The sequence below is a fragment of the Crossiella sp. NPDC003009 genome, from assembly GCF_053591555.1.
In genome coordinates, this window is record NZ_JBSFUA010000012.1 from 56095 (window position 1) to 111315 (window position 55221).

Genomic DNA, 55221 nt, shown 5'->3' on the forward strand with positions numbered 1-55221 from the left:
GGCGCGGGCATCGTGCTGGCCGCCGCCGGTGGCCTCGGCGTGGCGCGCACCGCGCTGCGGCCGGTGGAGCGGCTGACCAAGGCCGCCGAGCACGTGGCCAGGACCGGTGACCTGCAACCGATCCCGGTCACCAGCGAGGACGACGAGCTGGCCAGGCTGACCAACAGCTTCAACGCGATGCTGGCCGCGCTGGCCGACTCCCAGGAACGCCAGCGCAGGCTGGTCGCCGACGCCGGGCACGAGCTGCGCACCCCGCTGACCTCCTTGCGCACCAACCTGGAACTGCTGGTCGCCTCGCAGCAGGCCGGCGCCAAGTACCGGCTCTCCGATGAGGACCGGGCTGAGATCTACGCCGACGTGCGGGCCCAGATCGAGGAGCTGACCACGCTGATCGGCGACCTGGTCGAGCTGGCCCGCGACGACGCGCCGTTCGTGGTGCACGAGTCGGTCGAGCTGGTCGACGTGGTGGAGCGCGCCCTCGACCGGGCCCGCCGCCGCGCGCCGGGCGTCAGCCTGGACATCCGGCTGCGCCCGTGGACCCTGGTCGGCGATGCCAACGCGCTGGAGCGGGCGGTGATGAACCTGCTGGACAACGCGGTCAAGTGGTCGCCGCCGGATGGCCGGGTGCGGGTCGAGCTGCGCCAGGCCGGGGCGCAGGCCGCGGTGCTGGAGGTCGCCGACAGCGGGCCGGGCATCGCCGAGGACGACCTGCCGCACGTGTTCGAGCGCTTCTACCGCTCCACCGAGGCCCGCACCCTGCCCGGCTCCGGGCTCGGGCTGGCCATCGTGAAGCAGGTGGCCGAGCGGCACGGCGGCACCGTCACCGCGGGCCGCGCGGCCGAGGGCGGCGCGCTGATGTCGTTGTGGCTGCCGGGAAACCCGTCGGAGACCTTCCACACCGACGAGTACCCGGCAGCCCCTGGCACCAGCTAGCCCTTGGTCGAGCCGAGTGTGAGCCCGGCGACGAAGTGGCGTTGCAGGGTGAAGAAGACGACCAGCGTGGGCACCGCGACCAGCAGCGAGCCGGCCGCGATCAGGTTGTTGTCCTTGAAGAACTGGCCGCCGAGGTTGTTCAGCGCCGAGGTGATCGGCATCTTGTCCCCGGTCTGGATCAGCACCAGCGCCCACAGGAAGTCGTTGTAGATCCAGGTGAACTCCAGCGTGGCCAGCGCGGCCAGCACCGGACGGCACAGCGGCAGGATCACCTGCCAGTACTGCCGGAACACCCCGGCGCCGTCCACCCTGGCCGCCTCGGTCAGCTCCATCGGGATGGTCTTCATGTAGTTGCTCAGCACGAAGACGCAGAACCCGGTCTGGAACGCCACGTGGATCAGGATCACGCCCAGCTGCGAGTCCAGCAGCGAACCGGACTCGCTGAGCCACTCCGGCAGCTCGATCAGCCGGTACAGCCGGTACAGCGGGGTGACGATCACCTGCTGCGGGAACAGGTTGCCCGCGGTGAACAGCATCAGCAGCGCCAGGTTGAACCGGAAGCTGAAGCGGGACACCACAAACGCGACCATCGAGCTGAAGAACAGCGTGATCACCAGCGCCGGGATGGTGATGATCAGCGTGTTCAGGTAGTAGTGCGGCAGCTCCGCCTGCTCCCAGGCCTTGCCGAAGTTGTCCAGCGTCAGCTCGGCCGGCCAGGAGAAGTAGCCGTTCTTGTTGGTGTCGTCGATGGTGCGCAGCGAGGCGAAGGCCGCCCACAGCACCGGCGCCAGCCACACCAGGCAGGTCGCCACCAGGAAGGTGTGCAGCGCGATCCGCCCGGCGCGCCCGGTGGCCGTGTTCGTCGTGCCGGTCACGGCCGATCCTCCTTGCGGAAGGTCTGCATCAGGTAGGTGATGATGAAGCCCATCGAGATCAGCAGCAGCACCACGGCCAGCGCCGAGCCCCAGCCGATCCGGCTGGCCTCGCCGATGATGTTGTCGGTGACCAGGATGGACAGCAGCTCCAGCCCCTGACGGCCCTTGTTGATGATGTAGACGATGTCGAAGGCCCGCAGCGCCTCGATCACGGTGATCACCAGCACCACGATGTTCACCGGCTTGAGCGCGGGGAAGGTGACCTGCCAGAAGGTCTGCCAGGCGCTCGCGCCGTCCAGCGCGGCCGCCTCCTTCAGCGAGGGGTCCACCGCCTTGAGCCCGGCCAGGAACAGCAGCATCACGTACCCGGCGTGCCGCCAGCCCGCCGCGACCAGCACCGCGTACAGGTTGATGTCCGGATCGCCCAGCCAGTTGACCGGGTGGTCGTTCGCGGTGCCCAGCAGGTTGTTCAGCAGCCCCTGGTCCGGCTGGTAGATCAGCTGCCAGATGAACCCGATCAGGGCCAGCGACAACATCATCGGCAGGTACAGCACGCTCTGGTAGACCCGGCCCAGCGCCAGCTTGCGGTCCAGCAGCACCGCCATGAACAACCCGAACAGGGTCGGCAGCACCAGCAGGAACACCAGCCAGATCAGGTTGTTCCACAGCGCGGGCCAGAACCGGGGGTAGGTGGTGAGGATGTCGGTGTAGTTCTGCAGCCCGACGAACCTGATGTCCTCAACCCCGCCGATGCCGTCCCATTCGGTGAAGGACAACAGGATCGAGCCCAGCGCGGGGAACCACACCAGGCCCAGGTGCAGCAGCGAGGGGATGCCGAGCATCACCGCGAGCACCACCTTGTCGGTGGCGGTGAACGCGCTGGCCCTGCGCCGCCTGCGTTTGTGCGGTGGCGCGCTCGTGGCGGCGGGCGCCTTGTCCAGAACAGTCATCGGCCTCAGCCCGTGAAGATGTTCTTGGCCTGGTCGGCCATGCCCTTGAGCACCGAGTCCACGTCATTGGGGTTGGTGAGGAAGGCGTTGATCCCGTTGATGGCCGCGTCGTTGGCGAAGCGCGGGTCGGTGTCGCGGTCCAGGAACTGGGTGATGTGCTTGGCCTCGGCGACGAACTTCACGCACTTCTTCTGCAGCTCGTTGTAGCCGCTGGTGTCGGCCTTGCCGCTGGCCGCGATGGTCACCGGGTCGGTCTTGAGGTAGGCCAGCTGCGCGGCCGGTCCGGCCAGGTAGGTCAGCAGCTTGCGCGCGCCTTCCTCGTTGCCGGGCTTCTTGGCCAGCATGAACCCGTCGATCGGGGCCTCGACGGTGTCGGTGCCGAAGGTCGGGTTGATCTCCGGGAAGGCGAAGAAGTCCAGGTCGTTCAGCTCGTTCTTCATCTGCTGACCGATCTGCTGGGCGCCGACGATCATCATGCCGCCCTTGCCCTGCTGGATGGTCTGCGCGGCTTCCTGCCACTCCCGGCCCAGTGGGTTCTCCTGGTACAGCGGCAGCATCCGCTTCCAGTTGTCGAAGACGTCGCGGACCTTCTTGCCCTGCCAGTCCTCCTTGCCGGCCATCAGGCTGACGTGGAACTCGTAGCCGTTGGTGCGCAGGTTCAGCTGGTCGAAGGTGCCCAGCTGCGGCCAGCCGTTCTTCTGCCCCACCGCCATCGGCGCCAGGCCGTCGCTCTTCATCTTGCCGCCGAGTGCGATCAGCTCGTCGAAGGTCTTGGGCACCTGGTAGCCGCGCTGCTGCCAGATGCTCGGCCGGTAGAACACCGCCCACGGGTAGGAGTAGAACGGCACGAAGTACTGCTTGCCGTCACTGCCGGTGGCCGCTTCCTTCTGCGCCGGGGTGAAGTTGTCGCCAATGGTCTGCCAGAGGTCGGACAGGTCCCCGGCCAGGTTCTTGGCCGCGAAGAAGCGCATCCGGTAGCCGGCGAACCAGGACCAGACGTCGTCCGGCCTGCCCTGCAGGTAGTTGTTGATCTGCTGCTGGTAGGTCTCGTGGTCCTTGGTGTTGATCTTGACTTCGAGGCCGTTCTGCTGCTTGAAGGTCTCCAGCACCGCGGCGATGCCCTCGCGCGGCACGGCGTCGGAGTAGTTGGAGCCGAAGGACACGGTCTTGCCGTCACTGGCGGAACCCCCGGAACCGCAGGCGGCCAGGCCGGGCACGGCGGCCAGCGCGGACGCGCCGAGCAGGCCCTTGAGCACGGTGCGACGGCCGAGCAGCGGGTTGGGCGGTAACGGTGAGTTGGCCATGGTGACTCCTGTCGCGGCTACCAAGACTTATCGAACTATTTCCAACAAAGTTGCGCACAATGTGGTAGCCGCCACAGGCCGCTGTCAAGGCCGAGAAGCCCCGGATCAGGCCAAGTGGAGCAAGAAGATGCCGGTTCGTTAGCAGGTTCAGATAGGTGAACAAGTCAAACAGGTATCAACAACCTCCGATGTTCGACTGTGTTTGACGTGTGCGGTTCTCGTAGGTCACCCTGGATGCCGCCAGCCGCCCACCCGTTACTCAGGTCACGAGCCGGTTCGGGGTGGTGCGTCGGCACGGGTCGCGACCAGGCGAGCCCGTATCGTGACTGGTCGCGATCAACCATCGCGACGCCCCGGCGGGCGGTGTCGCCGCGGCGCGGGAAGTGGGGTAGAGGTGCTCGCTCGGCAGCGGCAGGCGGTGATCCTGGAGGAGATCCGCCGCACCGGCGCGGTCCGGGTCTCCGACCTGGTGACCAGGCTCGGGGTCTCGGACATGACGGTCCGCAGGGACCTGGACGTGCTGGCCCGCACAGGTTTGGTGGAGAAGGTCTACGGCGGCGCCACCTCGGTGGTCGGGCGCAGCACCGACGAGCCCGGTTTCGAGGCCAAGTCGGTGCGCCAGCTGCCGGAGAAGGAGTCGATCGCCGCGCTGGCCGCCGGCATGGTCCGGCCGGGCACCGCGATCGGCCTGTCCGCGGGCACCACCACCTGGACCATGGCCCGGTTCCTGGACGACGTGCCGGACCTGACCGTGGTGACCAACTCGATCCGGGTGGCCGACGTGCTGCAGCAGCGCGGGCGCACCGACCGGACCGTGGTGCTCACCGGCGGGGTGCGCACGCCGTCGGACGCGCTGGTCGGCCCGGTGGCCGTGCAGGCGCTGCGCGCGCTGCACCTGGACGTGGTCTACCTGGGCGTGCACGGGATGGCCCCGCAGGCCGGGTTCACCACGCCGAACCTGAACGAGAGCGAGACCGACCGCGCGCTGGTCGACGCGGCCAGCAGGCTGGTCGTGCTCGCGGACAACACCAAATGGGGAACGGTGGGCATCTCCACGATCGCCGGCCTTGACGAGGCGGATGTGCTGATCACTGACGAGGGACTGGGCGCGGAGGCCCGGCAGGTGCTGGCCGAGCAGGTCGGCGAGCTGGTGCTGGCGCCGGTGTCCGCCCGGTCCGGGGACGAGGAGCTGGCGTGAGGCGCACCACGGCCAAGCTGGCCGACGGCCGCGAGATCATCTACTTCGACGACTCCCCGGAGGCCCCCGCGCGCACCGCGGTGGACACCAGGGACCTGCCGGAGCAGAAGCCGAGCTCGGAGATCCGCCGGGACCCGCTCACCGGCGAGTGGGTGGCCATGGCCTCGCATCGGCAGACCCGGACCTACAAGCCACCGGCCGACCTCTGTCCACTGTGTCCGACCACGCCGGGCCGCCCGACCGAGATCCCGGAGGCCGGTTACGACGTCGCGGTGTTCGAGAACCGCTTCCCGTCGCTGTCCCAGCACGTGCCGGAGGTTCCGTCCACTGTGGACGGTGTGCCGATGGCGGAGCGCCGTCCGGGCACCGGCCGCTGCGAGGTGGTCTGCTTCACCTCCGACCACAACTCGGCCTTCGCCGCGCTCACCCCGGCCAGGGTGCGCACCGTGGTGGACGCCTGGGCCGACCGCAGCGCCGAGCTGGGCGCGCTGCCCGGGGTCGAGCAGGTGTTCTGCTTCGAGAACCGCGGCGAGGAGATCGGCGTCACCCTGCACCACCCGCACGGGCAGATCTACGCCTACCCGTTCGTCACCCCGCGCACCGAGCGCATGCTGGCCACCGCCAAGGCCTACCGCGAAGAGCACGGAACCCACGTCCTCGGCGACCTGATCGAGGCCGAACTGGCCCAGCAGACCCGCGTCGTGGCCACCAGCGAACACTGGGTCGCCCTGGTCCCGCCGGCCGCCCGCTGGCCGGTCGAGGTCATCCTGGCCCCCCGCCGCCAGGCAGCCGACATCCCAGACCTGACCGAGCCCGAACGCGACGACTTCGCCACCCTGTACCTGGACGTCCTGCGCCGCCTGGACCACCTCTACGACCGCCCCCTGCCCTACATCGCGGCCTGGAACCAGGCCCCGGTGCACGCGCCGAGGGAGCTGTCCTGGCTGCACCTGCAGGTGTTCTCGGTGCTGCGGACCGCGGACAAGCTGAAGTACCTGGCGGGTTCGGAGTCCGGCATGGCGGTGTGGATCAACGACGCCACCCCGGAACAGATCGCCGAGCGCCTGCGCGCCGCCGGAACCTGAGCGGAACTCTCGGCGGAAACACAAGAGAGCCAAAGCTGGGTCTCAGCACGTTCTCAGGTCCGGGCCCCACAGTAAGTGCATGACCGAGAACACCCCCGGCGCTCCGGGCCCCAAGCCAGAGCGCCCGCAGCAGTCAGCCGAGGGCACCACCCCCGCGGAGCACACCCCGGACTCGCCATGGGCCGCCCCGCAACAGCGCGGCCTGGACTCCGGTTTCGGCGAGGCCCCCTCGGCAGCCCAGTCCGACTCCGGCGCGCAGCCGACCCCGGGCGGCCAGCCCAGCTTCGGCGCGCAGCCCGACTCCGGCACCGCGCCCGGCAGCCAGCCCACCCCCGGCAGCCAGCCCGCCCCCGGGAGCCAGCCCGGTTTCGGCGCAGCGGGCCACCAGCCCGGGTCCGGCTTCGGCGGCCAGTCCACCACCGGCCCCCAGCCAAGCCTCGGCGGCCACACCCCCGGCGGTCCCGGCGGCTACCCGCCGCCCGGCGGCCCCGACTACGGCGCCCCCCTGACCAACCCCCTCGGCGTCCCGGTGCAGACCGTGCAGCCGCAGCGCAAGGCGGGCGGGCGGGGCAAGCTCGTCGCCGGTGCGCTCGCGCTGGTGCTGCTCGGCGGCGCGATCGGTGGCGGCATCGGCGGCGCGGTCGCCTACAACCTCGCGGGTTCCTCGGCCCCGTCCTCCAGCAACTCGCTCAACGACCCCCGTCCGCCGGCCAGGGACATCAACAGCCCGGCGCCGCAGGGTTCGATCGAGCAGGTGGCGCAGAAGGTGCTGCCGAGCGTGGTGCAGATCAAGGTCATCGCCCCCGGCGGCGCGGGCTCCGGCTCGGGCGTCGTGCTCAGCAGTGACGGCATGATCCTGACCAACAACCACGTGGTCGAGGCCGCGGCCAACGGCGGCCAGATCACCGTGCAGTTCAACGACGGCCGGACCGCGACGGCCAAGATCGTCGGCAGGGACGCCACCTCCGACCTGGCCGTGCTCAAGGCCGACGGCGTCTCCGGCCTGACCGCCGCCGAGCTCGGCCGCTCCGACGACCTGCGGGTCGGCCAGCAGGTGGTCGCCATCGGCGCGCCGTTCGGCCTGTCCAGCACGGTCACCAGCGGCATCGTCAGCGCGCTGCAGCGCCCGGTGCGCACCGGCGACACCCCGGACCAGAGCACTGTGATGGACGCGGTGCAGACCGACGCCGCGATCAACCCCGGCAACTCCGGCGGCGCGCTGGTGGACATGCAGGGCAAGGTCATCGGCATCAACTCGGCCATCCGCACCGCCACCGGCTCGCAGCAGCAGGGCGGCTCGATCGGCCTCGGCTTCGCCATCCCGGTGGACCAGGCCCGCCGGATCGCGGACGAGCTGATCAAGAACGGCAAGGCCACCCACTCGCTGCTCGGTGTCGGCCTCGGCCAGCAGCAGCCCGGCGGCGGCCAGCAGCAGCAACAGCAGCAGGTCGCGGGCGCCACGGTCTCCCAGGTCACTCCGGGCGGCGCGGCCGACCAGGCCGGGATCAAGGTCGGCGACGTGATCACCAAGATTGACAACCGCCGGATCAGCGACGCCGACTCGCTGATCGCCGCGGTCCGCTCCTACGCCCCCGGCACCAAGGTCAAGCTGACCATCAACACCGGCGGCGGTGACCGCGTGGTCGAGGCGACCCTGGGCAGCCAGACCCTCGACAACGGCGGCCGCTGACCCCAAGACCCCCGGTCACAGCCACCCGACCGGGCTGATCCGCGGCGTCGAAGTCCCGCGAGCCCCTCTCGCGGAACTTCGGCGCCGCGGACGCATATCCACCAACACCCGGCGAGGAGAGCCAGCTAACGTGATCGGCATGGAACGCACCGCGCAGCGCCTGGGACGGGCATTGGTCGTGCTTGTGGACGACCGGGTGGCACAGGGGGAGCACGACGACACCACCGGTCCGCTGGTGGGCGAACTGCTCGAAGAGGCCGGTTTCATCGTCGACGGCACGGTGGCGGTGGCCGGTGAGGTCACCGACATCCGCAACGCGCTCAACACCGCGGTCATCGGCGGCGTCGACCTGGTGGTCACCGTCGGCGGCACCGGCGTCTCACCCCGCGACGTCACCCCGGACGCCACCCTCGGCCTGCTGGACCGGCCGATCCCGGGCATCGCCGAGGCCCTCCGCGCCTCCGGCCTTGCCGCAGGCGCCACCGACGCGGGCATCTCCCGCGGCGTGGTCGGCGTCTCCGGCAGCACCCTGGTGGTCAACCTGGCAGGCTCCCGCTCCGCCGTCCGCGACGGCATGGCCACCCTCACCCCGCTGGTCCAGTTCGTGATCGAGCAGATCAGCGGCCTGGAGGAGAGCTGACCACCCCAGAACCCGAGGCGGAACGCCCCCGCCCCGACGTGGCGGAAGTCTTCGGTGAGGTCCTCCCGGACACCACCTCCGACGAACGCGACCACCACCGCCCCAACCGCCACGACGACGACTGGTTCCTGGAGAACCGCCCACCGCACCACGACCGCTGACCCGGGACACCGGTAAGCGGAGGAGCTCGGCCAGCCCACAGCTGTTGGGCTGGCCGTTCTGTTGTGTGGGGAGGGGCGGTGCGGTGAGTGGGGCGGTGCGGTGAGTGGGGCGGTGCGGTGAGTGGGGCGGGCGGGGCTGGTGGCCCGGCGGTGAGTCGGCGGGCCGGGGTGGTGGCCCGGCGGTGAGTCGGCGGGCCGGGGTGGTGGCCCGGCGGTGAGTCGGCGGGTCGGGTTGGTGGCTCGGCGGTGAGTGGGCGGGCGGGGCTGGTGGCTCGGCGGGGGCTTGGCGGCTGGAAATGGGCTTGGCCGGTGCTCGATCGTGGTGGGCCGCGAGACGGGCGGTTGGGTTCCGGGCGCGGGTGGTCGATCACCGCACCGGGGTGACCGGGCGGTGCGACTGGGGGTGGGCAGCCGGGGTGGGGATGGTTTCTCGGCGCGGTGGCTGGCAGCGTCGTGGCCGGCCGGGCGGCGGGTGGTGGCTGGGCAGCTGGTCGGCGGGGTGGCCCGGCGGCGGATGGTAGGCGGGCAGTTGGTCGGCGGGCTGCTGGGCCGGGGCGGGCTCGTCGGCCGGGGGCTGGGCGGACCAGTGCTCGGCCGGGGCGGGGGCCTCGTCCTCGCGCGACTCGGGCTCGATGCGCTGGGTGCCGGGCGGCCGGTTGGCGGGGTGGTGACTGCCGATAGCCGGGCGGTGGCTGGGCGGCTGGATGGTGGGGTGGGTGCCGGTCCTGGCCGGGGCTGGGGTGGCCAGGACCGGGCAGGGGAGGTGGTCAGGGGGTCTTGTTCTGGTTGCGGAGCAGGTCGCGGATCTCAGTGAGCAGTTCGACGTCGGTGGGCTCGGCCGGGCCGGGTTCCTGGCCGCGCTTGCGGCGTTCCTGGATCTTCTGCAGGGGCAGGACCAGGAGGAAGTAGACCACCGCCGCCACGATGACGAAGTTGATCGCGGCGTTGATGATCTCGCCCAGGTTGATGAACGTGGCGTCCTTGCCCGGGATGACGCGGAAGCCGAGTCCCTTGGCCGGGTCGGAGCCGCCGACGGAGTTCACCAGCGGCTGGATGAGGTACTTGGTGACCGAGGTGACGATGGCGGTGAAGGCGGTGCCGATGACCACGGCCACGGCCAGCTCGACCACGTTGCCGCGCATCAGGAAGTCCTTGAAACCCTTGAGCATTAGCGCAGCGTAATCGCCACCGATCGGGTGAGTGACGAGGTGGCCACCTTGGCCGCGTCCTGCCTGGGTACCGCGATCAGGGCCATCCGGTGGCCGTCGGCGCCCTCAGTCTTGGGGCTGAGCACGGTCAGGACGGTGGCGGCCTCGGTGAGTAACTCGGGCGGATCGGCGGAGAAGACGTCCACCTTGGCGCCGGGGGTGAGCAGCTCGGTGACGGCGGGGTCGGACAGGCGGACCGGGACCGCAATGGCGTCCTTGCCCGCGGCCACGGCGGTCAGGTGCGGGCCGGTGAGGCTCAGGTCGGTGAGCGGTTCGCCGCGGCGGGCGGCGCGGGCCAGCAGGCGGCCCTGGGCGGCGGCGGGCTCGGTGAGGGCGCCGTCGGGGACGGCGTCGGCCGGGTGCTGGGACTGGCGGAGGTCAGCCGGGGTCAGCTGGGTGCCGGGGGAGAGGTCCTTGGCGGCGAGCAGGATCGGCATGGTGCGTGGGCCTGGGCCGCCTGGGCGCAGCAGCAGGACCAGGGCGAGCAGGGTGAGGCAGGCGGCGGCCAGCTTGCGCAGGGCCGGTGGCTTGGCCCAGGGCAAACGGGTCAGCAGGGTGCGGAGGCGGTCCCAGGGGGTGCGGTCGAGGGGCATGGCTCGACGTTAGGGCTGCTGGGAGCGGGGTGGGGGTGGCCGCCGGGGGAGCTGTGGACAACCCGGTTGCTGTGGATAACTCCGGGGTCAGCTGGCGGCGGAGCTTGTGGAGGTGGTGCTGGTGGAGGAAGATGCCGGGCTGCTCGACTCGGACTTGGCCGGGGAGCTGCTCGACTCCGACTTCGCCGGTGTGGCGGCCACCGTGGACGAGCCGCTGCGGCTGTCGGTGCGGTAGAAACCGCTGCCCTTGAACACGATGCCGACCGCGCCGAAGAGCTTGCGCAGCTTGCCGGTGCAGCTAGGGCACTCGGTGAGGGATGCGTCGGTGAAGGCCTGCACCGCCTCGAAGCGGTGCCCGCACTCGGTGCATGCGTACTGGTAGGTCGGCACGACAGTCCCTCCGCGAACAACTCCGGCTAGCACTCAGGTTGTGAGAGTGCCAACAAACATGATGCGCCAGCCGAGGGGGCGAGCGCAAACAGGCGTCGCTCACACCCGTTCGGGTAATACCACCAGTCCGCCATCCGGGGTCAGCGCGCCGGTCATCCGCACGTCGTGCGGCTCGGCGGGCAGCGCGGCCACCAGCTCCTCGTCCCGCACCACCGCCACCACCGGTACCCCGGCCCTGACCTGCGGCAACGACCGGTCGTAGTGCCCGGCCCCCCTGCCGAGCCTGGTGCCGGCCCGGTCCACCGCGAGCGCGGGCACCAGCAGCCCGGCCACCTCGGCCAGCGCGGCCACGCCCAGCCGGGGCCCGTTCGGTTCGAGCAGTCCGAAGCGGGCGGGGGACAGCGAGTCCGGTCCGGTGTACTCGGCCCAGTCCAGCGGCGCGGCCCCGGTGACCACCGGCAGCAGCACCCGGACTCCGCTCGCGCGCAGCGCGTCGACCATGGCGGGCGAACCCGGTTCGGCGCCGACCGGGACGTAGGCGGCGACCGGCCCGTCCAGCGCCGCCGCCCAGGCCACCGCGGCCGTGGTCAGCGCCGCCGCCTCGGCCGCCCTGACCGGGCCTGGCACCGCCTGCCGGGCCGCCGCCAGCCGGGCGCGCCAGTCGTTCTTCGAGGTCACCGTGCTCACAGCCGCTGACAATAGCGCCGGGCCAACCCGTATTTGAGGCGTCACGAAACGTGATTTCCGGCCCCCGTTAGGCTCGCTTCCCATGAGCTCGTCGAGCGCCTTCCGTACCGCCATCGTGCCTGCCGCGGGGCTGGGCACCCGATTCCTGCCGACCACCAAGACGGTTCCCAAGGAACTGCTGCCGGTGGTGGACACTCCCGGCATCGAAATGGTGGCCGCCGAGGCCGCCGAGGCCGGCGCCACCCGGCTGGTGATCGTCACCTCGCCCGGCAAGGACGCCGTGGTCAAGCACTTCGAGTCCCAGCCGGAACTGGAGGCCACGCTGGCCGCCAGGGGCAAGGACGCCCTGCTCGCCAAGGTCCGCAGGGCCCACGAACTGATCAAGGTCGAGACCGCGATCCAGGAGGAGGCCAAGGGCCTCGGGCACGCGGTCGGCTGCGCCGAGGGCAACCTGGACGGCTCCGACGACGCGGTCGCCGTGCTGCTGCCGGACGACCTGGTGCTGCCCACCGGCGTGCTGAAGACCATGGCCGAGGTGCGCGCCCGCCACGGCGGCAGCGTGCTGTGCGCCTTCGACATCCCGCGCGCGGAGATCTCCGCCTACGGCGTCTTCGACGTGGCCGACACCGACGAGGACGACGTCAAGCAGGTCCGCGGCATGGTCGAGAAGCCGAAGGCCGAGGATGCCCCGTCCACCTTCGCCGCGGCCGGTCGCTACCTCCTCGATCGGGCGATCTTCGACGCGCTGAAGCGGATCACCCCTGGCGCCGGCGGCGAGCTGCAGCTCACCGACGCGATCGCGCTGCTCATCGCCGAGGGCCACCCGGTGCACGTCGTCGTGCACCGCGGCAACCGGCACGACCTGGGCAACCCCGGTGGCTTCCTGCGGGCCGCCGTCGATTTCGCTCTCAAAGATCCGGAGTACGGCCCCGGCCTGTTGCAGTGGCTTCAGGGTCGGGTTGCCGCATCCTAAATGTCATGAGGTCAGTAGACGAGCAGCTCGCCCGCGTCCTCGCCGCCGCGGTGCAACCGTCACCGGTGCGGGTGGCCATCTCCGAGGCGCAGGGTCTGCTCTGCGCCGAGGAGGTCGTCGCCGAGCGGGCGCTGCCCGGCTTTGACCAGGCCGCCGTGGACGGCTACGCGGTACGCAGCGTGGACGTCCAGGGCGCGGCCACCGAACCGGTGGTGCTGCCGGTGGTCGGCGAGATCGCGGCCGGCTCCCGGCAGCCCAGCAGGCTCCAGCCCGGTCAGGCGGTGCGGGTGGCCACCGGAGCCCCGCTGCCCACCCTCGCCGACGCGGTGGTGCCGCTGGGCTACACCGACGGCCACCTCGCGCGGGTGTCCGTGCAACAACCGGTGCCCTCGGCCGCCTACGTGCGGCGCACCGGCGAGGACGTGCAGACCGGCGACGTCGCGGTCCGGCGCGGGGCGGCCATCGGCGCCGCCCAGGTCGGGCTGCTGGCCGCGGTCGGCAAGGACAAGGTGCTGGTGCACCCCCGGCCGAGGGTGTCGATCGTGTCCATCGGCGACGAGCTCGTCGACGTGGACCGCTCGCCAGGCCCCGGCCAGGTCTACGACGTCAACTCCTACGCGCTGGCCGCGGCGGCCAGGGACGCCGGCGCCGAGGTCAGCAGGGTCGGCATCGTCTCCAGCGACCTGCGCAGGCTGCGCGAGGTGATCGAGGGCAGGCTGTTGCTCTCCGAGATCGTGGTGGTGGCGGGCGCGGTCGGCGGCTCGGCGGGCACCGAGATCTGCGCGGCCCTGGCCGACCTCGGCGACCTGGACACCTGCCGGGTGGCCATGCACCCCGGCTCGGTGCAGGGCTTCGGCCGGCTCGGCCCGGACGCGGTGCCCACCTTCCTGCTGCCCGGCAACCCGATCAGCGCGCTGGTCGTCTTCGAGGTGCTGGTCCGGCCGCTGATCAGGGCCTCGCTCGGCAAGAACAACCCGCATCGGCGCACCGTCACCGCCCGGCTGGTCTCGCCGGTCAGCTCCACCAAGGGCCGCCGCGGCTACCTGCGCGGCACCCTGTTGCGGGACACCGAGACCGACGACTACCTGGTGCAGCCGCTGGGCACCGCGGGCGCGCACCTGCTGTCCTCACTGGCCGAGGCGAACTGCCTGATCGTCATCGACGAGGACACCGCGGACGTGCCGATCGGCGAGCCGGTCCGGGTGAGCTTCCTCGCGCAGCGCGGGTAGCCGGCGATGTCCGGGCCAGAGCCGGCCGAGCACGGCAGGCATCCCGGCTGGCCGGCGCGGCTGGGCCCGATCGTGACCCCGGCCGGGCACGTGGCGCTGCGCCCGCCCCGGCTGCGGGATGCGGGCGTGTGGAGCTCGATCCGGCTGCGCGACCGCCCGCACCTGGAGGACTGGGAGCCCAGCGCGTTCGGCGACTGGTCCGACCGCAACGCCACCTTCGCCTGGCCCGCCCAGTGGTACGCGCTGCGCACGCTCGGGCGGCGGGGCCAGGCGCTGCCGTTCGTGATCACGGTGAACGACCAGTTCGCCGGGCAGATCACCATCGGCAACGTGGTCCGCGGCGCGCTCCGCTCGGCCTGGCTCGGCTATTGGGTGAGCAGCTCGCTGACCAGGGGCGGGATCGCCACCGCGGCCGCCGCGCTGGTCGTGGACCACGCCTTCGGCCCGGCCGGGCTGCACCGGATCGAGGCCACCGTGCGGCCGGAGAACACCGCTAGCCTGCGGGTACTGGCCAAGCTCGGCTTCCGCCAGGAGGGCGTGTACCGCCGCTACCTGGACGTGGCCGGATCCTGGCGGGACCACCTCTGCCTCGCCCTGACCACCGAGGACACGCCCGGCGGGCTGGTCAACCACCTTGTGCACGAAGGACTGGCCTGGCCGCCCGGCGCACGCCTGTCCGGCGGCGGTCGTTAACCCCAACGGGGGACAGACACAGCTTGACTAAAGCCACTAAGTCGGCGTGCCTCCGACACGGATGTGACTGCTGTGACTAGCGTGGCAGGAGGTAATGGCCGCTCGGACCGCGGGGGAGGTGGCGCGGGATGCCAAGTTCACTGATTTTCGCGGCGCTCGCAGCCGCTTGGCTGATCGTCCTCGTGCCCATGGTCGCCCGTCGCAGGGGCCCGGTGGCCCGCACCGCCGACTCGGCGCTGGCCGCCAGGGTCGTGCGCCGCGGCGGTTCGACGGGCACGGTGGAAGAGGTGCTCGCCATGCCAGAACCCGAGGACGGCCACCACGACGATCCCGTCGAGGCAGCGCCGGAACGCCCACGCCGGGCCAAGTTCACCCCAGTCGACGGCGAAGAAGCCGCGCCGCGCCGCTACCGCCCAGGTAGAGGCGGATTCGACCCGGAACAGGCGGCCCTGGTCGCCGAGGCCAAGTACGCCTTCCGGCAGCGCGTGGTGCTCGCCATGCTGGTGCTCGCGCTGGGCACCGGCCTCGCCGCCGGGTTCGTCTGGCCGATGCTGTGGTGGGGCCACGGCGCCATCGACCTGTTCCTTGTGGGCTATCTCACGTACCTGCGCAGGCAAGTCCGGATCGAGGCCGAGGTGCGCGAACGCCGCCTCGCCCGGCTCGGCGGCAGGCGCGCGGTGGCCGAGGACGAGGACCACGACCAGGACGCCGAGACCGAGTCCGAGTACCCCGCGCCCAAGCCCGCGGCCGGCGTGAAGCCCACGCCCAAGACCAGCTGCACCTCCCGGCCCGGCACGGTCATGGTGGAGATCGACGACGAGGACCCCTCCTTCGACGAGCTCGACCCGCCAGGGCCGGTGTCCTACCGACGCGCCGCGGGCGAGTAGACCCCCCGCTGCACAGCCCCCTCCAGATCGACTGCTATGCTCTGCGAGCACGGATGAGGGGCTGTAGCGCAGTTGGTAGCGCGTCTCGTTCGCATCGAGAAGGTCAGGGGTTCGATTCCCCTCAGCTCCACATAGCGCAACCCCCTCGCTCGCAACACGAGCGAGGGGGTTTTTGCTGTTCAGGATCGCGTGCTCCGCCATGTTACTGATCGGTAGCATATCGTCGGGATATTGAAAAGCACATACGGGCCGGCAACACCGCGCTGTCTTGACTGTGGGCATGTCCTACCGCGAACCGGCGCGAACAGCGGCCCGCCGCACCCGATCGCTGGCGGCCGGGTCCTTCTCCGCTGTCCCTGGCACGGGCATCACGATTTATGGGTGCGGGCCGGACGAGGCCGCGCTGTTCCGGGAGATGGCGCCCCGCTTCGGTGTGCGGCTGACCATCACCGAGGATGCGGTGTCTGAAGCCACCATCGCGCTGGCTTATGGGAACCGGTGCATCAGCGTGGGTCATAAGACGCGGATCACCGATGACACCCTGCTCGCGCTCAGTCAGGCCGGTGTGGAGTACATCTCCACCAGGAGCATCGGGTACAACCACATCAACGTGAAGTACGCGGAGACCATGGGCATCTCCGTGGAGAACGTCTCCTACTCGCCGGACAGCGTGGCCGACTACACGGTGATGTTGATGCTGATGGCGGTGCGGCATGCCAAGTCCATCATCAGGCGGGCCGATGTTCACGACTACCGGCTGAACGATGTGCGCGGGAAAGAGTTGCGCGACCTGACGGTGGGCATTGTTGGCACGGGGCGCATCGGTGCGGCGGTCATGGACCGGTTGCGGGGTTTTGGCTGCCGGATGCTGGCCTGCGACAGTCGGCCCAATATCGATGCCGATTACGTTCCGCTTGATGAGTTGTTGCGGCGGAGTGACATGGTGACGCTCCATACGCCGCTCACCGCCGACACCCACCACCTCCTCAATCGTCAACGTATCGGGGCGATGAAGCGTGGCGCTTATGTCATCAACACTGGGCGCGGTCCGCTTCTCGATACCGAGGCACTCCTTGTCGCGTTGGAAAGTGGTCGGCTGGGGGGTGCGGCGCTGGATGTGCTTGAGGGGGAGGATGGGATCTTCTACGCGGACCACCGGGACAAGCCCATTGAGAGCGATCTGTTGGTTCGGTTACAGGAACTGTCGAATGTGATCATCAGTCCGCACACCGCTTACTACACGGACCACGCGCTGGGTGACACCGTTGAGAACTCTATTGTCAACTGTCTGAACTTCGAGAGCAGAAAGCGGCACTGGATATGAAGATCGGAATTATTTTCGGGGGAAGTTCCGAAGAACATCCCGTTTCCGTCAAGTCTGCGCAAGAGGTTGCCAAGCACCTCGACCCCGACAAGTACGAACCGTTCTGGATCGGGATCACGCAGCGCGGGGACTGGCAGCTCTGCGACGGGCCTGACGAAGGCTGGGACAGCGCCGACGGCCGTCCGGTCATGCTGTCGCCGGACCGCAGCGTGCACGGGCTGGTCGTCCTGGAGGAGGGGCGGTTCGACTTGATCAGGCTGGACCTCGTGCTGCCGGTGCTGCACGGCAAGCTTGGCGAGGACGGTGCGATGCAGGGCCTGCTGGAGCTCTCCGGCATCCCCTACGTCGGCTGCGACGTCCAAGCCTCCGCGCTGTGCATGGACAAGTCCCTCGCCTACCTCGTGGCCAGGAACGCGGGCATCCCGACGCCGTACTTCCGGATTCTCGGGGCGGAGGAGAGCGTTGATCCGGATCGGATCAGCTATCCCGTCTTCGTCAAGCCGGCGCGTTCGGGGTCGTCTTTCGGTGTCAGCAAGGTGTCCAGCAAGGAAGAAATGCTGAGTGCGGTGGAGACCGCGCGGGAGTACGACTCGAAGGTGTTGATCGAAGAGGCTGTCGTCGGCAGCGAGGTCGGCTGCGCCATCCTGGGGAACGAGCTGGACCTGATCGTTGGCGAGGTTGACCAGATCTCGCTGACCCATGGCTTTTTCAAGATCCATCAGGAGGTTGATCCGGAAAGCGGGTCCGAGAACTCGACGATCACCGTGCCCGCCGATATTCCGGCGGAGACTCGGTTGCTCGTCCAGGAGACGGCGAAGGACATCTATCGCGCCCTGGGCTGCCGGGGGCTGTCGCGAGTGGACATGTTCCTGAAGCCGGACGGGACGGTGGTCCTCAACGAGGTCAACACTTTCCCTGGGCTGACCTCCTACAGCCGTTATCCGAGGATGATGGCGGCCGCCGGGCTGTCGTTCGGCGAGATGATCGACCGGATGGTGTCGGTGACTCTGACCGGGAAGGTGCAGTGAAAGACGGCTTCGTGTTCGTGGACGAGCTGGTGCCCGGAATTCGCTGGGACGCCAAGTACGCCACCTGGGACAACTTCACCGGCAAACCCGTCGACGGCTACACGGCAAATCGCATTGTCGGCACCAAGGCTCTGTGTGCGGCCCTGGAGAGTGCGCAGGAGAAGGCGGCCTCCCATGGCTTCGGCCTGCTCCTGTGGGACGGCTACCGCCCGCAACGGGCCGTGGACTGCTTTTTGCGCTGGTCGCAGCAGCCGGAGGACGGGCGGACGAAGTTGCGGCACTATCCGAACATCGAACGAGCCGAGATGTTCAAGAAGGGATACGTGGCCGCGAAGTCGGGCCACAGCCGCGGCAGCACGGTCGACCTGACGCTCTACCACCTGGACACCGGTGAACTTGCCGCCATGGGTGGTGGGTATGACCTGATGGATCCGATCTCGCACCATGGCGCGCCGGGAGTCACCCCGGCCGAAGCGAGGAACCGGCAATGCCTTCGATCCATCATGGAGGCTTGTGGGTTCAGCTCCTACGAATGCGAGTGGTGGCACTACTCGCTGGAGGACGAGCCTTATCCGGACACCTATTTTGATTTCCCCATCGTCTAGTCGAGTCACGCACAGGGGAAGACATGCGGATACGGCTGGCCCACAGCACCGACGCCGCGGCCGTCAACGAGCTGCTCCACCAGCTGGGCTACCCGCAAAGTGACGCCGCCGCCACCGCGGACCGGATCAAGAGCTGGGGTGCGGACCCCGCGGGCGCGGCCTACGTGGCGGAAGCGGACGGCGACCTGCTCGGCCTGGTCGCGGTGCACACCTGCCCGTTCTTCGAACGCCCCGGCTCCTGGGGCCGCATCGTGGCGCTGGTCGTCTCCGATCGGGCTCGCCGCCGGGGCGTGGGCAGTCGGCTGGTCGCGGCGGCGGAGTTGTTCGCGGCCGGCCGGGGCTGCGTGCGGATGGAGGTCACCAGTGCGGACCGCCGCGTGGAAGCGCACGAGTTCTACCGGCGCCGCGGCTACCTCGACCAGACCGGGAGGTCGTCCCGGTTCCTGCGCGATCTCCAGGACGTCAGCCCTGGGCGGGTAGCCGCACCGTGACGCGGAGCCCGCCTTCGGGGCGAGGGGCGAGGGTCAGGGTTCCGTCGTGCGCCTGGGTGATGCTCTTGACGATCGCCAGGCCGAGGCCGACTCCGGCGTGGTCGGCGCGAATGCGCTGGGTGCCGCGCTGGAACGGCTCGACCAGCGTGGACACCAGTTGGGTGGCCAGCTTCGGGCCGGTGTTCTCCACGGTGAGCACCACGGTCTTGGCGCCGGCGCTGGTGCTGACCCACACGGTGCCCTGGTCGGGCAGGTTGTGCACGATCGCGTTGTGCACCAGGTTCGTGGCCAGCTGCAGCAGCAGCGCGTGTGAGCCGTTGGTAGGGGCGATGTCGCCGGAGGTCTCGATGGTGAGGCCGCGTTTTTCCGCCAGCGGGAGCAGCGTTTCGGTGGCTTCCTCCGCGACCAGCGACAGGTCGACGGCTTCCCTGGTGAAGGACCGCCGGTCGGCGCGGCTGAGCATGAGCAGCGCTTCGGTGAGGTCGATCGCCCTGGTGTTGACGAAGTGCAGGCGCTCGACGAGCTCTCTGGTGTCGGGGCTCGGATCGTTGCGGGCCACGTCGAGCAGGGTCTGCGTGATCGCCAGCGGGGTGCGCAGTTCGTGGGAGGCGTTGGCGGCGAACCGCTGCTGTTCGGCGACCTGCGCTTCCAGCCGGGCCAGCATGGTGTCGAAGGCGTCGGCGAGCTCGCGGAACTCGTCGTTGCGGCCCTCCAGCTGGATCCGGTGCGAGAGCGACCCGGTCGAGGCCAGGCGGGTGGCATTGGTGATCCGGGTCAGCGGGGCGAGCATGTGGCCGGCCAGGAACCAGCCGCCGAGCAGGCCGAACACCAGCAGGAACGCCATCGCCGCCTCCGCCTTGGGGGTGAAGGCGCGCTGGAGGGCGGCGCGGTCGGGGATGTGCGACCCCATCCCGCCTGGCCCTGACCCTGGGGCCGGTCCCCTGGTCATCTCGGGCAGCCGGATCACCTCGGGCACGTAACGCAGCAGGAACACCCACACGGCCGCGAGCAGCAAGGCGCCGGCGAACATGAGGAACCCGGCGTAGCTGAGAGTGAGTTTGAGGCGGACGCTCAACCCAGGCGTTCTATCCACGGTCTGCTCCCGCGCGTTCGGTGTCTGGGTGAGTGTCGATGCGGTAGCCGACTCCGGGCACGGTGGCGATGATCCAGGGCTCGCCGAGCCGCTTGCGCAGGGCCGAGACGGTGATGCGCACGGCGTTGGTGAACGGGTCGGCGTTCTCGTCCCAGGCCCGCTCCAGCAGCTCCTCGGCGCTGACCACCCCGCCTTCGGCCGCGACCAGGACTTCCAGCACGGCGAACTGCTTCCTGGTCAGCCCGACGTACCGGCCGTCCCGGTAGACCTCGCGGCGGAACGGGTCCAGCCGCAGGCCTGCGATCTCCCGCACCGGTGGGCGGAAACGCGCCCGCCTGCGGTCAAGGGCGCGCAGGCGGAGCACGAGCTCGCGCAGCTCGAACGGCTTGGTGAGGTAGTCGTCGGCGCCGAGCTCGAACCCGGAGGCCTTGTCGTCAATGCGGTCGGCGGCGGTGAGCATCAGGATCGGCATGCCGCTGCCGGAGGCGATGATGCGTTCGGCGATCTCGTCACCGGAGGGCCCTGGAATGTCGCGGTCGAGGACGGCGATGTCATAGGTGTTGAGGCGCAACAGTTCCAGCGCGGTGTCGCCGTCACCGGCGATGTCACCCGCGATCGCCTCGTGGCGCAGCCCGTCGCGGATGGCCTCTGCCATGAAGGGCTCGTCCTCGACGATCAACACGCGCATGCTCCGAAGCTACGAGCCCGGGCATATCGCCGGCATATCAAAAACCGCGTACGCGCTGGCAACGCGCCGCGAACTTGATTGGCGGTATGACTTACCGCGAACCAGCACGAACAGTCCTGCCGCGCGTCCTCGGCAAGGCGCACGGCGCGGTCCCCGACCCGGTGCCGGTTTTTGCCGACGAGGTGCCTGCCGTGGCCAACCTCGATCCCGGGCTGCTCGCCGCCCTGCGCCGGGCCGCGACCGATGCCGCGGCCGACGGGATCACGATCTTCGTCAATGGTGGCTGGCGTTCCCCGGAGTACCAGGAGGAACTGCTGCGCAAGGCGGTCCTGAAGTACGGCTCGGCGGAGGAGGCCGCTCGATGGGTGGCCACGCCCGAGACGTCCGCGCACGTGTCGGGGGACGCGGTGGACATCGGGCCGCCCGCGGCCAGGGCGTGGCTGTCCGAGCACGGCGCCGGGTACGGGTTGTGCCAGATCTACCGCAACGAGCCCTGGCACTTCGAGCTGCGCCCGGAAGCCGTCGATGGCGGCTGTCCGCCCATGTATGCCGACCCTTCGCACGATCCCAGGATGCGGCGGTGACCGGCACGTGCGGTGTATCCCGGCCGGGCCGGGTGTGTCCGGGGTCGGCCACCAGTTCGGGCAGGTTCAGCCTGGTGGTTCTTGTGGGAGTTTGTTCGCGCATGTTCTTGTGAGAGCGCTCTTGTGGTCTCTGGGCTGGAGGCGCGGATGCGGCGTGCGGTGCTGGTGCTGGGTGTGGTCCTGACGACGCTGGTGGCCTTGCTGCCGGGTGCGGCCGGGGCGGCGGGGCGCGCGGAGTGGCGGCCCGGGAAGCCGCCGATCAGCACGCCGTGGACCGGGCAGGTGGGGCCGGGCAACGCGTTGCCGGAGTACCCGCGGCCGCAGTTGACCCGGAGCGAGTGGCTGAACCTCAACGGGGTGTGGCAGTGGGCGCCCGCGCGCGCGGGCGAGGCGCCGCCGATCGGGCGTCGGCTGGACCGGGCGGTGCTGGTGCCGTTCGCGGTGGAGTCCGCGCTGTCCGGGGTGATGGAGCGACACGAGCGGATGTGGTACCGGCGGGAGTTCTTGGTGCCGGAGGGGTGGCGGGGGCGGCGGGTCCAGCTGCACTTCGGCGCGGTGGACTGGCGGGCCGAGGTGTGGGTCAACGGGGTCAGGGCCGGTGCGCACACGGGCGGGTACACCGGGTTTTCCTTTGACATCACCGGGTTGTTGCGGGCGGGCGGCAACGAGGTGGTGGTGGGGGTGTTCGATCCCTCGGACGCGACCGGGATTCCGGTAGGGAAGCAGAGCCGCAACCCGGGCGGGGTGTACTACACGGCGGCATCCGGGATCTGGCAGACGGTGTGGCTGGAGCCGGTGGCCGAGGCTCATGTGTCCAAACTGGACATCACGCCGGATGTGGCCAATGGTCGGGTTTTGGTCGTAGCGCGGGCTTCGGGGCGGGCGGCGGTCCGGGTGGAAGTTGTGGTGCGGGACGGGGATCGGGTGGTCGGCCGGGGCAGCGGCCGACCGGGGGCGGCGATTTCCGTTGCGGTGCCTGGGGCTCGGCTGTGGAGTCCGGATGATCCGTTCCTGTACGGGGTGGAGGTTCGGCTCAACGGCGGGCAGGACGTGGTGGGCAGCTACTTCGGCATGCGGTCGGTGGGGCTGGGGGTGGTGGACGGGGTGACGCGGCCGCTGTTGAACGGGCGGTTCGGGTACCAGATGGGCACGTTGGACCAGGGGTACTGGCCGGACGGGATCTACACCGCGCCGACCGACGAGGCGTTGCGATTCGACATCCAGGCGCACAAGGACCTGGGGTTCAACACGATTCGCAAGCACATCAAGGTGGAGCCCGCGCGGTGGTACTACTGGGCGGACCGGCTGGGACTGCTGGTGTGGCAGGACATGCCGTCGATGCCGCTGCACCTGGGCAGTCCGACGGCGGCAGCGCGGAGCAACTTCGAGGCCGAGCTGCGGGAGGTGTACGAGCAGCTGCGGTCGGTCACCTCGATCGTGCAGTGGGTGGTGTTCAACGAGAGCTGGGGTGAGTACGACTCGGCGCGGCTGGCCGGGCTGGTGCGCGGGTGGGACCCGAGCAGGCTGGTGAACGGGAACTCGGGGTCTCCTTGCTGTGGCGGGGATTTTGTGGACGACCACATCTACGTGGGACCGGGCAGTCCGCGCCCGCCGGCGGACGGGAAGGCCGCGGTGCTGGGGGAGTACGGGAGCGTCGGGGTGATGGTTCCCGGGCACGAGTGGGGACCGGGGCGCGGGGTCAGCGCGGAGATGAAGGCGGACGGGGCCGCGCTGGAGGCGCGGTACCTGGGGATGCTCGCGCAGGTGCAGAAACTGGCCAGGGAACGGGGAAACTCGGCGGCGATCTTCACCCAGCTGACCGATGTGGAGGTTGAGGTCAACGGGCTCTACACCTACGACCGGAAGGTGCGGAAGGTGGACCGGGACCGAGTCCGGGCGGCGAATCTGGCTCTGTTGAGCGGGAAACCGGTGTTCGGGGCGGTGGAGGTGCCGTTGGGGCCGGTGTCGTTGCAGGTGACCACGGAGGGGTTGCGCGACCGGTACCTGCGGCACGCCGGGGGTGCGGCGCGGACGGATGTCGTTACCGGAGAAGGGGATCCGGGGCTCAAGGCGGACGCCACCTGGCGGGTGGTGCCGGGGCTGGCGGATCCGGGGTGCCGGTCGCTGGAGTCGGTGAACTTCCCCGGCGAGTTCCTGCGGCATCGCGGGGATCGGGTGCACCGGGAAGGTGATGACGGGTCAGCGGGGTTCCGGGGCGCGGCGACCTGGTGCGCGCGGCCGGGGCTGGCCGGGGACGGGGTGTCGTTCGAGTCGTGGGACCGGCCGGGGCGGTTCCTGCGGCACTACGGGGCGCTGATCTGGTTGGCGGACAACAGCGGCGACGCCGTGCCGGGCAACAACCCCGGACTGTTCAACCGGGACAGCACCTGGCGACTGGCCCCGCCCTGGGCCGGGTGAACTGCGCCGACCAGGTGCTTTTCGCCGGTTCCGCCGCGCGCTTCCGTCACACTGGCCCGAGGCCGGGTGCGGGGAGGGGGCGGTCGTGTTTCCGAAGTTCATGGACTGGCTGGACGGCTTCCTCGTCGACGAAGGCGCGCGTGGCATCGTGCGGGCCGCGCTGGGGCTGATGTCCTTCGGCGCGGTGCTCGGGGTGCTCTTCGGCAACACCGCGGTGCGCGCCGGGGTCATGATCGCCTCGATCCTGGTGGTACTGGCGCTGATGGTGGCGCTGACCAGCGACCGGCGGCGGCTGGCCGGCGAGCTGGAAGAGCAGAAACACCTGGTCCGGGCCTACGGCGACGCGCTGTGGGAGCAGCACACCCGCAACTTCCGGGTGCTGAGCTGGGAGCAGACCGCCTACATCGAGGGCAACGGCGACACCCGCGAGTTCATCGTGATCCACGCGGTGATCGAGGGGCAGGACGCGCGGTTCCTCCGGCTGCGGTTCGGGCCGGGGTGGCCGCAGCCCAAGCGGTACCAGCGCAAGGTCTCGGTCAACGTGCGCAGCGTGGCGGTGGACGGGCGGCCGGGGACCAGGTTCAAGGTGACCAAGGACTGGATGCCGGACGGGCGGATCAGCGTGATGTCGCACTTCACCACGCCGGCCGCGGTGGGCACCGACGTCCGGCTGCGAATGGAGTGGTTCTGGCCGGGCAAGAGCGTTCCGCTGACCATCCGGCGCAGCCCGGACGACTTCACCTTCCGGTTCGGCAACCCGGTCGAGCGGGCGGTGTACCGGGTGATCCTGCCGCTGGGCGCGAAGGTCTACTGGGAGCCGATCGGGTTCCGCATCGGCGACGGGGTGGCCACCGTGGACGTGGACGAGCAGGGCGAGCGCACCCAGATCACCGTGGACGTGCAGCGGATGCCGGTGAGCCGCAGGGTCGGCGTGCAGTTGGAGCTGAAGAAGTAGCGAAGCCCGCTCCGGCTGGGCCGGGAGCGGGCTAGGCGAAGGCGTGGGGTGGCGTCTTACTCGTCGCCGTTCTCGCCACCGGTGTGGAGAACCACGGTGTTGCCTCCTGCGTCTGGGCCAGCTCCTGTGCGCGGGCCAAAGCGGCACTCTAGCCGGTGGCCGACGGCAGAAAGTGGGCCGTAGACCGGTTCTGCCAGAAAACGACACCCAATCGTGTGGGTTGACCAGCGGGAACCCTCAGTCGGCCGCGCCCGAGCGGTAGACCAGGCAGCCCCGCGCCTCCAGCTCGGCGATCCAGGACGGCTCGGCCGCCAGCGGGTTCCAGCGGAGGTCGAGTTTCTCCAGGGCCGGGGGCGGTGGCAGTTCCGCGGGGAGGGTGCGGATGCCGTTGGCGCGCAGGTCGAGGTGGCGGAGGCGGGGCAGGGTCAGCAGGTTGGTGGGGAAGGCGCCGAGGTTGTTGTTGCGCAGGAACAGGGTGTGCAGGTCGGTGAGGCCGGGCAGCAGGGGGAGCTCGGTGAGGCGGTTGTTGTCGAGGTGGAGCTCGCGCAGGGCGCGGAGGTTGGTGAAGGTCGGCGGCAGGGTGGCGGCCCGGTTGTTGTAGAGGCGGAGCTCGACCAGGTTGGCGAGGTTGCCCAGGCTGTCCGGGAACCGGGTGAGCTGCTGGTGCGTCAGGTTCAGGTAGCGGAGGTTGGTGAGGTCGCCGAGAGTGTCCGGGACCTCGGTCAGCCGGCCGTCGCTGGCGTAGAGGAACTCCAGGTTCGACAACTTGCCGAGGGTGGCGGGCAGGGTGCGGAGCCGGTTGTGCCCCAGGTCCAGGATGCGCAGGGCGGACTGCTCGCCCAGGGTGTCCGGGATGTGCTCCAGGGCGTTCTCGTGCAGGTAGAGCTCGATGAGGGCCGGGGGCAGCGGGGGGACCGCGGTGAGGTCGCGGTGGCCCAGGTTGAGGATCACAAGTTCTTGATAATCGAAAAGTTCGACCCCGTGGGAACGCGGGTAGTACTGGTTGGTAGGCTCCTCCGCGCGAAGTGGCAGAGGTCACCACTGAAAACCGCGTAAGCGGCGAATACCTGGTGCGTCTACCCCGTTGTACAAAGCAGAACAGCAAGGCAACCGTCGCCCGCCGAAGGGTTAGGGCCGGTCATGAGTGCCGCCTTCATAAGCCGCACAGGGTTCGACTCCCTCGGTTGCCACGAGTCGCTCTGGGTGGACCTTGCCCGCGGAAAGCGCGGACCGGGTCGCTCCTCGAGTTGACCCGGGGGCCCGAGCCCCCGGACCCCCACGGTGCGGGTGGTGCTGAACCAGCGTGGTTCTGTTCCGGTCCGTTCTGTGGTGTTGGAGCTTGCGCCCCTTGGCCTCCCGCCAGGGGGCGTTTCCTCATGTCGGGGTGTCCGCGCTGAGCAGGGCGTAGCAGGCCAGGTGCAGGGCCAGGCGCTGGTCTGGGGAGTCCAGGTCGATGCCTCGGGCTCGGATGCGTTCCAGGCGGCCCAGGACTGTGTTGCGGTGGACGCCGAGGCGGGTGGCGGCCTGGCCGGTGGAGCCCGCGCAGTCCAGCAACGCGGTGAGGGCGGAGAGCAGGACCTCGGCGTCGGGGGCGTTGATCAGCTCGGCCAGGGCGACCCTGGCGGCGGCGGCGATGTCGTCCACCGGGAGGCAGGCCAGGACGGCTCGGGGGCCCAGGTCGCCGAACTGTTCCACCGGGTTGCCGCCGGGGCGGCTGGCCACGGCGGCGGCCAGGATGGACTCGCTGACCGAGCGGGTCAGGCCGGGCAGGTCCTTGCCTGCCACGCCGATGCCGGCGACCAGGGGGATGGGCAGGGCCGCGGCGGCGAGGTGGGCGCGGACCCGGTCGGCGATCTCCTGGGGGCCGCCGGGGACCGCGGTCCACCAGCTCAGCCAGCCGTCCTCGCGCGGGATCAGCGGCAGGTCGCCGAAGGACTCGCGCCAGGCCACCACGACGCCGGGGGTGGCCACCTCGGCGGGGCCGGGCACGCGTTCGGACGGCTTGAGGAAGACCGCGATGTGCTCGCCCGCCAGGCGCCAGCCGATGTCGGTGGCCTGACGCTCGGCGGTGGCATCCGGCGCGGTGAGCAGCGTGTGCAGCAGGAGTTTGTCTTTCGCTGCTTGGAAAACCGGGGTCAGCCAGCTGCGGCCGACGGTGGCCGCGAGCGGGGCGCGGGCCAGGCGCAGGATGGTGCGCACCGTCTCCACCCAGGACGGGGACCAGGCGGCGAGCTGGGCCACCAGGGTCGCCCACGGCCTGCCGTCCGGGCCGGGCACCGCGACCTCGACCCGGTGGCTGCCCTGGGAGCGGTCCGCGGCGGAGCGGCCTGCCAGCACGTGGCCGTCCTCGGTGACCAGGGCGGTGATCACGCCGGGCACCTCGGTGTTGATCACGCCGATGATGTCCCTCGCCGTGCTGCGCTCGCCGAAGAGCACCGCGCAGCGGGCGGTCAGCCGGGCGCGGGCGGCCTCGGTGTCGGAGATCGCGGCGGCCAGCTCCAGCGCGCTCTTGGCCGGGTCGGCCACCACGAACAGCGGCACCCGCAGGCGTTCGGCCAGCTGCGCGGTCGGCGTGGTCACGGTGATCTCGGCCGGGGCGACCAGGCAGGCCGCGTTGCGCTCCCAGGCCAGCCGCAGCGCGGACTCCAGCGCCCAGGCGCCCAGCGCGGCCGCGCCGTGCAGCACCACCGCGGAGTGCGGCTCGCACTGGTGGATCTGGTCCAGCTCGCCCACCAGGGCCACCGCGGCCACCTGGCGGTCCAGGTCGTCGGCGGCGAAGACCTGGGACTGGGCCAGCGGGCCGAAGTGGACCAGCTCGGCCACGCTCAGCGGCTCGGGCACACGGGTTCGGCTCACGGACGCACCATCCTCACGAAGGGCCTTCCTCACGCGGGTGCCGGACCGGGAACCCGAAGGCGCGCGGACCGGCCATGGCCAGCCCGGCCGGGGTGTGCCACATCGGCGACACCGGCAGCATCAGCACGTCCACGTGGTGGCCCAGGGTCACCGACTCCATGCCGACCACCTTCCGCTCGTGCCGGTCCAGCAGGCAGAGCACGTCGGGCACGGCCGCGGCCAGCGCGCCGTCGATCACCGCGAGCAGCAGCTCGCTGTTGCCCTCCAACCGGATCAGCCTGCTGGGGCTGCCGTACTCGGCGACCACGATGCTGGTTGGCACCGAGGGGTAGATCCGCGGTCCGACGGTGCGGGTGGCATGCCCGAGCTCGATCACCCGGCCGCTGCCCAGCACCCGGGAACCCATGATCCGGGTCAGCCCGGCCAGCAGCGACTCGCGGTCCTGCGCCGAGGTGAGCATCCGGCCGACGGTCAGCGCGCGGCTGGTCGCCCCGCGCAGCGCGGCCGGGCGCAGCGCGGCCACCGTGGCCGGGTAGCTGGCGCACATCAGCCAGCCGCCCGCGGCCTTCATCGCCGCGCGCAGCAACAGTTCTGACCGGTGCATGCTGCTGTCCAGCACCAGCACGTCCCCGGCCAGCCCGACCCCGGCCAGCGGGCCGATCGGCAACCCGGCCAGCGCGTAGGTGGTCTGGATCATCAGCGGCAGCACCCGGCCCATGCCGTCGCAGTCCACCAGCGGCAGGCCGAGCGCGGCGGCCGCGGCCACCGGGAAGACCGCGTTGGGACCGGCGGAGTTGAGCGAGACGATCGCGTCCACCTTGCGCCCCAGGCGTTCCTCCAGCGCGCGGACCGCGAGCACGCCCTCGTCGCCGTTGGGCGGCAGCTCGATCATCGGGGCGTACCCGCCGAGCGCGCCGATGGACACGCACAGCGCGTCCGGGGGCAGGTCGTCCAGCGCCACCAGGGGGACCGGACCGTTGCGGCGCACCACGTCCTCGATCGCGGCGCGGTAGCCGTCCAGGGTGATCGAACCCGCGGAGGAGGACAGCAGCTGGGCGCCGGCCATCAGCACTGGCACGTCCTCGGCGGTGAGCTGGGTGATGGTCATGGCCGCTCCGGCTCGGGACGGCTGCCCACGTAGACCCACAGCCGGTAGACGTCCCGGCCGAGGAAGGCCAGCGGGGTGGCCACCGACCGGATCACCCGTTCCCGGCCCGGCCTGCCGCCGCTGGCCGCGACCAGGGACAGCGCCTGGCCTTCCAGCATGGTCTGCCTGCGCTGCAGGTCCTCGGCGGAGTCGGCGGTGACCACCAGGTCCAGCCAGGCGCTCGGCTCGCTGACCGCCGCGCCCACCGCGCACAGGTCGGCCGCGCCGCGCACCGGGGAGAGCACCGGGCGGAGCTTGCGGTGCAGCCGCTCGGCCAGCTCCTCGCCGCCCTCGTCCAGCACGCCGACCGCGCCCGCGCCCTCCTGCTCGCGCAGCTGCGCGGCGAAGGCGTCCGCGGTGGCCGCCGGGCGCACCGTGATCGCGGCCTGCGGGGCGACCAGCCGCACGCCGAGCGCGCCCAGCAGATCGCCTTCCACCCTCGGCCACCCGGCCCTGACCTCACCGACCAGGATCTCCTTCGGCCCGGTCAGCACGACCGGCCCGTCCGGCCGCTCGGCCAGCAGCGCCGCCCCGCGCAGCGCGGCCGCGGCGGTGGCGGCCACCCCTCGGGCCGGCACCGAGCGCAGCCGGCGCGCGGAGACCCGGCCGCCGTCGCCGGTGGCGAACCAGCAGCTGGGCGGGCCGTCCAGGGTGGCGGTGATCCGCTCGCAGCGGTCCACCAGGTCCTCGCAGAAGTCCAGCAGCGCCGCGTTGACCACGTTGGTCGCCTCGCGCTCCACCAGGCCGAGCCCGCCCACCTCGTGCGAGAGGCAGACCCGCAGGTCGGGGAACTCCTCGGCGACCCGGCCCGCGATGGCCTGCTCGTGCTCGGCGCTGCCGGAGGCGCCGGTGGCGGTGACGGTGAGCGTGCGGATGCCCTCGGCGTAGGCGGCGGCGACCTTGGCCAGCGCGTCGTCGAGGTCCAGCGGGGCCATCTCCGCGCCGAAGATGTCGTGCCCGCCGGTGACCGTGGCCGACCAGGTGATCAGCGAGCGGATCAGCTCGAACGGGTGGCCGCACTGCCGGGGCGCGCGCGGCAGCACCCGGATCGCGCCCACCGGCTGCACTCCCGCGCCCCGCCGCAGCGCCCGCTCCAGCAGCGCGGAGACGTCCCAGGTGACCGAGTCGACGATGGAAGGCGAGGAGGCGGCCAGCCGCTTCAGCAGCGCGCTGAGCTGGCGTCCGCCCCGGCCCGCGACCGCTTCGGTCCCGGCGGCCAGCACCTGGCCCTCATGCGCGAGCGCACCGTGCGCACGGTTCACCCCGAGGCGGACTCCGATGCGCATTCCAGATCAGTACACCCGGAATGGGTGCGTTGTCGAATACCGGTCCTCAGTGGACGCCGTACACCGCTTGTGCGTGCTCAGCGCTGAGATGACCGTCCAGCACATCGGCTCGAACCGCTTCCGGCGCGCGTTTTCCCGGGTCACCGAATCCGCCGCCGCCACCGGTGACACAACGGACCACATCGCCCGCGCGTAAATGCAAACCGTTGCATTTCAACATTCGCTGTTCATCGGGCCGGCCCGGATTGATCGTCACCTCCGGCGGCGCCGCCGGAGCGCCGCCGAAGAGGCCCCAGGCCGGGGTGACCGAGCGCTCGAACCAGAGCGAGACCGTGCAGTCGGCGAGCACCACGTACTCGCGCAGCACCCCGTTGCCGCCCCGCCACTGGCCCGCGCCGCCGGAGTCCGGCCGGATCTCGTAGCGGGTGATCCGCAGCGGGAACCGGCTCTCCAGCACCTCCACCGGCATGTCCCGCAGCGAGCCGTTCACGTTGTTGATCAGCGCGCTTTCCCCGTCGCTGCCCCGCCAGCCGCCCCAGCCGCCGACGGTGGCCTCCTGGCTGACGTACTCGCGGCCGGTGCGCGGGTCGACGCCGGCGTACATCACGATCATCGAGTCGCCGTGGCTGGCCGCGGCCACCCGGTCCGGCAGCGCGGGGGCCAGCGCCCGCGCGACCAGGTCGATGAGCAGGCCGAGGTGGGAGAAGTACCACTGGCAGGCCGCCGGGGCCTGCGCGCCGAAGACCGAGCCCGGCCGGACCTGCACGGTCAGCGGCCGGAACGAGCCGCCGTTGCCCGGCACGTCCGGGCTGACCAGCAGCTTGTAGCCGACCCGGCAGGCGGAGACGGTCTGTGCCGCGCCGCAGTTGATCGGGCCCACGGTCTGGTCGGCGGAGTCGCGCACGTCGAAGTCGATGGTCTCGCCGGAGACGGTGACGGTGAGCCGGACCGGGACCGGGGTGGCCAGGTCGATGCCGTCGTTGTCCAGGAAGCCTTCCGCTTTGTACACGCCGTCCGGAATGGCCCTGATGACCTCGCGCTCCAGCCGTTCGGTCTGGGCGAAGATCTCGTCCCTGGCCGCGCGCACGGTGTCCAGGCCGAAGCGTTCGACGATCTCGGCCAGGCGGCGCTGGCCCATCTCGATGGTCGCGGTCATCGCGCGCAGGTCGCCGGAGGTGGGGTAGGGGAAGCGCACGTTGGTGGTGATGGTGTCCACCACGCCGTGCACCTCGGCGCCGCCGTCGAGCAGCTTCTGCGGGCCCAGCCGCAGGCCCTCCTGGAAGATGTTCACCGAGTCCATCGAGCCGCCGGGGTCCTTGGAGCCGACGTCGATCCAGTGCGCGCGGGTGGCGGTGAACCCGGCCAGCTCCGCGCCGACGAACACCGGGCCGAACAGGGTGACGTCGTTGAGGTGGGTGCCCGCCAGGTAGGAGTCGTTGAGGATCCACACATCGCCGGGCCGCCAGACCTCCCGGCCGAAGCGCTCCTCGGTGGCCCTGGTGCAGATCTCCAAGTTCCCCAAGAAAATCGGCAACCCGGCGGACTGGCCGAGCACCTGGTGCTCGTCGTCGAGCAGCGCGACCACGCAGTCCCCGCACTCGTAGATCACCGGGGTGTAGGCGGAGCGGATGAGGGTGGCGTTCATGTCCTCCGCGGCCGCCGCCAGGGCGTTGCGGATGATCTCCACGGTGACCGGGTCCACGGTCATGACTGGTCCTCCCTGCGCACCACGAGCGAGCCGAGCGAGTCCACGGACAGGGTGAATCCCGGTGGCACCACGGTGGTCGCGGTGTCCTCCAGCACGATCGCCGGTCCGGCCAGCCGGTGCCCAGGAGCCAGCCCGGCGCGTTGCAGGATCGGCGTCTGGTGCCAGCCGCCGTCGAAGAAGACCGGCCGATGCTGTTGCGGCGCAAGGGGTTCGGTGGCCTCGGCCAGCCGTTGCGGTGCGGCCCGGCCGAGGTCGCCGTGCACGGTGGTGCGCAGCGCGACGAACTCGATCGGCGCGCCGGGGTTGGCGTGGCCATAGCGGGCCTGGTGCACCTGGGCGAACCGGGCCGCGATGGTGTCCAGGAACTCCGGCGAGGCGGGTTCGTCCGCACTGAGCAGCGGCACGGTGAGGGTGTACTCCTGTGCCGCGTAACGGATGTCGGCCGCGTGCGAGCTGCGCCGGGCCGCCTCGGGCACCCGCTCGGTGGCCAGCCAGACCAGTCCGGTCTCCGCCATCGCGGTCAGCCGGGCGGACATGGCCGCGCCGTCCAGGTCGGCGTCCAGCCGGAAGTGCGGCTCCACCAGGTCGCGGCGGATCTCGGTCTGCAGCATGCCCCAGGCCGAGAACGCGCCGGGGAAGCGCGGCACCACCACCTCGCCGATGCCCAGCTCGCGGGCCAGGAACACCGCGTGCATCGGCCCGGCGCCGCCGAAGGCGACCAGGGTGAACTCGCGCGGCTCGATGCCACGGGACACCGTGATGGTGCGGATCGCCCCGGCCATGGTCGCGTTGGCCACCGCGCACACGCCCTCGGCCATCTCCGGTGTGCCCAGGTCGAACTCCGCGCCCAGCTTGGCGATCGCGGCCTCGGCCAGCTCCGGCCGCAGGGTCAGCCCGGCGGCGAAGGCGCCCGGCTCGATCCGGCCGAGCACCAGGTTGGCGTCGGTGACCGTGGGCTCCACGCCGCCGTTGCCGTAGCAAGCCGGTCCGGGCGCGGCACCCGCCGAGTGCGGGCCGACCCGCAGGCCACCCGCCTCGGTCCAGGCCACCGAGCCGCCGCCCGCGCCCACGGTGTGGATGTCCACCGCGCTGAGCAGCATCGGCAGCCCGTCCAGCTTGATCTCCGGGGTGATATCCGGTTCGCCATCGATGACCAGCGAGACGTCGAAGGAGGTGCCGCCCATGTCGATGTAGATCAGGTTGTCCCGGCCCAGCGCCTTGGCCAGCGCGACCCCGCCCATGGTGCCGCCGACCGGGCCGGAGAGCAGGGTCTGCAGCGGGCGCTCGCGGGCGGACTCGGCGGAGATGATGCCGCCAGAGGACTGCATCACGTGCAGCGGCGCGGGCACGCCCTGGTCGGCCAGGTCGCGGGTGAGGCCGCCGAGGTAGTCGCGCACCACCGGGCCGATGTAGGCCTCCACCACCGCGGAGGAGGTGCGCTCGTACTCCCGCCACTCGTTCGCGCACTGGTGGGACAGCGAGAGGGCGAAGTCCGCGCCCAGCTCCGCCCGCAGGATCTCCGCCGCGCGCAGCTCGTGCGCCGGGTTGGCGTAGCTGAACAGGAAGGACACCGCGATCGCGCCGAAGCCCTCCGCGCGCGCCCTGGCCGCGGCCGCGCGCACCGCCTGCTCGTCCAGTGGGGTCAGCTCCGCGCCGGCCTGGTCGATCCGGCCGGGCACGCCGACGATGTCCCGCCGGGGGACCAGGGGCTCGGGTTTGCGGTACTGGAGGTCGTACATACGGAACCGGGGACCGCGCGCGATGTGGTAGACGTCGGCCGCGCCGGCACTCGCCAGCAACATCACCCGAATGCCGCGGCGCTGCAGGAGGGCGTTGAGTCCCTGGGTGGTGCCGTGCACCAGGAAGTCGATCCCGGACAGCGGATCGACCACCGCCCCCAGCGCGTCCAGCACCCCCGTGGCCAGGTCACCAGGGGTGGTCGGGCGCTTGCCGACCCGGTACCCCCCGGTCTGCTCGTCGTAGGCGACTACGTCGGTGAACGTGCCGCCGATGTCCATGGAGACCCGGAGACGACCCATGGCGCTGACCATAGTGAGAGCGCGTTCTCCGACGCTGTGCACTTGGACCAGGCAGAGGTGGCCGGGCAGTGCAGGCTGCATATGCGGGAATAGGAGAGGCTGATCGGCGCAAACATCCCATGACTAGCGGAGCGCACAGTCTCGACCACTCCAGGTGTGCTCGGTGCCCAATCCGGGTCTCCCGCCGTTTCCCTACAGTTCGGCCAGTGTGCAGGCGCCTCGTCGCGAGGCAGGAGGAGGTCGGACCGCCATGACCACCCTGGAGGACGTTCCCGCGCCGAGTGTCGACTTCCAGGCGTGCCGGATCCTGTGCCTCGACCTGCCCTCTGACGTGCCACCGGCCAGAGTGGTGCACGAGCTCGACGGCGTGGCCCACCCGGTCGAGCCGTCCCGGCTGCTCGCGGTCGGCCACGCGCTCTGGTCGAGCTGGCTGAACAACCCGCACCACGAGCGGCCGGACGTGCTGCTCGGCTTCGACACCAGCGGCATCGTGCCCACGCTCGCGGTGGCGATGGCCTCCGGGCTGCCGTACCACCTGGCCTGGAAGCTGGACACCGAACGCCACGGCGTGCCGCGCAGGCGCAGCGCGGAGATCTTCACCTACGGCAGGCTGCAGGGCCGCCGGGTGCTGGTGGTGGACTCCGCGCTGACCCACTGCCACGCGATCGGCAGTCTCATCTCGGTGCTGCGGGACGAGGCCGCGGACGTGGTCGGCGTCGCCGCGCTCACCGAGGACGCGGACAACCGCAGCCGCCAGCACATCGAGTCGACGGGCGTGCCCCTGGTCTCGCTGACCAGGATGCGCTGAGGCGCGCGCGTTCAGAACCGTGAATCGTTGACAGTCTTTTCCTTGTCCCGTCAGCATGTAAGCGCTTACTCAGGGTCCGCCGCCACCCCCTGACGACGGAGACTGAGGAGAACACCGTGACTGACGCACGCGAATGTGGCCGTCGCACCGCGCTGTCCCTGCTCGGCGGCGCCGCCGCGGCCCTCGCCCTGCCCGGCGCGAGCGCGTTGGCCGCCCCGCTGGCCTGGCAGCAGCGCTGGGCCCCGGTGCCCAGCCGGGACGGGCTTGGCGCCTTCGAGGGCGTGGAGGACGACCGGGCCGGCTCGCACCCCGGCACCAAGCACATCTACCCGCAGGGCGACACTTACCGCTTCGACATGCACAAGCGGGACCGGGACACCGCCACCGACCGGCAGCGCAACGAGGTCCGCGGCATGCGCAGCGGCGGCGCGAACGTGGACCTGTTCCAGGGCCAGACCTGGCGGTTCACCTACTCGATGTTCATCCCGGGCTCGCTGAAGGCCACCACCAGCTTCACGCACATCATGCAGACGAAGATGCCCGGCCTGGGTTCCGCGCCGGTGACGGTGATGTCGTTGCGGCGCAAGGGCAGCCGCTCGACCATCGAGTTCAAGGTGTGGCAGGGCGACGTGACGGTCGGCGATGTGGACCTGGCTCCGTTGCAGAACAAGTGGATCGACACCGAGGTGGAGATCAAGTTGGGCGACGGCGACGGCTCGGTGCGCTGGGTGGTGCGCGAGGGCGGCCGGACCGTGCTCGACGCCCGGAAGTCCAATGTGGACACCTGGCTGGGGGACCGGCTGCGGCCCAAGTGGGGCATCTACCGCTCGCTGAGCGACTCGGCGAACATCAACGACACCCACCTGCTGCTACGCGACCTCAAGGCCTACCAACAGGTCTGAGGTAGACGTCCGGGTGCGGACCCTCGCCGGAGCCGAGCTTGGCGTGCGAGGCGAAGGCGAGGGTCCGCCCGTCCGCGCTCAGCGCCGGGGTGAGGGAGAAGTCCCCGGCCTGCTTTCCGTTGGCGCGCAGGCTGATCCGGGTCAGCGTGCCGGTGCGCAGGTCCTTGTGGAAGACGTCGTCGACGTTGTTGGTGTCGCCGGGCACCAGGTTCGCCGCGATCGAGGCGAAGGCCAGGTGACGGCCGTCCGCGCTGATCGTCGGCTGGTAGGGCTGGGCGTCCGCGGCCCGCCCGTCGCTGCCGGTGTTCACCCGGCGGATCTCCCCGGTGCGCAGGGTTTTCACGAAGATGTCCGGGGTGTCCTCGGTGTCACCGGGCACCAGGTTGTCGCCCCAGGCCACGAAGAACACCTGGCCGCCGTCGGCGGTGATCGCGGGCATCAGCGTGTAGGAGCTGCTCTGCCCGCCGGTGGCGGTGGTGTTCGCCCTGGTGACCGCGCCGGTGACCCGGTCCTTGACGAACATGTCCACGCTGCCGTTGCTGTCCCCTGGCACCAGGTTGGTCGCGGCGGAGGGGAAGACCACGTAGCGGCCGTCCGCGCTGACCGCGGTGCCGTGGTGCACCTGCTTGTCGCCCTGCGCGCCGCCGGCGGCCACGCTGACCCGCTCGATCCGGCCGGTGCGCAGGTCCCGCACGAACACGTCGTCCACGCCGTTGGTGTCGCCCGGCACCAGGTTGGTCGCGGCCGAGCGGAACACCACGAACCGGCCGTCCGCGCTGATCGAGGGCGCGCCGGAGGACTCCCGGTCGCCGCCGGTGCTCACCCCGGTGCTGCGGCCGGTGCGGCGGTCGGTGACCACCACGTCCGGCAGGCCGTTGAGGTCACCGGGCACCAGGTCGGAGGCCTCGGTCAGGTAGGCGACCAGCCTGCCGTCCGCGCTGATCGCCGGTGCGTCGTAGGCGGCACCGTCGCCGCCGCTGACCAGCGAGGTGAGCCCGGTCCAGGTGTCGCGCACGAAGATGTCCCCGTGCCCGTTCCGGTCCTGCGGCACCAGGTTCGCCGCGGTGGCGGCGAAGGCGACGAACCGGCCGTCCGCGCTCACCGCGGGCGTGCCGGAGGGGCCGTTGGCCGGGCCGCCGTGCCAGGCGCGGCTGACCACCTGGGCCGGTGTGGCGGCAGCGGCTGAGCTGGGCAGAAGGGCAGCCGCGGCGGCGATGGCGAGCACGACTGCGGTTCGAGCGGTCACCCTGCCATGCGACCATCCCGGCCCACCCGCGCGACAGGGCCGGTCGGCCGAATTGGAAAGCGTTTACATTCACTGGAGAGGCTGGCGTGTCCCAGCCGGACCTGGTCATACTCACCCATCCCGGAGGCTGGGGAGGCCTCGATGGCAATGATGCGACTGACGGCGTACGAACGGGCCGACCGCGAGGACTGCCTGCGGCTGTTCGACAGCAACGTGCCGCTCTACTTCGCCGCCACCGAACGGCGCGAGTTCGCCCAGTTCCTGGACAAGCTGCCAGGGGTCTACCTGGTCGGCCGGATCAACGGCGCGCTGGTGGCCGCCGGCGGGCACGCGCCTGACCTGGCCCAGCCGGGCGTGTGGACGCTGTGCTGGGGCATGGTCGAGCGGCGCAGGCACCGGCAGGGCCTCGGCCGGGCGCTGCTGGAGGCCAGGCTGCGGATGATCGCGGCCGACCCGGACGCGGTCGCGGTCACGCTGAGCACCAGCCAGCACAGCACCGGCTTCTTCGAGCACCTGGGCTTCCGGGTGGCCAAGATCGTGCCGCAGGGCTTCGCCGAGCACATCGACCAGTACGACCTGCGGCTGGACCGGGCGGAGCTGATCGCCCGCTTCGGCTGAGCGAATCCCGGTAGCGTGCGGACATGGCGGAGATCCTCGCGGAGGGCGTCGGCGTCCGGGTCGCGGAGCGGTGGTTGTTCCGGGAGCTGGACCTGAGCGTGGCCGCCGGCGAGTGCGTGGCGCTGACCGGCGCGAACGGCATCGGCAAGTCGACCCTGCTGCGCTGCGTGTACGGCGTCCAGCCGGTCAGCGAGGGCCGGGTGCTGGTGGCCGGGGAGGTGCCGGATGAGACCTCGGTGGAGTTCCGCCGCGCGGTCTCGGTGAAGCTGGACGACTCCGAGCTGTTCGCCGAGCTCAGCCCGCGTCAGCACATCGACCTGCTGCTCGGCTCCTTCGGCCGCCCGGCCAGCGCCGAGGACGTGCAGGAGCTGCTGGCGTACGCCGGGCTCGGGATCTGCGCGGACGTGGCCGCGGCGGCGCTGAGCGCGGGGCAGCGGCAGCGGTTGCTGCTGCTCGGCGCGATCGCCCGGCCGCACGAGGTGCTGCTGCTGGACGAGCCGGAGCGGGCGCTGGACGCCCAGGCCCGGCAGTGGGTGGCCGAGCTGGTCGGGCAGTGCACCGCGGAGGGCGTCGCGGTGGTGGTGGCCACGCACGATCCGGCCCTGCGGACAGCCATCGCGGACCGCGTGGTGGAGCTGACGTGACCCGGCTGCTCACCCGCCTGTGGCCGGACGAGCGCGCGCTGGGCGTGCTGTTCGCGGTGGCGCTGCTGGTCTACCCGTTCTTCGACCTGGCCGACGTCCGGCTCACCCTGGGCGTGCGCACCGGCCCGGCCGCCGAGCCCGCGGTGCTGGCCGTGCTGTGCCTGGCCGCCGCGCTGGCCTGGCGCTCGCTGAGCAGGCGCGGCTTCCAGTGGGTCAGCCCGGCCCAGCTCACCTGGTCCGACTTCGGGCCGGGCGGCCGGGTGCGCACCCTGGGCCGCCGACTGTGGGCGGCCTGGGCGGCCCGGCTGGGCGGGCTGAGCTACCTGTGGGGGCTGCTCGCCCTGGTCGGCGGCCTGTCCGTGCCGGCCACTCTCGCGGGCACCGCGGTGCTGCTGAGCAGCGCGGGGCTGGCCGCGGTGCTCCTCTGGCGGCTGCCCACCGAGCTGACCGGCGCGGTGGAGCTGGCGCTGCCCGCGGTGCTGGCCGCGCTGGCCGTGGTCGCGCTGTACGGCCTGCTCACCCCGGTGCTGCTGGCGGCGGTGGCCGGGCTGTTCAGCACGCTGGCCGGGGCCGCGCTGATCGGCGCGAGACCCGCGGCCGGGCGGCTGGGCCGGGCCGTGCTGGTCGACCGCTGGGCGAACCGGGTCGTCCGCGGCACCGCCACCCGCTTCCTGGACGTGCTGATGCTGCTGCCGGTCGGCGAACCGGTGTCCCGGCGGATCACCCTGCGCCGTCCGGTGCTGCTGCGCCTTGAGCTGCTCCGCCTGCTCGCCCGCCGCCGGTTCGCGGTGCCCGCGCTGCTGGTCGCCGGCCTGGTCGCGGCCGGGGCGGCCTGGGGCCTTCCGCCGGTGTGGCTGTTCGGCCTCGGCGGCTACTTCGCGGTGCTGCCGTTCACCGGCGGCCTCGGCGAGCTGTACCGCAGCGCGGGCCTGCGCCGCTGGCTCGGCTTCGACCTGAAGGTCATCTGGCGCACCTGGGCCCTGCTGCTGACCACGCTGGTCACCCTGTGGACCGGTGTCGCGCTGCTGCTGGCCCCCGCCGCCTTCACCCCGGCCCTGCTGCTGCTGGTCCCGCTGGTCGCGCTCGCCGTGCTGCGCACCGTGGCCAGGGACAACGCCAGCTACGACACCAGCACCGCCACCATCGAGCTCGGCGGTGCCCCGATCCCGGTGGCCTACCTGGCCAACACCTTCCGCGGGTTCCTGCTGCTGCTGTTCGGGCTGGTGCTGCTCGGCTAACGGGCCTTGTCCAGCTCGGTCGCGGCCGCGGTGGCCACGGTCAGCGCCGACTGCCTGGCCTGTTCCTCCGGCAGCGGCACGGAGTTCCCGGCGGCGTCCAGGTCGACGCCGCCGAGCGAGACCGAGACCGACACGTTCGCCTTGCGGAACTCCACCTTCTCCGCGCCGTTGGCGAACTTCCGGTACGCCTCATCGCCAAGGCCTGGCACCGATCCGCCGTCGCCGACCCCCAACGAGGTGCGCATCGACTGGAAGGTGCGCGCCGCCAGCTCGGTGCCGGTCAGCTGGTCCTGACCGGCGGGCGTGCCGTAGTAGGTGGCGCTGACCGACAGGCTGCGCTGGTAGGGCTGGCCGCGGGCGGCCTCGGCCGCGGTGAACGACCAGTCGCAGGAGTTGCTCTTGCCCGGCACGCCGATGCCCGGCTTGCCGGTCGCGCCGCTGACCACCGAGGCCGCCACCGGTCCGGGAACCAGGGCGCAGGCATCCGGCGCCGCGCCGAACCGGTCGGCTGGCTGGCCGCCCCCGCACCCGGCCAGCAGCACCAGCACCAGCGGCACCGCCCACGCGGCCCTCATGCCGGCCTCGGGCGGACTTCCCAGCCGCCGGTGTCGGTGGCTGAGCTGGGGATCTCGCTGGGCACCTTGAGCTCAGCGGCCTTCTGGCGGAGGTCGACACCGGTTTTCTGGTACTCCTGGGTCAGCATGGCCGCCGAGGTGAGCAGGTCGCTCACGTTGCGCACGAAGTCCGCGATCGCGCTGGTGACCGCCTCGGCCACACCGAGGAAGAACTCCTTGATGCCGGCGATGATCCCGCCGGTCAGCTGGATGATGATGGCCGCGCACTCCAGCAGGAAGCGGACGCCCTCGCAGTAGACCTTGGTCATGGTCTCCTGCGAGCCCTGCAGCAGGTCGGCCATCTCGGCCATGACCTTGGTGGCGGCCTCGAAGACCTTCTCCAGGTGGTTGACGTAGATCTCGAAGGAGTCGTAGGCCGAGCCGGACCAGTAGGCCTTGAGGTTGGACCGGCAGCTGGTGATGTTGTCCAGGGCCTTGTCGATCATGACCTTGGCCTCCGGGTCCCAGTCCAGCGCGTGGCTGCTGACCACCTCGGGATGGCCGAACCAGTCGCGGATGGTGTCCACCAGCTTGGCCACCGCGGCCTGGCCGACCTTCGCGCCGTACTCCCTGACCCGGGCCGCCTCGGCCTCCGGGAAAACCGGCAGAGTCATCGCCGCCCCTACCTGATCTCGTAGCCGAACTTGCGGTAGAACTTCGCGTCCTTGCTCTCGTACTCGTTCGCCACCTGGCCGAGTCCTTTGCCCGCCTCGTCCAAGGCGATGAACCCTTCCTTGAGCGTTTTCAGCACATCTACCAGCGCCAGGTTGTAGTTCTCCGGCACTCTCGCCTGGTTGCCCAGCAAACCGAGGTCATCCGATGCGAGCACTTTTCCGTGCAGCTTTTTGTACGCGTTGTCCCAGGAGTCCGCGGCGTCCAGCAGGAACTTCACGTTGGCCCGCAGCGCGGCGGGCACCACCTTGTAGCTGGTCATCCGAGCACCTCCTCCCGCCGGGCCCTGGCCTTGTCCTCGGCCGCCCGCACCGCGGCCACCACGGCCCGGCCCAGCGCCCTGCCGTTGGTGTAGGCGAGCCCTTCGGGGTCGAGCTCGACCGACTGGAGCCCGCCGAGCGCGTTCACCACCACCCGGCCGAGCTGGTTGCCGATGTCCTGGCTGACCAGGGTGCTGGTCGCGGTGGCCGCCCAGGCCTTGACCTGCGCCAGCCGACGTTCCGCCGCGGCCAGGTCGTCCTGGATCTCGCGCAGTGACCGCACCGCTCAGCCCTCGAAGGCGGGCAGCAGCTCGGCCAGCGCGGCCTGGTTCTCCGCCGCGGCCAGCGCCCGCGCCTCGCTGATCGCCGTGACGATCACCGGGCCGAGCCGCCGCGGATGGGCCGAGCGCAGGGCGCGGTCGTCGATGTCCAGCTCCACCAGCTCGCCGACGCCGTTCACCACCGCCGTCACCGAACCATCCGGTGCGGCCGCGCGGTGCCGGTGGCCTGCCGCCTCGGCGCGCGCGGCGGCGAGCCGTTGCCGGGTCTGTTCGAGCTCGCGCTCCACCGCGCTGAACCCGCCAAGGTCAATTTCGTCCATAGGTGCCCCCCGTATTGATCTAATGGCACCCTATCGATGCGCGCGCGGGGGAGCTTCGCGATCATCGTGAATACACACGAAAGGACCGCGAATTAGCCTAGTTATTCAGTTGGCCATTTGCCAATTGATATTGAATTTTTCCCTAATTCCAGGAGGGTAGCCACACTTCGGCCTGCCAGCGCCAGGGGGTCACCGAGTCGCCGTTGAGGATGGGCCACAGCCAGATGAAGTTGGCGATCACCAGGCCCACGTACAGCGCCACCACCAGCAGCCCGGTCTTGCGCCGTTCCGCCCCGGCATCCGCCCTGCCCAGCACCTCGCCCAGGATCAGCACCAGTCCCAGCACCATGAACGGGGCCATCGGGGTGGCGTAGAAGTAGTACATCTGGCGGTCCAGGTTGCTGAACCAGGGCAGCCAGCCCGCGCCGTAACCGACCAGCACGGCGGCGTAGCGCCAGTCCAGCTTGCCGAAGGCCCGCCAGACCGCCCAGCCCAGCATCGGGAAGGCCAGCCACCACATGGCCGGGGTGCCGATCAGCTTCACGCCGGCCATGCAGTCGGTGCGGCCGCAGCCGGGCACCACGCCGTTGGACTCCAAGTAGTAGAGCATCGGCTTCAGGCCCATCGGCCAGGCCCAGGGCTTGGACTCGTACGGGTGCTTGTCGGTGGGGCTGAGGTTGTTGTGGAAGGTCAGCACCTCGTTGTTGTTGTACAGCAGCGCGCGCAGCGCGTCCGGGATGAAGCCCCAGGTCCCGCCCTCGGGCAGGGCGCTGCCGACCAGGTGCCGGTCCACCCCGGTCTCGCTGGCGAACCAGGCCCACCAGGTGCCGAAGTAGACCAGCACCGGCAGCACGGCCAGCGAGGCGAAGGCCGGGAACAGGTCCCGCGCGATGGTGCCCCGCCATGGCCGCCGCACCCCGGCCGCGCGGCGGGCGGTGACGTCCCAGAACACGCACAGCGCGGCGAAGGCGGCCACGAAGAACAGCGCCGACCACTTCACCCCGACGCCCAGCCCGAGCAGCACCCCGCCGGCAAAGCGCCACCAGCGGAAACCCAGCCGCGGCCCGTAGTCGCTGACGCCCGCCCAGCCCTCGCGGACCGCCACCGCCAGCCGGTTGCGCACGATGTCCCGGTCCACCAGCAGCGCGCCGAACCCGGCCACCACGAACAGGGTCAGGAAGATGTCCAGCATGCCGACCCTGGAGCCGACGTGGCTGACCCCGTCGGCGATCAGCAGCACCCCGGCCAGCGCGCCCAGCAGGGTGGAGCGGGTCAGCCGCCGGGCGATCCGCACGATCAGGATCACGCACACCGTGCCCGCCACCGCCGCGGTGAACCGCCAGCCGAGGCCGTTGTAGCCGAAGAGCCACTCGCCGATCGCGATCAGCTGCTTGCCCAGCGGCGGGTGCACGATCAGCCGGAAGCCGGGGTTGTCCTCGTAGCCGCCGTTGTGCAGCACCTGCCAGGCCTGCGGCACGTAGTGCTTCTCGTCGAAGATCGGCGTGCCCTTGTCGGTGGGGTGCGCCAGGTTCCAGAACCGCACCAGCCCGGCGATCACCGCCAGCGACAGGGTCACCAGCCAGCCGCGCAGCCGGTCGCTGGGCATCGGCGGGCCGAGCCGCTCGGCCGGGTCGCGCAGCACCGCCCCACCAGGCGGTTCAGGCGGCGGCGCCTGTTCGGCTGCCAGCCAGCCCTCGTCGGTCGGACGGCCGGCGGCGGGCGGCACCAGAACACTCACGCTGCCGATCGTAGGGTGAGCCGCATGAACGCCCCACCCGGATCGGGTCGATTGGTGCTCGCGGCCACGCCGCTCGGCGAGATCGGCGACGCCTCACCACGCCTGTCCGAGGCCCTGCGCAGCGCCGATGTCATCGCCGCCGAGGACACTCGCCGCCTGCGCAACCTGTGCGCCGCGCTCGGCGTCGAGCCCGCCGGACGGGTGGTGAGCTTCTACGACCAGAACGAGGTGGGCCGCCTGCCGGGCCTGGTCGAGGCGGTCCGCGGCGGCGAGCAGGTCGTGCTGGTCACCGACGCGGGCATGCCCAGCGTCTCCGACCCCGGCTACCGGCTGGTCGCCGCCTGTGTGGCCGAGGACCTGCCGGTGACCTGCCTGCCGGGGCCCTCGGCGGTGACCACCGCGCTGGCCGTCTCCGGACTGCCCTGCGAGCGGTTCTGCTTCGAGGGCTTCCCGCCGCGCAAGTCCGGCGAGCGGCGGCGCTGGTTCACCCAGCTGGCCAGCGAGCAGCGCACCGCGGTCTTCTTCGAGGCCCCGCACCGGCTGGCGGCCTGCCTGGCCGACGCGGCCGAGGTGCTCGGCGGCGACCGGCTGGCCGCGGTCTGCCGCGAGCTGACCAAGACCTACGAGGAGATCCGCCGCGGCAGCCTGGCCGAGCTGGCCGAGTGGGCGGCCGAGGGGGTGCGCGGGGAGATCACCGTGGTGCTCGCCGGGGTCTCCGCCGACCAGGACGAGGTCGAGGTGACCGCGCTGGTGGAGGTGGTGGAGGAGCGGGTGCGCGGCGGCGCGCGCCTCAAGGACGCCACCGCCGCGGTCGCCGCCAGCACCGGGGTCAGCCGCAAGGCCCTCTACGACGCGGTGCTGCTGGCCAGGAAGTCCTGATCAGCCCAGGCAGACCTTGCGCACGTTGTCCAGGTTCTTCACCGTCTGCTTGGCCCAGTCGGCCAGGTTGACCACCCCGTCCACCTTCTCCTTGGCCAGCGAGGTGTAGTGGTCGGCCACCGTGGTCAGCGCGCCCTTGACGTCGGCCTCGGCCACGTTCTTGGTCAGGTCGATCAGCCGGTCGGCCTTCTCCTTGGCCTCGTTCCTGGTCTGCTGCGGGTCCTCCGGGTTCGGCTGCAGCGAGGCCAGGCTGATCGCCTCGGTGCAGACCTTGGCCTTGTCCGCGAACGCGCTCGCCTGCTGGCAGGCGCCGAGCAGGGCGATCGCGGGCACCGCGGTGAGCAGGAGCAGAGCCAGCCGAGGTGACCTGCGCATCGGAACCCCTCCAGTGATCAACGTGTGAGTGTGCCGCCCAGGCTAGGGAGATCGGCGGTCACCGTGCGTCGGTCCCGGGATGGACGCCGATCTCCTCCGCTGGGTGGACAACCCCGCCCGCGTACAGCCGTCGGATCACGTCGTCGATGGAGGGCTCGACCACCGAGATGTCGTGCACCGCGGCCCGTTCGGCCACCGCGGCGATCAGCGCGGCCGCGGTGATCCGGTCCCGCTGGAACACCAGGTGGTGCCGCCTGCCCTCGTTCTCCACCCTGGTCTGGGTCACCCCCGGCAGCCCGGTCAGCGGTTCGGCGGGCTGCTCCAGGTCGACCACCAGGGTGCGCTCGCCGACCGCCTCGGTGCGCAGGGTGGCCAGCGGCCCGTCGGCCAGCACCCGGCCGCGGTCGATGACCAGCAGCCTGCGGCAGAGCCGCTCGATGTCGTCCAGGTCGTGCGTGGTGAGCAGCAGGGTGACGCCGCGGGTGGCGTTGAGCTCGGCCAGGAACTCGCGCAGCCGCTCCTTGGACTCCAGGTCCAGCCCGATGGTCGGCTCGTCCAGCACCAGCAGCTCCGGCGCGTGCAGCAGCGCCGCGGTGACCTCCCCGCGCATCCGCTGCCCGAGCGAGAGCTGCCGCACCGGGGTGCGCAGGAAGTCACCCATGCTGAGCAGCTCCACGCACTCGGCCAGCCGGGCCGCGTGCTCGGCGGCAGGCACCCGGTAGATGTCGCGGAGCAGCGCGAAGCTGTCCGCCAGCGGCAGGTCCCACCACAGCTGGCTGCGCTGGCCGAAGACCACGCCGATCCGCGCGGCCAGCTCCACCCGCCGCCGGGACGGGTCCAGCCCGCAGGTGCGCACCCGGCCGCCGGTCGGGGTGAGGATGCCGGTGAGCATCTTGATCGTGGTGGACTTGCCCGCCCCGTTGGGACCCACGTAGCCCACTGCCTCGCCGCGGGCCACGGTGAAGGACACCGCGTCCACCGCGGTCACCTCCCGGCGCTCGCTGCGGAACCGGCTCAGCTTGTGGCGCACCGAGAAGGTGCGGGTCAGCGACTCGGCTGCCAGGTGCGGGGTCATGATCCAGTCCCTCGGTAGTGTCTGACCGCGGCCCGCCACACCAGCGCGGCCAGCCCCAGCGCCAGCGCGGCCACCACCGGGCTGATCCAGCCCAGGAAGGCAGGCGTGCCAAGGGGATCGGGCTTGCCGAGCAGGGCGAGCGCGGGGAAGTAGGCGATGAAGGCGGCCGGGATGACGAAGGCCAGCGCGGTGCGCAGCCAGGCCGGGTAGATGGTGATCGGGTACGAGGCGAGGAAGTGCCCGCCGTAGGTGAGGCCGTTGGTCAGCTCCGCGCCCTCGATCAGCCAGAAGCACACCGAGGCCGCCATCACCCACACCGCGCTCATCAGCACCGCGCCCGCGATCGGCGAGACCACCAGCAGCAGCGCGGTGTGCCAGCCCCACTGAATGTCCACTGTGGACACCACATAGGCCAGGATGCCGATGCCGAGGCAGATCCGGCCCAGCCGCCGGAGCTGGAAGTCCGAGACCATCAGCTGGCCGAGGCTGCCCAGCGGCCGGATCAGCAGCGAGTCGAACTTCCCGGTGCGCAGGTACTGCGGCAGCCGGTCCAGCTGGCCAACGGCCAGGTCGGCCAGGCCGAAGGAGGTGCTGGCCAGCGCGTACATCAGCAGCACCTCCTCCCGGCTGAACCCGCCGAGGTCGGTGACCCTGGAGAAGATCGCCAGGATCGCCACCAGCTCGGTGGCCTGGGCCGCCGCGTCGCCGACGCAGGTCATCAGGAAGGAGACCCGGTAGGTCAGCTGGGAGCGGATCTGCGCGCCGATCAGCCTGCGGTACACCCCGAAGCTAGCCACCCTGCACCACCACCTTGCGCACCGCGCCGCGCAGGGCCAGCCGCCCGCCGAGGTAGAGGATGCCGAGCCAGACCGCCTGGTGGGCCAGCGGCGCCAGCGGCGGGCCCGCCTCGGTGAACACGTCGATCGGGGCCTGCACCAGCGCGGGGAACGGGGTCAGCCAGAGCACGGTCTGCAGCCAGTCCGGGAAGAAGGGCAGCGGCACGATCAGCCCGCCGAGGATGCCGGCGGACATGCCGTAGAGGGAGACCGGGCCCCGGTTGTCCAGCAGCCAGAACGCGCTGAGCCCCAGTAGGAACCGGGCGCCGAAGCTGACCGCCACGCTCAGCCCGAGGCTCAGCGCGAACAGCGGCCAGGTCAGGCCGTGCGCTGGCCACAGGAACGGGAAGAACAGCGCGCCGAAGACCACCGGCGGCAGGAACCGGGTGAGGAAGGCGTACCCGGCCCGGCCGAGGTCCTCGGCGAGCAGGACCAGCTGCAGGTTCCACGGCCGGGACAGGTCCACCACGACGTCACCGGTGCGCACCCGCTCGCCGATCTCGTGGCCGCCCCACAGCACGACCGTGGCCAGCATGCCCTGGCCGAACCACACGTAGGTGGAGGAGCGGGCCGCGTCGTACCCGGCGACCTCGCGCCGCCCGTCGAGCATGGCGAAGAGCACGGAGACCCGGAGCAGCCCGAAGACCAGGTTGGTGCCCAGGCCGGCCAGGGTGGCCCCGCGGTAGGAGGAGTAACGACGGAAGCCCGCGCCGATCATGCGCGCGTAGAGGGCGGCCGGAGAGCGCACGTCAGTCCACGCTACGGCGCGGGTCAACCGGATTTACGGGATCAGCACGATCTTGCCGACGCCCCGGCCGGTGATCATCTTCTTCAGTGCGGCCGCCGCCTCCACCAGCGGCAGCTGCTCGGCGATCGGCACCTCCAGCTGACCGCTGCGGACCAGCTCGAACACCGCGACCAGGGTCGCCCTGGCCTTCATGTCCGGCCGGATGCCGTAGAAGCTCGCCCGCCGCCCGTTGGCCGCGCCAAGCAGGCCGCGCAGCCGGTAGCCGAGGACGCGGCCGACCAGCGGCAGGTACGGCAGGAACCGGTTGCCGGGCCGGTCGTAGGTGCTCGCGGAGCCGTAGCCGACGACGATCCCGTTGCGCGCCAACAGGTTCCAGCTCCGCGCGTAGCTGTCCGCGCCCAGGTGGTCGAACACCGCGTCCACCCCGCCCGGCGCCAGCTCGCGCACCCGCGCGACCACGTCGCCGCGGTAGTCGATCGGCTCGGCGCCCAGCTCGCGCACGGCCGGGTGCTTGGCCGCCGAGGCGGTGCCCAGCACCCTGGCGCCCGCGTTGAGCGCGAGCTGGACCAGCAGCGTGCCCACCCCGCCGCTGGCGCCGTGCACCAGCACGGTCTGCCCGGCGCTGATCTTGGCCACCTGGTGCGCCAGCTGGTACGCGGTGATCCCGTTGAGCACCACGGCCGCCGCGACCGGGCCGGCGATCTCCTCCGGCACCGGCACCAGCGACTTGGCAGGCACCTCGGCGAAGCTGCGCCAGCCGCCGGTGACGGTCAGCGCGGCCACCCGCCTGCCCACCAGCTGCGCGGGCACGCCGTCGCCGACCTGGCGCACCTTGCCGACGAGCTCGTAGCCCGGGGTGAATGGGAACTTGGGCTGCGCGGGGTAGGTGCCGTGCAGCATGTGCACGTCCGCGAAGGCCACCCCGCTGGCCTCCACCTCGATCAGCGCCGATCCGGCCGCCGGGGCCGCCGCGATGCGTTCCCGCACCTCAACCGGCCCGCCCTTGGCGGTCACCACGATCTCGCGAACCCGTGTCACCGGCACTCCTCCCAGTCACGAACCTCCAGCCTGCCACCCCGCGGCAAACGTGGGCGTTTCCGGGTCAGCCCGCCGCGACGGGCGGCACCGAGGACCAGCCGCCGGGCAGCAGGTCCCAGTCCAGCCAGGGCACCGCGCCGGCCCGCTGCAACGCGGCCGCGGACAGCCACACCGCGGCGATGGTCAGCGCGGGCAGGATCAGGCTCAGCTCGACCTTGCCGCCGGTCTTCATCCGCAGGATCTTCGGCGGCGCCACCGGGAACCACAGCTTGCCCATGATCGGCACCGGCCACAGCATCGGACAGCCCTGTTCGGTGATCGCGTCCCCGATGTAGTGCGCCACGCAGCCCGCGATCACCGCGATGCCCAGCGCGGGGGCCTGTTCCGGCCCGGTCTGCGCCCAGGACCAGCACAGGATGGTCAGCAGCGCCGAGGAGCCGCTGATCGCCCAGGCGTCCCGCTTCGGGCACCACTTGTGCATCAGCCCGCGCACGGCCAGGCCGCAGAAGAAGAACAGCAGGATGGGCAGCGCCCAGCGGTTGGTCGCCTGCACCACCGCGGTGGTGCCGATACCGGCCAGTAGCGCGAAGACCACGGTGTGGGTCAGGCCGCGGTGCCCGCCGTCCCGGTTCGAGTCCTTCTTCGTCCGGGTTCCCCGGTACACGGCGTGACTGACCGTGTTGATCGCCTTGGACGCGGCCTTGCTGATCGGCCCGAAGGTGCGGGACACGGTGGAGCCCGGGTGGTCCAGGTCCGGCAACAGCGCTGCTCCGGAGGCCATGATGGCCCCGACCACCACGGTCTGCGGGGTGAAGTGGCCGAGGTCGTAGGCGCCGAAGCCGACCACCACCGCCCCCCAGGCCGCGGTCCCACTGATCGCATGCGTCGGCCCCGTCGACATCGTCCCCCCAGCTTGTTTCACCCGATCCAGCGAGGGAAACCTATCGGCCGGCACCGACAGCGGGTGTGACGGTGTTCCCTTTTCCCGAGGCCCGAAAGCGACTACCCCCCGCTTACCAGTACGCTCGTCTTGCTTGCACCGTCGCGAGAGGAGAGCCCGTCGTATGGGCAAGATCAAGGTTCACGGGACCGTCGTCGAGCTCGATGGCGACGAGATGACCCGCATCATCTGGCAGTTCATCAAGGACAAGCTGATTCACCCGTATCTCGACGTCAACCTCGAGTACTACGACCTCGGCATCGAGCACCGCGACGCCACCGACGACCAGGTGACGATCGACTCGGCCAACGCCATCAAGAAGCACGGCGTCGGCGTGAAGTGCGCGACCATCACCCCCGATGAGGCCCGCGTCGAGGAGTTCGGCCTGAAGAAGATGTGGCGGAGCCCGAACGGGACCATCCGCAACATCCTCGGCGGCGTGGTCTTCCGCGAGCCGATCATCATCTCGAACATCCCCCGCCTGGTGCCCACCTGGACCAAGCCGATCATCATCGGCCGTCACGCCCACGGTGACCAGTACAAGGCCAGCGACTTCAAGGTCCCCGGCCCCGGCACCGTCACCATCACCTACACCCCGGCCGACGGCTCCGAGCCGGTGGAGATCGAGGTTGCGCAGTTCCCCGAGGGCGGCGGCGTCGCCATGGGGATGTACAACTTCCGCAAGTCCATCGAGGACTTCGCCCGCGCCTCGCTGTCCTACGGGCTGCTGCGCAACTACCCGGTCTACATGTCGACCAAGAACACGATCCTCAAGGCCTACGACGGCATGTTCAAGGACGTGTTCGAGGAGGTCTTCCAGGCCGAGTTCAAGGCCGAGTTCGACGCCAAGGGCCTGACCTACGAGCACCGCCTCATCGACGACATGGTCGCCGCGGCCATGAAGTGGGAGGGCGGCTACGTCTGGGCGTGCAAGAACTACGACGGTGACGTGCAGTCCGACACCGTGGCGCAGGGCTTCGGCTCGCTGGGCCTGATGACCTCGGTGCTGATGACCCCGGACGGCAAGACCGTCGAGGCCGAGGCCGCGCACGGCACCGTGACCAGGCACTTCCGCCAGCACCAGGCCGGCAAGCCGACCTCCACGAACCCGATCGCCTCGATCTTCGCGTGGACCGGCGGCCTGAAGCACCGCGGCAAGCTGGACGGCACCCCCGAGGTGACCGGCTTCGCCGAGACCCTGGAACAGGTCATCATCAACACGGTCGAGAGCGGCCGGATGACCAAGGACCTGGCGCTGCTGATCAGCAAGGACCAGGAGTGGCAGACCACCGAGGACTTCCTCGCCACCCTGGATGAGAACCTGCAGAAGAAGATGGCCGGCTGACCAAGGCCGCCAACAGGCTCCGAGGGCCGTCTTCCCGCGCCGGAAGACGGCCCTCGGGCTGTCCGCTCACTTTTTGTTGCCGCGACAAGCACGTTCGGGTGGCACCACCGGCCGCCCGGGTGCACTTGCCGACCGGCCTCTTCGCAGCTCAGGGGCGGCCCGCTATACCGGGTAGGGGCCCGCGAGCGCCAAGGAGGCCGTTGTGTTCATGATCCGTCCGGTGCTGCTGGTCGGCGCCGCCGCCATTGGCCTGTTCGTGCTGTCCTTCGGCAGCGACGCCCAGGGCGACAAGCCGGGGGACAAGCCGGCCGACGGCCAGCCCCGCTGCGAGTTCCACGTCCAGGCTGACCTGCTGAACGTCCGCTCCGGCCCCGGCCCCGGGCACAAGGTGGTCACCCGCCTGCGCAAGGACGCCCTCACCGGCGGCCACGGCGAGACCAAGGACGGCTTCCGCAAGCTGGCCGACGACCGCTGGGCCGCCACCGAGTTCCTGAAACCGGACTCCCGCAACACCTGTCAGTGACTCACCGCCCCCCGGTCACCACCCCATCCGCCCCCAGCTCCACCCGCGGCCGATCCCCAGCCAGCTCCAGCCCCCGCACCGCCACCCCGGACACCCCACCCGGCAACGGCGCGCGCCGAACGGGCACCAGCTCCCGCACCTGGTCAAGGACCACCGGATCGCCATCCACGCTGGCACTCTCCGGTCCCACCACCACCTGGTCCCCCTCGATCCGCACCCCGAGCACCACCTCGACCCGCCGCCCGTCCACCACCCCGTCGAACCGTTTCCCCGGCCCCGCCCGCAACCCCGTCACCGCGGGCAGGCTGACGAACCAGGACACCGACTCGGCCCGGTGCTGCCCCGGATCCACCCGCCGCGCCACCACTCGCACCGGATTCCCAGCCGAGTCAGTCCCGTCCGCCTCCACCACCTCGAACCAGCTCCCCGCCGAGTCCACCCCCGGCGCCCCCTCCACCCGAACCTCCCCAGCCAGCCCCGCCACCAACGGCCGAACCTCCGCCGCCGCCACCTCGGCGGAGGAACCCCCAGCCCACAACAACGGCGCGACCAGATAAGCCACCAGCGCAACCCCAGCCACGAACCCCGCGACCCGCCCCGCACTGACCCGCCGCCCGGCGTCCATGAGCACCGCTCCTCCCAGTGATCTTGAGTCCACCTTGCCGGGGTGAGGAGGGAGGGGCCTCGGCCGTTGAGCTGGAGATGGCGGGGCCGGGTCGGTCGATCGGTCAGCGAGGAACGCGTTGGCGCGACTGGGGATCGGTCTTGGCAACGGCAACAGTGCCGTCCCGGCTCGCACACGCCGCACCTATCGCCGCCGCGCTCGCCTCCCCGCCGCCTGTTGTGCCGGTTGCCTCCGCAGCCGCCACCAATCGCCACGGCCTGCCGGTCACGTGGCCGCCCCAGCACCGCCACGTACTGAATACGACCGGTCATCTCAATATGACCGGTCGTCTCAGGAGGTAGGGTCGGTGCCGGGGGCTTGGTCGCTTACCGCGTTGGTCAGTGAGCCGTGCGGCCGCTGCCCGAGCTTCGCTGCGCGACCGCATCTCCGCTGCGTCGAGGCTGCCCGCCCCACGACCCCACCCGACCATCCCGCCACCCGCACCAGCCGCCCACCCGCGACCTGCCGCCTGCGCTCGCCCGCCGCCGCCCGCCGCCGTCGGCCGCCGCCCGCCCCCGCACTTCGCTCGCTCGCCGCCTGCGCTGGCCCGCCGCCCGCCGCCTACCGCCTGCCGCCGCCCACGAGCCGCCTGCCCGCCCGCCAGCCGCCACCCTCCGCCGCCGCCACCGCCTCCCAGCCGCCCGTCAGCCACCGCCGCCTCTCAGCCGCCGCCTCTCAGCCGCCGCCTCTCAGCCGCCGGCCTCCAGCCCGCAGCGGCCCCCCGTCGCTCGCGCGCACACCGCCGCCCACCCGCCATCCGCTCGCCCGCCGCCTGCGCTGGCCGTCCGCCCCCGCCCCGCCCTCGCCCCGCCACGCCACACCGTCCACCCCCCCGCCACGCCCCACCAACGCCCACCACGCCAACCCACCACGCCAACCCACCACGCCATCCCGCCACCCCTCCCACCAGCCTTGACACCCCCCAAGACGACCGGTCATATTTACCCCATGCCACGCCCCAGCGTCCGCGAACTCATCGTCGAGACCGCCCTCACCGAGTTCCACCGCAAAGGCTTCTCCGCCTGCTCCGTCGAGGCCATCACCCGCGCCGCCGGCGTCCCCAAGGGCTCCTTCTACAACCACTTCCGCAGCAAGGAAGAACTCGGCGTCGAGGTGATCGGCCGGTACGCCGGCAATCCCGACTGGTACCGCGACGCCAAGTCCGACGCGCCGCCGCTGGAGCGACTGCGGGCGCGGTTCGTGGTGATGCGGGATGTCATGGCGGACAACGAGTTCACCAAGGGCTGCCTGATCGGCAACATGGGTTCCGAGCAGGCTGACCACAGCGCGTCGATCCGGGCCGAGGTGGACGCCAGCCTCGCCTCCTGGTCCGACGTGATCGCCCAGACCGTGCGGGAGGGGCAGGCCGACGGGACTGCCAGGGCCGGGCTGGACCCGGACCGGGCGGCCCGTTTTGTGCTGAACGCGTGGCAGGGCACGTTGTTGCGGGCGAAGGCGGTCAAGTCGGAGCAGCCGTTCGACGACTTCTTCGCCGTGGTGTTCGACGACCTGCTCGCCCCGAACTGACGCTAGGCGGTCAGGTCCAGCACCACGCGGAACCGGGCCTTGCCGGAGAGCATGTGCCGGTAGGCCTTGGCGGTCTCGCTCAGCGGCAGCACCTCGGTCATCGCGCGGATGCCGCTGCGCGCGCTGAACCGCAGGTTGTCCTCGTTCTCGATGGAGGAGCCGGTCAGGCTGCCGCTGATCCGCCGCATGCCGAAGATCAGGTCCCCGGTCCGCGCCGTGATCGGGTCCGGCGCGGCGCCGACCACGATCAGTTCGCCGCGTGGGGCGAGGCCGGTGACCAGCGGGGACATCGAGGCGCCGCTGGAGGCGGTGGCGATGATCGCCGCGGCGCCGCCGAGCCGCTGCAGGGCCTCGCCGGGGTCCTCGGCGCGGCTGTCGATGTAGTGCTCCGCGCCCAGTTCGGCCGCCAGGGCCGCCTTGTCCGTGCCGCGGGCGATCGCGGCGACCCGGTAGCCGAGCGCGCGGGCGTGCTGCAGGCCCAGGTGACCAAGCCCGCCGATGCCCTGCACCGCGACCAGTGCGCCGGGCCGGGCGTCGAGGCGGGCCAGTGCGCTGTAGGTGGTCAGGCCGGCGCACAGCAGCGGCGCGGCCTCCACGGCTGACAACTCCGCCGGGATCCGGGCCAGTCCGGAGGCCCGCGCGTAGACCACCTCGGCGTAGCCGCCGTCCGCACTCAGGCCGGTCCGCGGCTGGTCTTCGCAGGTCACGAAGTCACCCCTGCGGCAGGACTCGCACTCGCCGCAGTGCCCGCCGAGGAAGCCGACGCCGACCCGCTCGCCGACCCGCCAGCTGCGCACCCCGGCGCCGACCGCCTCGATCACGCCGACCACCTCGTGTCCCGGCACGATCGGCTCCACCCTGGTCCCCTCGACCGCCAGCACATCGGTGTGGCAGACCCCGCAGGCTTGCGCGCGCAGCCGCACCTCCCCGGGACCTGGCTCCCGCACCTCCCGGTTGACCAGCGCGAACTCTTGGGAGCCGAGCGCGGTGACGGCTCGGTAGGTGGTGCTGGGTACTGTCGCCATACCCTCAATATGACCGGTCGTCTTAAACGCTGTCAAGGCGACGCGGACGGCCCCGACGACCCCTTGACCACCCGCCGACCGCGTGCCACGACCGGGTCCCGCACGAGCCGACCGGGTCCCGGACGAGCCGCGACCCGTGCCGCCTCAGCGCGCCCTGCCCTCCTTGAGCACGGCCACCGACTTCGCGATCCGCCGCGCCCTGGTCTCCTCGGTCTTCGCGCCGTCCACGTTGAGCACGTGCCAGCGCTGGTTGCTGTAGGAGATGCCGCGGAAGAACTCAGCGGCGGCCGGCTCGGCGGCCAGCGCGGCGGCCAAGTCCTCGGGCAGCTCCACGGTGCGGGGCGCGCTGTCCAGGGCCACCGTCACCTCGACCTGCGCACCGGCGGCCACCCCGGCCGCGGTGCGGTTCTCCGCGCTCAGCGGCAGCCAGAACTCCCCGCCCATCACCGCCACCGTGCTCCGGTAGGTGTGCCCGCCGACGGTGACCAGCACGGCGGGCCGCTTGCCTGCCCCCAGCGCCTCGACCACCTCCGCGGGGACCTGGAGCCCGGTCGCGGTCTTGCCGCCGAGCACGACCGTGGTCGAGAACTTCATCGCGGTGTCCTTTCTCCTGTGGTACCAACGCGATCGTGACCACCGCAACGGATCGACTGGATCAGTGGATCCGGACGGAGTTCGCCGACCTCAACACCGACCTGGAGCAGCGGTACTTCGCCGCCCGCACCGAGATCCTGCTCGGTACCCCCGACATCGACCGCCTGAAGCACACGATCGTGACCCGCGGCGCCGCGCTGATCGCCGAGCTCGACCCGGTGGACAGCTACGACCTGCTCGGTCTGGTCGGCTTCTACCTGGGCGCCTGCCGCCGCCACGAGACCGGCACGGACGCGGAACTGGCCCCCGCGCACGCCGCGGCCAACCGGATCGGCCTGGCCCTCGGCGTCGCGCCGCGGTACGTCTTCGCGCACCAGTCGCTGCACAACCTTGCCGGTAGCGCGGGATACCGCACCTTCACCACGCTGCCGGACGAACGCGTCTTCATCGAGTACAACGGCCTGTCCGTGCTGGCCTACCAGCGCGCCGCCACCGCGCTGCGCCGCATCCCGACACTGGGCGTCGGCAACCCGCTGGCCGGCTACCTGCTGGCCGAGGCGCACAGCGCGCTGCTGGACGTGCTGCGGTTCAAC

At 71.2% G+C, this 55221-nt stretch carries 56 protein-coding genes, 1 tRNA gene and 1 pseudogene (2 of these 58 cut by a window edge); 27 read left to right on the top strand and 31 right to left on the bottom strand.

All coding sequences use genetic code 11. From position 1 onward, the window contains the following. On the top strand, positions 1-933 hold the 3' portion of the coding sequence (locus tag ACWDY5_RS15935) for an ATP-binding protein (RefSeq protein WP_449722949.1). The gene continues 546 nt to the left of window position 1, outside the view; the window shows 933 of its 1479 coding nt (coding positions 547-1479); the start codon falls outside the window, past its left edge; it ends in the stop codon at positions 931-933. Here ACWDY5_RS15935 and ACWDY5_RS15940 read toward each other — a convergent pair. Genes ACWDY5_RS15940 through ACWDY5_RS15950 form a run of 3 tightly spaced genes read right to left on the bottom strand, consistent with a single transcriptional unit; the run spans position 930 to position 4062 of the window. Next, a complete protein-coding gene (locus tag ACWDY5_RS15940; protein WP_449722950.1) occupies positions 930-1808 on the bottom strand; it encodes a carbohydrate ABC transporter permease in 879 nt (292 codons plus the stop codon). The genes ACWDY5_RS15935 and ACWDY5_RS15940 overlap by 4 nt on opposite strands. After that, the gene (locus ACWDY5_RS15945) at positions 1805-2758 is read right to left on the bottom strand and encodes a carbohydrate ABC transporter permease (protein ID WP_449722951.1); all 954 of its coding nucleotides are present in this window, start codon (positions 2756-2758) and stop codon (positions 1805-1807) included. The genes ACWDY5_RS15940 and ACWDY5_RS15945 overlap by 4 nt, the downstream gene beginning before the upstream one ends. Before the next feature lie 5 nt (positions 2759-2763). Further along, positions 2764-4062: an ABC transporter substrate-binding protein gene (locus tag ACWDY5_RS15950; RefSeq protein WP_449722952.1), complete on the bottom strand. Its 1299-nt coding sequence runs from the start codon at positions 4060-4062 to the stop codon at positions 2764-2766. Positions 4063-4456: 394 nt separating this feature from the next. On the opposite strand from ACWDY5_RS15950, the gene ACWDY5_RS15955 reads away from it, so the two are divergent. The 4 genes from ACWDY5_RS15955 (at position 4457) to ACWDY5_RS15970 (ending at position 8675) form a co-directional block, all read left to right on the top strand. Then, on the top strand, positions 4457-5260 hold the full coding sequence (locus tag ACWDY5_RS15955) for a DeoR/GlpR family DNA-binding transcription regulator (protein WP_283662879.1): 804 nt from the start codon (positions 4457-4459) through the stop codon (positions 5258-5260). Further along, a complete protein-coding gene (galT, locus tag ACWDY5_RS15960; RefSeq protein ID WP_449722953.1) occupies positions 5257-6345 on the top strand; it encodes a galactose-1-phosphate uridylyltransferase in 1089 nt (362 codons plus the stop codon). Before ACWDY5_RS15955 ends, galT begins: the two co-directional genes overlap by 4 nt. 79 nt (positions 6346-6424) lie before the next feature. Then, the gene (locus ACWDY5_RS15965) at positions 6425-8035 is read left to right on the top strand and encodes a trypsin-like peptidase domain-containing protein (protein ID WP_449722954.1); all 1611 of its coding nucleotides are present in this window, start codon (positions 6425-6427) and stop codon (positions 8033-8035) included. 139 nt (positions 8036-8174) lie between these two features. Then, a complete protein-coding gene (locus tag ACWDY5_RS15970) occupies positions 8175-8675 on the top strand; it encodes a MogA/MoaB family molybdenum cofactor biosynthesis protein (RefSeq protein WP_247762970.1) in 501 nt (166 codons plus the stop codon). 928 nt (positions 8676-9603) lie between these two features. Here the strand turns inward: ACWDY5_RS15970 and mscL are convergent. The 4 genes from mscL to ACWDY5_RS15990 form a co-directional block, all read right to left on the bottom strand. After that, on the bottom strand, positions 9604-10005 hold the full coding sequence (mscL, locus tag ACWDY5_RS15975) for a large-conductance mechanosensitive channel protein MscL (protein ID WP_449722955.1): 402 nt from the start codon (positions 10003-10005) through the stop codon (positions 9604-9606). Beyond that, complete coding sequence (locus tag ACWDY5_RS15980; RefSeq protein ID WP_449722956.1) at positions 10005-10637, bottom strand: SAF domain-containing protein; 633 nt, start codon at positions 10635-10637, stop codon at positions 10005-10007. The genes mscL and ACWDY5_RS15980 overlap by 1 nt, the downstream gene beginning before the upstream one ends. Before the next feature lie 87 nt (positions 10638-10724). After that, entirely contained in the window at positions 10725-11027 is a 303-nt protein-coding gene (locus ACWDY5_RS15985; protein WP_449722957.1) for an FmdB family zinc ribbon protein, read from the bottom strand. A 99-nt stretch (positions 11028-11126) separates the two neighbouring features. Then, positions 11127-11714: a 5-formyltetrahydrofolate cyclo-ligase gene (locus ACWDY5_RS15990; RefSeq protein WP_449722958.1), complete on the bottom strand. Its 588-nt coding sequence runs from the start codon at positions 11712-11714 to the stop codon at positions 11127-11129. An 82-nt stretch (positions 11715-11796) separates the two neighbouring features. On the opposite strand from ACWDY5_RS15990, the gene ACWDY5_RS15995 reads away from it, so the two are divergent. The 9 genes and pseudogenes from ACWDY5_RS15995 (at position 11797) to ACWDY5_RS16035 (ending at position 18944) form a co-directional block, all read left to right on the top strand. Continuing rightward, positions 11797-12687 carry a UTP--glucose-1-phosphate uridylyltransferase gene (locus ACWDY5_RS15995; protein WP_449722959.1) on the top strand — a complete coding sequence of 297 codons (891 nt, stop codon included), beginning with the start codon at positions 11797-11799 and terminating at the stop codon, positions 12685-12687. Between the two features lie 5 nt (positions 12688-12692). Continuing rightward, a complete protein-coding gene (gene glp / locus ACWDY5_RS16000; RefSeq protein WP_449722960.1) occupies positions 12693-13916 on the top strand; it encodes a molybdotransferase-like divisome protein Glp in 1224 nt (407 codons plus the stop codon). Between the two features lie 6 nt (positions 13917-13922). Continuing rightward, positions 13923-14609: a GNAT family N-acetyltransferase gene (locus tag ACWDY5_RS16005; protein ID WP_449722961.1), complete on the top strand. Its 687-nt coding sequence runs from the start codon at positions 13923-13925 to the stop codon at positions 14607-14609. A gap of 128 nt (positions 14610-14737) precedes the next feature. Continuing rightward, the gene (sepX, locus tag ACWDY5_RS16010) at positions 14738-15496 is read left to right on the top strand and encodes a divisome protein SepX/GlpR (RefSeq protein WP_449722962.1); all 759 of its coding nucleotides are present in this window, start codon (positions 14738-14740) and stop codon (positions 15494-15496) included. 57 nt (positions 15497-15553) lie between these two features. After that, a tRNA-Ala gene (locus ACWDY5_RS16015) sits at positions 15554-15626 on the top strand. Between the two features lie 220 nt (positions 15627-15846). Then, positions 15847-16820, top strand: a pseudogene (gene vanH / locus ACWDY5_RS16020) (D-lactate dehydrogenase VanH). Then, positions 16817-17848 (top strand): D-alanine--(R)-lactate ligase, encoded by a 1032-nt coding sequence (vanA, locus tag ACWDY5_RS16025; RefSeq protein ID WP_449722963.1) that lies wholly within the window; start codon positions 16817-16819, stop codon positions 17846-17848. The pseudogene vanH and the gene vanA overlap by 4 nt, the downstream one beginning before the upstream one ends. After that, positions 17845-18453, top strand: coding sequence for a D-Ala-D-Ala dipeptidase VanX (gene vanX, locus ACWDY5_RS16030; protein WP_449722964.1), 609 nt, complete (start codon positions 17845-17847; stop codon positions 18451-18453). Before vanA ends, vanX begins: the two co-directional genes overlap by 4 nt. 23 nt (positions 18454-18476) lie before the next feature. Beyond that, positions 18477-18944 (top strand): GNAT family N-acetyltransferase, encoded by a 468-nt coding sequence (locus ACWDY5_RS16035; protein ID WP_449722965.1) that lies wholly within the window; start codon positions 18477-18479, stop codon positions 18942-18944. On the opposite strand, the gene ACWDY5_RS16040 is transcribed toward ACWDY5_RS16035, so the two are convergent. Further along, complete coding sequence (locus ACWDY5_RS16040) at positions 18916-20037, bottom strand: sensor histidine kinase (protein ID WP_449722966.1); 1122 nt, start codon at positions 20035-20037, stop codon at positions 18916-18918. The two genes, ACWDY5_RS16035 and ACWDY5_RS16040, sit on opposite strands and share 29 nt — an antisense overlap. Beyond that, entirely contained in the window at positions 20030-20725 is a 696-nt protein-coding gene (locus tag ACWDY5_RS16045) for a response regulator transcription factor (protein WP_449722967.1), read from the bottom strand. Before ACWDY5_RS16045 ends, ACWDY5_RS16040 begins: the two co-directional genes overlap by 8 nt. 86 nt (positions 20726-20811) lie before the next feature. Between ACWDY5_RS16045 and ACWDY5_RS16050 the strand changes: the two genes are divergently transcribed. The 3 genes from ACWDY5_RS16050 to ACWDY5_RS16060 all read left to right on the top strand — a co-directional run bounded on the left by ACWDY5_RS16050 (position 20812) and on the right by ACWDY5_RS16060 (position 24682). Then, the gene (locus tag ACWDY5_RS16050; RefSeq protein ID WP_449722968.1) at positions 20812-21309 is read left to right on the top strand and encodes a M15 family metallopeptidase; all 498 of its coding nucleotides are present in this window, start codon (positions 20812-20814) and stop codon (positions 21307-21309) included. A 147-nt stretch (positions 21310-21456) separates the two neighbouring features. Beyond that, positions 21457-23727 carry an AbfB domain-containing protein gene (locus ACWDY5_RS16055; RefSeq protein ID WP_449722969.1) on the top strand — a complete coding sequence of 757 codons (2271 nt, stop codon included), beginning with the start codon at positions 21457-21459 and terminating at the stop codon, positions 23725-23727. An 85-nt stretch (positions 23728-23812) separates the two neighbouring features. Then, a complete protein-coding gene (locus tag ACWDY5_RS16060; protein ID WP_449722970.1) occupies positions 23813-24682 on the top strand; it encodes a hypothetical protein in 870 nt (289 codons plus the stop codon). A 237-nt stretch (positions 24683-24919) separates the two neighbouring features. Here ACWDY5_RS16060 and ACWDY5_RS16065 read toward each other — a convergent pair whose 3' ends face one another. From ACWDY5_RS16065 to ACWDY5_RS16090, 6 genes are all read right to left on the bottom strand, one after another. Next, positions 24920-25633: a leucine-rich repeat domain-containing protein gene (locus ACWDY5_RS16065; RefSeq protein ID WP_449722971.1), complete on the bottom strand. Its 714-nt coding sequence runs from the start codon at positions 25631-25633 to the stop codon at positions 24920-24922. Positions 25634-26056: 423 nt separating this feature from the next. Beyond that, entirely contained in the window at positions 26057-27538 is a 1482-nt protein-coding gene (locus ACWDY5_RS16070; protein ID WP_449722972.1) for a PucR family transcriptional regulator, read from the bottom strand. A gap of 13 nt (positions 27539-27551) precedes the next feature. Beyond that, positions 27552-28646, bottom strand: a complete 1095-nt coding sequence (locus ACWDY5_RS16075) for a DUF917 domain-containing protein (RefSeq protein WP_449722973.1) — start codon at positions 28644-28646, stop codon at positions 27552-27554. Continuing rightward, complete coding sequence (locus ACWDY5_RS16080) at positions 28643-29971, bottom strand: hypothetical protein (RefSeq protein ID WP_449722974.1); 1329 nt, start codon at positions 29969-29971, stop codon at positions 28643-28645. The genes ACWDY5_RS16075 and ACWDY5_RS16080 overlap by 4 nt, the downstream gene beginning before the upstream one ends. 46 nt (positions 29972-30017) lie before the next feature. After that, positions 30018-31679: a hydantoinase B/oxoprolinase family protein gene (locus ACWDY5_RS16085; RefSeq protein ID WP_449722975.1), complete on the bottom strand. Its 1662-nt coding sequence runs from the start codon at positions 31677-31679 to the stop codon at positions 30018-30020. Beyond that, positions 31676-33718, bottom strand: a complete 2043-nt coding sequence (locus ACWDY5_RS16090) for a hydantoinase/oxoprolinase family protein (RefSeq protein ID WP_449722976.1) — start codon at positions 33716-33718, stop codon at positions 31676-31678. Before ACWDY5_RS16090 ends, ACWDY5_RS16085 begins: the two co-directional genes overlap by 4 nt. 250 nt (positions 33719-33968) lie before the next feature. On the opposite strand from ACWDY5_RS16090, the gene ACWDY5_RS16095 reads away from it, so the two are divergent. Both ACWDY5_RS16095 and ACWDY5_RS16100 read left to right on the top strand, forming a co-directional pair. Beyond that, a complete protein-coding gene (locus ACWDY5_RS16095) occupies positions 33969-34526 on the top strand; it encodes a phosphoribosyltransferase (protein ID WP_283662905.1) in 558 nt (185 codons plus the stop codon). A 116-nt stretch (positions 34527-34642) separates the two neighbouring features. Beyond that, positions 34643-35428, top strand: a complete 786-nt coding sequence (locus ACWDY5_RS16100; protein ID WP_449722977.1) for a Tat pathway signal sequence domain protein — start codon at positions 34643-34645, stop codon at positions 35426-35428. Here ACWDY5_RS16100 and ACWDY5_RS16105 read toward each other — a convergent pair. Beyond that, complete coding sequence (locus tag ACWDY5_RS16105) at positions 35406-36674, bottom strand: TolB family protein (protein ID WP_449722978.1); 1269 nt, start codon at positions 36672-36674, stop codon at positions 35406-35408. The genes ACWDY5_RS16100 and ACWDY5_RS16105 overlap by 23 nt on opposite strands. Before the next feature lie 141 nt (positions 36675-36815). Here ACWDY5_RS16105 and ACWDY5_RS16110 point away from each other — a divergent pair, with 141 nt between their 5' ends. Genes ACWDY5_RS16110 through ACWDY5_RS16120 form a run of 3 tightly spaced genes read left to right on the top strand, consistent with a single transcriptional unit; the run spans position 36816 to position 39174 of the window. Further along, positions 36816-37292 carry a GNAT family N-acetyltransferase gene (locus ACWDY5_RS16110; protein ID WP_283662908.1) on the top strand — a complete coding sequence of 159 codons (477 nt, stop codon included), beginning with the start codon at positions 36816-36818 and terminating at the stop codon, positions 37290-37292. Positions 37293-37315: 23 nt separating this feature from the next. Next, positions 37316-37936, top strand: a complete 621-nt coding sequence (locus tag ACWDY5_RS16115) for an ABC transporter ATP-binding protein (RefSeq protein ID WP_449722979.1) — start codon at positions 37316-37318, stop codon at positions 37934-37936. Then, a complete protein-coding gene (locus tag ACWDY5_RS16120; protein WP_449722980.1) occupies positions 37933-39174 on the top strand; it encodes a hypothetical protein in 1242 nt (413 codons plus the stop codon). Before ACWDY5_RS16115 ends, ACWDY5_RS16120 begins: the two co-directional genes overlap by 4 nt. Here ACWDY5_RS16120 and ACWDY5_RS16125 read toward each other — a convergent pair. The 6 genes from ACWDY5_RS16125 to ACWDY5_RS16150 all read right to left on the bottom strand — a co-directional run bounded on the left by ACWDY5_RS16125 (position 39171) and on the right by ACWDY5_RS16150 (position 43059). Then, positions 39171-39749 carry a hypothetical protein gene (locus ACWDY5_RS16125; protein WP_449722981.1) on the bottom strand — a complete coding sequence of 193 codons (579 nt, stop codon included), beginning with the start codon at positions 39747-39749 and terminating at the stop codon, positions 39171-39173. The two genes, ACWDY5_RS16120 and ACWDY5_RS16125, sit on opposite strands and share 4 nt — an antisense overlap. Further along, entirely contained in the window at positions 39746-40402 is a 657-nt protein-coding gene (locus ACWDY5_RS16130; RefSeq protein ID WP_449722982.1) for a hypothetical protein, read from the bottom strand. The genes ACWDY5_RS16125 and ACWDY5_RS16130 overlap by 4 nt, the downstream gene beginning before the upstream one ends. Before the next feature lie 8 nt (positions 40403-40410). Beyond that, a complete protein-coding gene (locus ACWDY5_RS16135; RefSeq protein ID WP_449722983.1) occupies positions 40411-40722 on the bottom strand; it encodes a hypothetical protein in 312 nt (103 codons plus the stop codon). After that, positions 40719-41003, bottom strand: a complete 285-nt coding sequence (locus ACWDY5_RS16140) for a YbaB/EbfC family nucleoid-associated protein (protein WP_449722984.1) — start codon at positions 41001-41003, stop codon at positions 40719-40721. Before ACWDY5_RS16140 ends, ACWDY5_RS16135 begins: the two co-directional genes overlap by 4 nt. Before the next feature lie 3 nt (positions 41004-41006). Continuing rightward, entirely contained in the window at positions 41007-41321 is a 315-nt protein-coding gene (locus ACWDY5_RS16145) for a YbaB/EbfC family nucleoid-associated protein (protein ID WP_449722985.1), read from the bottom strand. A gap of 142 nt (positions 41322-41463) precedes the next feature. Beyond that, positions 41464-43059, bottom strand: coding sequence for a dolichyl-phosphate-mannose--protein mannosyltransferase (locus tag ACWDY5_RS16150; RefSeq protein ID WP_449722986.1), 1596 nt, complete (start codon positions 43057-43059; stop codon positions 41464-41466). 24 nt (positions 43060-43083) lie between these two features. Here ACWDY5_RS16150 and rsmI point away from each other — a divergent pair, with 24 nt between their 5' ends. After that, complete coding sequence (gene rsmI / locus ACWDY5_RS16155) at positions 43084-43938, top strand: 16S rRNA (cytidine(1402)-2'-O)-methyltransferase (protein ID WP_449722987.1); 855 nt, start codon at positions 43084-43086, stop codon at positions 43936-43938. Here the strand turns inward: rsmI and ACWDY5_RS16160 are convergent, their stop codons facing one another. The 6 genes from ACWDY5_RS16160 to ACWDY5_RS16185 all read right to left on the bottom strand — a co-directional run bounded on the left by ACWDY5_RS16160 (position 43939) and on the right by ACWDY5_RS16185 (position 48911). Continuing rightward, positions 43939-44313: a hypothetical protein gene (locus ACWDY5_RS16160; RefSeq protein ID WP_449722988.1), complete on the bottom strand. Its 375-nt coding sequence runs from the start codon at positions 44311-44313 to the stop codon at positions 43939-43941. It abuts the gene before it with no gap. Between the two features lie 58 nt (positions 44314-44371). Beyond that, positions 44372-45388 carry an ABC transporter ATP-binding protein gene (locus tag ACWDY5_RS16165; RefSeq protein ID WP_449722989.1) on the bottom strand — a complete coding sequence of 339 codons (1017 nt, stop codon included), beginning with the start codon at positions 45386-45388 and terminating at the stop codon, positions 44372-44374. Further along, positions 45385-46185 carry an ABC transporter permease gene (locus tag ACWDY5_RS16170; RefSeq protein ID WP_449722990.1) on the bottom strand — a complete coding sequence of 267 codons (801 nt, stop codon included), beginning with the start codon at positions 46183-46185 and terminating at the stop codon, positions 45385-45387. The genes ACWDY5_RS16165 and ACWDY5_RS16170 overlap by 4 nt, the downstream gene beginning before the upstream one ends. After that, the gene (locus ACWDY5_RS16175; RefSeq protein WP_449722991.1) at positions 46178-46972 is read right to left on the bottom strand and encodes an ABC transporter permease; all 795 of its coding nucleotides are present in this window, start codon (positions 46970-46972) and stop codon (positions 46178-46180) included. Before ACWDY5_RS16175 ends, ACWDY5_RS16170 begins: the two co-directional genes overlap by 8 nt. Before the next feature lie 33 nt (positions 46973-47005). After that, the gene (locus ACWDY5_RS16180) at positions 47006-48010 is read right to left on the bottom strand and encodes a medium chain dehydrogenase/reductase family protein (protein WP_449722992.1); all 1005 of its coding nucleotides are present in this window, start codon (positions 48008-48010) and stop codon (positions 47006-47008) included. Between the two features lie 64 nt (positions 48011-48074). Further along, complete coding sequence (locus tag ACWDY5_RS16185) at positions 48075-48911, bottom strand: metal-dependent hydrolase (protein WP_283662921.1); 837 nt, start codon at positions 48909-48911, stop codon at positions 48075-48077. Positions 48912-49074: 163 nt separating this feature from the next. Between ACWDY5_RS16185 and ACWDY5_RS16190 the strand changes: the two genes are divergently transcribed. Further along, complete coding sequence (locus ACWDY5_RS16190) at positions 49075-50295, top strand: NADP-dependent isocitrate dehydrogenase (RefSeq protein WP_252486716.1); 1221 nt, start codon at positions 49075-49077, stop codon at positions 50293-50295. A 202-nt stretch (positions 50296-50497) separates the two neighbouring features. Then, entirely contained in the window at positions 50498-50818 is a 321-nt protein-coding gene (locus ACWDY5_RS16195; protein ID WP_449722993.1) for an SH3 domain-containing protein, read from the top strand. A gap of 1 nt (position 50819) precedes the next feature. Here the strand turns inward: ACWDY5_RS16195 and ACWDY5_RS16200 are convergent, their stop codons facing one another. Continuing rightward, complete coding sequence (locus tag ACWDY5_RS16200; RefSeq protein WP_449722994.1) at positions 50820-51443, bottom strand: hypothetical protein; 624 nt, start codon at positions 51441-51443, stop codon at positions 50820-50822. A gap of 987 nt (positions 51444-52430) precedes the next feature. Here ACWDY5_RS16200 and ACWDY5_RS16205 point away from each other — a divergent pair. Then, positions 52431-53009 carry a TetR family transcriptional regulator C-terminal domain-containing protein gene (locus tag ACWDY5_RS16205; protein ID WP_449722995.1) on the top strand — a complete coding sequence of 193 codons (579 nt, stop codon included), beginning with the start codon at positions 52431-52433 and terminating at the stop codon, positions 53007-53009. 2 nt (positions 53010-53011) lie between these two features. On the opposite strand, the gene ACWDY5_RS16210 is transcribed toward ACWDY5_RS16205, so the two are convergent. Together ACWDY5_RS16210 and ACWDY5_RS16215 are read right to left on the bottom strand one after the other, a co-directional pair. Continuing rightward, positions 53012-54034, bottom strand: a complete 1023-nt coding sequence (locus ACWDY5_RS16210; RefSeq protein WP_449722996.1) for an alcohol dehydrogenase catalytic domain-containing protein — start codon at positions 54032-54034, stop codon at positions 53012-53014. 144 nt (positions 54035-54178) lie between these two features. After that, positions 54179-54628 (bottom strand): YdeI/OmpD-associated family protein, encoded by a 450-nt coding sequence (locus tag ACWDY5_RS16215; protein WP_449722997.1) that lies wholly within the window; start codon positions 54626-54628, stop codon positions 54179-54181. Positions 54629-54663: 35 nt separating this feature from the next. Here ACWDY5_RS16215 and ACWDY5_RS16220 point away from each other — a divergent pair, with 35 nt between their 5' ends. After that, positions 54664-55221 carry the beginning of a monodechloroaminopyrrolnitrin synthase PrnB family protein gene (locus ACWDY5_RS16220; RefSeq protein ID WP_449722998.1) on the top strand. The gene runs 576 nt beyond the window's last position, so 558 of the gene's 1134 nt are visible here — the first part of the coding sequence; the start codon lies at positions 54664-54666; the stop codon falls past the right edge of the window.

Bases quoted from the DNA above. Each gene is read 5' to 3' on its own strand.
- ACWDY5_RS16075 (WP_449722973.1), bottom strand. From the start codon at position 28,646: ATGACCATCACCCAGCTCACCGCCGAGGACGTGCCAGTGCTGATGGCC.
- rsmI (WP_449722987.1), top strand. From the start codon at position 43,084: ATGAACGCCCCACCCGGATCGGGTCGATTGGTGCTCGCGGCCACGCCG.
- ACWDY5_RS16215 (WP_449722997.1), bottom strand. From the start codon at position 54,628: ATGAAGTTCTCGACCACGGTCGTGCTCGGCGGCAAGACCGCGACCGGG.
- ACWDY5_RS16165 (WP_449722989.1), bottom strand. From the start codon at position 45,388: ATGACCCCGCACCTGGCAGCCGAGTCGCTGACCCGCACCTTCTCGGTG.
- ACWDY5_RS16005 (WP_449722961.1), top strand. From the start codon at position 13,923: ATGTCCGGGCCAGAGCCGGCCGAGCACGGCAGGCATCCCGGCTGGCCG.
- ACWDY5_RS15970 (WP_247762970.1), top strand. From the start codon at position 8,175: ATGGAACGCACCGCGCAGCGCCTGGGACGGGCATTGGTCGTGCTTGTG.
- ACWDY5_RS15945 (WP_449722951.1), bottom strand. From the start codon at position 2,758: ATGACTGTTCTGGACAAGGCGCCCGCCGCCACGAGCGCGCCACCGCAC.
- ACWDY5_RS15965 (WP_449722954.1), top strand. From the start codon at position 6,425: ATGACCGAGAACACCCCCGGCGCTCCGGGCCCCAAGCCAGAGCGCCCG.
- ACWDY5_RS16145 (WP_449722985.1), bottom strand. From the start codon at position 41,321: ATGGACGAAATTGACCTTGGCGGGTTCAGCGCGGTGGAGCGCGAGCTC.
- ACWDY5_RS16050 (WP_449722968.1), top strand. From the start codon at position 20,812: ATGACTTACCGCGAACCAGCACGAACAGTCCTGCCGCGCGTCCTCGGC.
- ACWDY5_RS16110 (WP_283662908.1), top strand. From the start codon at position 36,816: ATGGCAATGATGCGACTGACGGCGTACGAACGGGCCGACCGCGAGGAC.
- ACWDY5_RS16095 (WP_283662905.1), top strand. From the start codon at position 33,969: ATGACCACCCTGGAGGACGTTCCCGCGCCGAGTGTCGACTTCCAGGCG.
- glp (WP_449722960.1), top strand. From the start codon at position 12,693: ATGAGGTCAGTAGACGAGCAGCTCGCCCGCGTCCTCGCCGCCGCGGTG.
- ACWDY5_RS15980 (WP_449722956.1), bottom strand. From the start codon at position 10,637: ATGCCCCTCGACCGCACCCCCTGGGACCGCCTCCGCACCCTGCTGACC.
- ACWDY5_RS16190 (WP_252486716.1), top strand. From the start codon at position 49,075: ATGGGCAAGATCAAGGTTCACGGGACCGTCGTCGAGCTCGATGGCGAC.
- ACWDY5_RS15995 (WP_449722959.1), top strand. From the start codon at position 11,797: ATGAGCTCGTCGAGCGCCTTCCGTACCGCCATCGTGCCTGCCGCGGGG.
- ACWDY5_RS16125 (WP_449722981.1), bottom strand. From the start codon at position 39,749: ATGAGGGCCGCGTGGGCGGTGCCGCTGGTGCTGGTGCTGCTGGCCGGG.
- ACWDY5_RS16085 (WP_449722975.1), bottom strand. From the start codon at position 31,679: ATGACCGTGGACCCGGTCACCGTGGAGATCATCCGCAACGCCCTGGCG.
- ACWDY5_RS15950 (WP_449722952.1), bottom strand. From the start codon at position 4,062: ATGGCCAACTCACCGTTACCGCCCAACCCGCTGCTCGGCCGTCGCACC.
- ACWDY5_RS16035 (WP_449722965.1), top strand. From the start codon at position 18,477: ATGCGGATACGGCTGGCCCACAGCACCGACGCCGCGGCCGTCAACGAG.
- mscL (WP_449722955.1), bottom strand. From the start codon at position 10,005: ATGCTCAAGGGTTTCAAGGACTTCCTGATGCGCGGCAACGTGGTCGAG.
- ACWDY5_RS16135 (WP_449722983.1), bottom strand. From the start codon at position 40,722: ATGACCAGCTACAAGGTGGTGCCCGCCGCGCTGCGGGCCAACGTGAAG.
- ACWDY5_RS16200 (WP_449722994.1), bottom strand. From the start codon at position 51,443: ATGGACGCCGGGCGGCGGGTCAGTGCGGGGCGGGTCGCGGGGTTCGTG.
- ACWDY5_RS16205 (WP_449722995.1), top strand. From the start codon at position 52,431: ATGCCACGCCCCAGCGTCCGCGAACTCATCGTCGAGACCGCCCTCACC.
- vanA (WP_449722963.1), top strand. From the start codon at position 16,817: ATGAAGATCGGAATTATTTTCGGGGGAAGTTCCGAAGAACATCCCGTT.
- ACWDY5_RS16185 (WP_283662921.1), bottom strand. From the start codon at position 48,911: ATGTCGACGGGGCCGACGCATGCGATCAGTGGGACCGCGGCCTGGGGG.
- sepX (WP_449722962.1), top strand. From the start codon at position 14,738: ATGCCAAGTTCACTGATTTTCGCGGCGCTCGCAGCCGCTTGGCTGATC.
- ACWDY5_RS16055 (WP_449722969.1), top strand. From the start codon at position 21,457: ATGCGGCGTGCGGTGCTGGTGCTGGGTGTGGTCCTGACGACGCTGGTG.
- ACWDY5_RS16210 (WP_449722996.1), bottom strand. From the start codon at position 54,034: ATGGCGACAGTACCCAGCACCACCTACCGAGCCGTCACCGCGCTCGGC.
- ACWDY5_RS16090 (WP_449722976.1), bottom strand. From the start codon at position 33,718: ATGGGTCGTCTCCGGGTCTCCATGGACATCGGCGGCACGTTCACCGAC.
- ACWDY5_RS16115 (WP_449722979.1), top strand. From the start codon at position 37,316: ATGGCGGAGATCCTCGCGGAGGGCGTCGGCGTCCGGGTCGCGGAGCGG.
- ACWDY5_RS16080 (WP_449722974.1), bottom strand. From the start codon at position 29,971: ATGCGCATCGGAGTCCGCCTCGGGGTGAACCGTGCGCACGGTGCGCTC.
- ACWDY5_RS16045 (WP_449722967.1), bottom strand. From the start codon at position 20,725: ATGCGCGTGTTGATCGTCGAGGACGAGCCCTTCATGGCAGAGGCCATC.
- ACWDY5_RS16160 (WP_449722988.1), bottom strand. From the start codon at position 44,313: ATGCGCAGGTCACCTCGGCTGGCTCTGCTCCTGCTCACCGCGGTGCCC.
- ACWDY5_RS16130 (WP_449722982.1), bottom strand. From the start codon at position 40,402: ATGACTCTGCCGGTTTTCCCGGAGGCCGAGGCGGCCCGGGTCAGGGAG.